The sequence below is a fragment of the Mycobacterium sp. E3305 genome (genome assembly GCF_001666785.1).
GTDB lineage: Bacteria > Actinomycetota > Actinomycetes > Mycobacteriales > Mycobacteriaceae > Mycobacterium.
Genome location: NZ_LZJA01000132.1, coordinates 1 through 55410 on the forward strand (window position 1 = coordinate 1; position 55410 = coordinate 55410).

Sequence of the window (55410 nt, forward strand, 5' to 3'; positions counted from 1 at the left end):
GAACGGCGTGATGAAGTCGGCGGCGCCGTCGGCCCAGACGAACTTCAGGCCGTCGAAGCGCTCGAACACGCCCTCCGCGATCATGTTCATCTGGTGGTAGATGTAATTCAGCGCCATGAAGCTGACGTATTGCTCGTAGGTGCGGGTGTTGCCGGAGGGCGTGGGCGGGAACATGATGCCGTTGCCCACCTCGATGTGCGCGGCCACCGGGAGGCCCGCGTCGACCGCGGCCTCCCACAGCGGCCAGAACTGCGGCTTGCCGTAGAGCTCGCGGGATTGCAGCGGCACGCCGATCTGGACGACGCGTGGATGGGCACGGTACTTCTCGATCTCTCGCAACGCGCCGGGGATGTCGTCGGGATTCACCCGGATCGTGCCGCGGAATCGCTCGCCGAACTCGCCTGAATCCAACCAGTCCGACACCATCATCTCGTTGTGCGCGGCGTGCAGCGCGCTGCCCAGGTGCCGGTCGGGCATGATGCCGCGGCCCATCGGGTGCAGGACCGCCACGTCGACTCCGCGCTTCGAAAAGAGTTCGTGGGCAACGAATTCGGGGTCGGAGCCGGGGTACTGCCGATCCGGTCCCTCGGTGTTGGGCGCATACTCACCGCCCGGGGCGCCGTACCAGTCCATTTCGTAGTCGGGAAAGCCGCGGCTTTTGAACGGTTCGCGCAAGACGCTCCGCAGCGCCTTGCTGGACGGGAAGAAGATGTGCACGCTCGCGTCGATAAGAGGCGTGCGGGTTCCGTCAGCGTGGTCGATCACGAAAGCCATCCTTCGGCTCGGGCAGCCAAAGTGGGCCCGGTCGGGTCATATGATAGACAACCTAACATTCTTCTCGGTGGCCGATCAATGGGGTTTCCGGTAAGCATTTCGTTTAATCGTTGTCCCTGGTAGCAGGCGCTTTCGAAGTCTGAGTGCAAGTATGGTTCTTAAATGTGGATAATACCATTCTCCCGCCCATCGAGAAGGGCCGTCCGCCCCTTGCCGACGGGGTAGGGACGCTAGGCGGGGGACGGACCGACGGTCACCCCGGCCGCCTTCTCCAGCGGTTTGATCACGGTCGTGAAGTCGGCATCGGGTCCCTGGTCCTCGGCGGCCGTCTCCCACAACCGGCTGATCGTGGCGGCGACCTCCGTCGGCACGCCGAGCTCCTGCGCCTCGTCGAGGTACAGCCGCACGTCCTTGACCATCAGGCCGGTGGCGAACCCGTAATCGAACGTCCGGGGCAGGATCGCGCGGGGGAATTTGTCCCGGCTCGCGCTCGTCGCGCCCGAGCCGGCGTTGAGCACCTCGATCATCACGGTGGGGTCGAGACCGGCCTTGACGCCCATCACCACGACCTCCGCGGTCGCGGCGAGGACGTTGGCCGCCAGGATGTTGTTGGCGAGCTTCATCGTCTGAGCCGAGCCGGGTTTGGCCCCGACGTAGAAGGGCCGGCCGATCGCCTCGAGCATCGGCCGGATGGCCTCGAATTCAGCGCGCGGGCCCGACACCATGACCGCGAGCGCGCCCTTCTCGGCCGCGGCAGCGCCGCCGCTGACCGGGCTGTCGATCCCTGCGATGCCCCGTTCCGCGAGTCGCCGATGGACCAGAATTGCCGTTCGCCTGCCCACCGTGGACAAGTCGACATAGCGCTTGATGCGTGCGCCCTCGGCCACGCCCGTCGCCACCTCGAGCGAGGCGATCGGTGTCGGGAGGCTGGCCAGGACGGTCTCGGCACCGTCGGCGACCTCTTTCGGAGACGACGCGGCCCGCGCACCCAAGGCGACGATGCGCTCCAGCGCCGCGCCGCGCGTGTCGAAGGCGACGACGTCGTGGCCTTGCTGAATCAGGCGGCGCGCGATGGGAAAACCCATGTTTCCCAGCCCGATGAATCCAACCTCCATGCCGAACTCCTAGTCCTCGAGGCCGGCGAACGCCTCGCGCGCGATGCGGAAGCTGTCCACCGCGGCCGGCACGCCGGCGTAGATGGCGACCTGCAGGAAGATCTCGCGAATCTCGTCGCGGGTGACGCCGTTGGTCAGCGCGGCCTTGACGTGCGTGCGCAATTCGTTCGGCCGATTCAGCACCGAGATCATCGCCAGGTTGAGCATGCTGCGCGTCTTGCGGGGCAGCTCTTCACGACCCCACACTGCGCCCCAGCAGTATTCGGTGACGAGGTCCTGCAGGGGCTTGGTGAAGTCGTCCGCCTCGGCCAGGGCGCGATTGACGTACTCCTCGCCGAGCACCTCGGAGCGCACGTGCAGCCCGCGCTGGTAGGTTTCGCGATCCAATGGTCTTCTCCTTCGTCGTGTCGGCGTGGCGCTGTCATCGCCTGAGCGCAGTCTCGCATCGACGCACTTTCGCGCGGTCTACAGTCGGGGGTCGATGCATCGCCTCCCAGCTTCCGCGGGCCCACGCGGCAAACCGTCCGGGCTGCAGCGTCGCCGGAATCGGCTGTCCCGCATGGCAATCAACGAGGAGAGACCATGACCGGAGTAAGCTCCGACATCTGGGAAGTCATGTCGACCGCTCGGACCATCCGGCGCTTCACCGACGAGCCGGTCGACGACGCCACCCTGGTGCGCTGCCTGGACGCGGCCAGATGGGCGCCCTCGGGCGCGAACGCGCAGGGCTGGCGCTTCGTCGTGCTGCGGTCACCCGAGCTTCGCGCGGTGGTGGCCCAGGCGGCGGCCCGCGCCCTGGAGGTGATCGAGCCCGTCTACGGCATGAGCCGCCCCGCCGCCGATGACCGCAGCCGCCGGGCGCGCACCTATCGCGCGACCTACGAATTGCACGACCGGGCCGGCGAGTTCACCTCCGTCTTGTTCGCCCAGCAGCACTATCCGACCGCGTCGGAGCTTCTGCTCGGCGGATCGATCTTCCCAGCCATGCAGAACTTTCTGCTGGCCGCACGCGCTCAGGGGCTCGGGGCTTGCCTGACCAGTTGGGCGTCCTACGGCGGCGAGCGCCCGCTGCGCGAGGCGATCGGCGTACCGGAGGACTGGCTGGTGGCCGGCCACGTCGTGATCGGTTGGCCCAAGGGCAGGCATGGGCCGCTGCGCCGTCGGCCGCTCGCCGATTTCGTGGCGCTCGACCGCTGGGATCGGCCCGCCGACGACCTTTTTGCCGCTCCTGCGGGCTGAGCGCTCGAACCCGTCGGCCCGGCTGGCCGGGCACTCGGCCTGGCACGCCATAACCCGTTTGCGAGATTATTACTTCCGCGTGCGAGAATGATATTCTCGCACGACGGCGGTGACAGGAGGCGGCCTTCATGCTGTTGGAGTTCGATGCCGATCAGCGGCTGTGGCAGAAGACCGTCCGCGACGCCGTCGCCAAGCAATGTCCGCCGTCGCTGGTGCGCAGCGTGGCCGAGGATGGCGTCGACCCAACCCCGTTGTGGAAGTCGTACGTGGATCAGGGCTGGACCGAGTTGGGCGATCCCGAAAGCGCCGTCGAGTTGGCCATCGTGCTCGAAGAATTGGGGCGGGCGACCGATCCCACCCCGTTCCTGGCGACGATGAGCCAGTACGCACCGTTGGCGGGCGAGCAGTTCGACCCCCACGAGTCGGGCACCGCCGTCCACGCCGGGGTGACGGCGCACCGCGACGCCGAGGGTTGGGTCTTGGACGGCACGGCCCGCCATGTCCTCGACGGCGACCGTGTCGACCGCCTCGCGGTGGTCACCGACGCCGGGGTGTTCATCATCTGGGCAAACCAGGTCTCAGCGCGGCGCGCCGCGGCCTTCGACCCCGTCCTGCACGTCGCCGACTTGTCATTCAACGAGGTTCGCGTGCCGGACACCGCACGGCTCACCGTCGACTCCGAACGCGCGCACCACATCGCCCTGACGGGCTTGGCGATCACCATGGTCGGGGCCTGCCAGCGCATCCTCGACCTGGTGCTCGAACATGTCGGCAGCCGACAGCAATTCGGGGTGCCGATCGGTTCGTTCCAGGCCGTCCAGCACAAGGCCGCCGACATGCACGTCGCGGTGGAACGCGCACGGGCGCTGGCGTACTTCGCGGCGCTGACGATCGCCGCCGACGATCCCCGCCGCCGGCTGGCGGCGGCGATGGCCAAGGCGTCGGCGGGGGAGTGCCAGTCACTGGTATTCCGGCACGGCCTACAGCTGCATGGCGCAATGGGATTCACGTGGGAGAACGACCTGCAGTTCGCGCTGAAACGGGCCAAGGCGGGTGAGCTGATGCTCGGCGGCGCCGCCGAGCACCGCGCGCGGATCGCGGAGGAATACCGTGCAGCTGACTTTTGATACCGACGTCGAGGAATTCCGCGCCGAGTTCTCCGCCTTCCTCGACGAGAACCTGCCTGCCGCAAGCGAAACGCTCGAGCGCCCCCGGTCGGTTTCGCACATGCCGCAGTGGGCGCGCCGGTGGCAGCGGCTGCTGTTCGACAACGGGTGGCTGTTGCCGAGCCAGCCGCCGGAGTTCGGTGGCCGCAACGCTACGGTCATCCAGCAGTTCGTCTACCTCGAGGAACTCAGCCGCCGCCGGATCTACCACAGCTTCAACCCGCAGGGCGTCAACATCGTTGCGGCGTCGCTGTTGTCGTTCGGCAGCGACGAGCAGAAGCGGCGCTGGGCGGTGCCGATTCTGCGGGCCGAGATCACCGCGTCGCTCGGGATGAGCGAACCCAGCGCGGGCTCAGACCTGGCGTCGTTGCGCACCCGCGCGGTGCTCGACGGGGATCACTTCGTGGTCAACGGGCAGAAGGTGTGGACCTCGGGCGCCCACGACGCCGACGTCCTGCTGACCTTCGTGCGGACCAACCCGGATGCGCCGAAACACAAGGGAATAAGCGCGCTGATCATCCCCACCGACACCCCGGGTCTGGTGCGGCGGCCGTTCCCGTCGATCTGCGGCGCCGACGATCTGGACTTCAACGAGGTCTTCTTCACCGACGTGCGGGTGCCGGCGGAGAATCTGGTCGGTGAGCTCGACCAGGGATGGCGGGTGGCCAACGGCTCGCTGGGGCACGAGCGCACCATGATGTGGCTCGGTTTCGCCGATCGACTTGAGAACATGATCGACGACTTTCATCCCAGCACCGACGTCGAGCGCGACCAGTACGCCAGCACGATCATGGACAAGCAGGCGTTGCGGCTGTTGGGTTCGGTGGCGTTGGCGCGTGCGGCGCGCGGTGAAGACGACGTGGCCGCGATTTCGGTGCTCAAGCTGCTCGGGTCCGAGGCCGAGCTGCGTGGCATGGAGCTCGCGCTGACGTCGGCGGGGTCCGACGGGCTCGTGCACCCCGGGCTGACCGGGCCGTACGCACACATGAACCTGGACCATTATTTCGCCAGCTGGTTCGAGCGGTACGCACGCAGCTTTTCCGGGACGATCGCCGGGGGCACGTCGGAAATCCAGCGCAACATCATCGCCCAGCGGGTGCTCGGCCTCCCACGGGGCTAGCGGCCGGCGCTATCGCGGGCCGCGAATTCCGCTCTAGTGCAGCGGCATTCGGCGTTCTAGACCGGGTCGAATTTCGTGATCAGCCACTGGCCGTTGACTCTGGTCAGACTCACCAGCACACTGCTGGACGCCATCGCGGGGTCCGGGTTGTCCTTGCTGGTGGTGCTCTGGTCGACCAGCACGAGCACGACCGCCGAGTTCGGATGTAACTCGGAGACCGCGGCCCCGATCACCCGGGCGCTGGTCTTCAGCGACTTTTGTTTGGCAGCCGGGGCGACGATCTGGTCGGTGAACTGGTTGTAGTACGACAGGAAATCCCCGGACAGGTGCGACTTCGCGGCGGCGAAGTCCTTGTCGAGGGTGTCGGGCGAGTAGGACAGCAAGGCGACCGTTCCGTCGGATGCCGCACCTACGACAGCGCTCGCAACGCGGGGGTCGGTCTGCTTATCGGGCCGGTACTGCTTGAAGTACAGCCAGGTCGCCACGCCAGCGGAAATCAGCAGCAGCGAAATCAGGATGGCGGGAACGGCTTTCACTCTCCGCCGGGCGCGAGGTTCGATGCTTTTATTGCGGTCGGTCTGTTCGGCAGAGTCGTCGGCGGTTTCGGTGCTCTGCTTGTCCTCGCTCATGGGATGAACTCCACGTTGGACATCTTGTATTGCCCGGCTTCGTCTTTGACGGTTACCTTGAGTCGCCAATTGCGTGGTTCATCTTTTGCGCCCGCGGCGTTGGTGATGTGCGATGTCGCCGCGACGAGAACCAACGCGAAATCCCCGTTTATGGATTGCACGGCCGCCGCATTCACGGTTCCCTGGGTGATCACTTTCGACTGCTCGACAACGGTCGTGAAATCTTTTGCACGGGCCTGGAAGTCGTCCCGGAACTGGCCGGTCGAGCTGTCGATCACCCGCTGGACATCCTCTTTAGCCTTGTTGAAGTCCATGGAGGTCAGGTTGACGACACCCTGGCGGGCCCCCGCGATGAAGTTCGCGGCGCGCTGATTGCGCTCGACGGTTTCGTGGCGGTTCCACATCATGTATCCGCTGGCCGCGGTGAAGGCGCAGATAAGGACGATGACGGCCGCCTTCCACACGACGGACCAGGAGGGCACGTGCAGGCGTCGCCTGCGAGTCGGCTTGGATTCCGATCGGGGGTCTTCGGCGGTTTCGCCGGGGGCCTCTTCGTCCGTTGTTTCGTCGTCGTCGGTTATCGCGGCCGTGTCGGTGACGACAGTCTCCGGCTCGTCGGCGTCGGTGGTGTCCTCGTCGACCTCCGGCGCTTCTTCCGTGGTCTCGGCCTCCGGCTCGGCCTCAGACTGGGCCAGCGCCTCGCGCCGGAGCCGGGCGGCACGAGCGCGGGCGCGAGCCGCGGCCGCCAGCGCTTCGGCTTCGGCTGCCTCGGCCTCGGCTTCCTCGAGTAACGCCTTCACGTCGGCTCTCGAAGTGGCCGAATCGTCCTGCGTTTTCTTTGCCTCAGCCATCGTGCTTACTGCCCGCAGCCCTCATGACCGACCGACTCCTATACCTCTCACGCGGCTACCATCGCACGAGCGAGAACGGCCAACTGCTGGTGCCCCCCGGTCCGCCGCCGCAGCCGGTGTCGAACGTCGAGTCGACCTGACCCGCCAGCGTCACCGCATCCCACGAGTAGACGTCATGCGAGGGAAAGAACTGGACCACGCAGCGCACACCGAAGGGATCATCAACGGACAGGGTGTAGCGACCGTTCGACAGATGGGCGTCTCCCCGGTAGGGCGCCGCTTGCCCGTTGGGCTGCGGAGTTGCGTACACGCTCACGCATTCCGGCTCCGGATGGGCGCACGGGTTGATCGACCAAATCCAGCTGTGGCCGGGGTCCCGGGGCGTGTCCACCCGGTAGTTGGCATACGGCATGCCCGCGTGGGCGCTGGGCGGGACGGTCAGCGCGACCATGGCAAGCGCAAGGCTCACTGCGAAAGTCTTCACGGCTGCGTCTCCCATCTCTGCATACGCGCTTGGCCCAAATATAGGGTGCGGCCACCCTGAGCAGGCCTACTCGTAAGAATTGGCGCAGTCGGCGTCCGGCTGTCGCCGGGGCGAGGTCGCGGGCCCACCTAGTCGATTACCGCGGCTTCCTTGCGTTCAGTGATCGGCCGGGCGAGTTCTTGCTCATCGCAGATGCGCTGCAGCTTTTCCAGTGTCTCGTCCAGCCCGGCCCCCACCCTGCGGCCGGGCCTGAAGGTGGCCGGCAGTTTGCGCATGCCCTGGATGACGCCGATGGTTTCGTAGTGAACGGTGCCGTCGGGGTCGCATCGGTAGTCGGGCATTCGATCGAGGACCGCGGTCAGCATCGACTTGAACACCGTGCGGGCGACATTGGATCCGATGCATCGATGGACGCCGAGACCGAAACTGAAGTGGCGGTTGCCCTTCCGGTCCAGGACGATCTCGTCGGGCTCCCTGAACACCGCTGGGTCGCGGTTGGCCATGGCCCACGAGATCCACAGCCGCTCACCCTCTTTGAACTGGGTGCCGTCGAGCTCGACGTCGTCGGAGAAGGTCCGGCCGTCACCGGGCGCCGGCGTGAAGTACCGCAGGAATTCCTCGGTCGCGGGGTCGAGCAGGGCATCGCGTTGCTTGCTGAGCAGCTCGCGTTGATCGGGGTGCTCGGAGAGCCATTCCAGTGAATGGGCGGTCAACGCCGTGGTGGTGTCGAAGCCGCCGCCGATCACCAGCCCGAGGTTGCCGAGGATTTCCAGGTCCGGGGCGGGCTCGCCGTCGATGCGCATCTCGAGCAAAGCATTGACGATGCCGGGCCGGGGATTCTCGCGGATCTCGATCATGTTGTTGACCAGGTCGAGCCCCATTTGCCGATGCATCTCGGTCACCCGCTGGATGTCCGGGGAATGCTCGGGCGTGTACACGGCCGCATGGGTCGGCTCGCTGTACATCTGCCAGTTCTTCAAGGGAATGCCGAGCATGGCCAGAGTCAGCACCGCCGGCACGACGTTGGCCAGATCGTCGACGAAGTCGATCCGGCCGCCTTCGATCTTCTCGTCGAGGCAGGCCCGAGTCACGTCGTCGATGAACGGCTTCCACCGCTTGACGGCTGCCGGTGACAGATAGGGGTTGAGAACGTTGCGATAGATGCGGTGCTCGGGGTCGTCCATCTCCAGGATGCCGCCGCGCACCCCGTTGATCCGGCTGGCCGTCGGAATCGAAATGCCTTTGTAGCCGCGGCGCTGGTTGTTGACATCGTGATCGTTGGACACCGCGGGGCAGCGAGCGAGTTCGAACACCTCGTGGCTTCCTGCCGCCACCCAATGGCCGCCGTAGGTGTCACTCCAGGCCATCGGGCAATTCGCGTGCATCTCTTCGGTGATGGCCTTGAAGTTCGACCGGTAATCCGCGGAATGCCGCTCGAACTGATACCGCTTCTTCTTACGGTCGCTATCGCTGACCGTGTCGTCGACACTCAACGCTCTGTCTCCCTTTGCGCGTCATTCGGTGATGATGATGGCTTGCTCCGGGCATGATTGCGCCGCTTCGCGAACCTGGTCCTCCCGATCGGCCGGCACCACTTCGTCGATCGCCGACGAACTGCCGTCGATGTCGCTGAGCTCGAACGAATCCGGTGCGATCATCGAGCACAGCGTGTGACCCTGGCAGCGTTCCGGATCGACCCAGACCTTCACGGTGTCTCCTTGCGAATTAGTTGCCGACGATCGCCTAGGTGCGACGGCTCAGGTGTTGCGGCCGCCGTTGACGCCCAGGATCTGGCCCGTGATGTAGCCGGCTTCCTCGGACACCAGGAAGGCACATGCCGCCGCGATGTCTTCCGGCTTACCCATGCGGCGCACCGGCGTTCGGGCGATGGTCTCGTCGATGCTGCCCAGATACCCGTTCTTCTCGGCGGCGCGCAGCATCGGGGTGTCGATGAAGCCCGGCGGCACGGCGTTGACCGTGATGCCGCTCGGTCCGTACTCGAGGGCCAGGGATTTGGTGAGCCCGTTGACCGCGGACTTGGCCGCGACGTAATGGCTCATGTAGGGCGCGCCGGAATGGGTGCTTGACGAGGAGATGTTGACGATGCGTCCCCACTTCGCTTCGATCATGTCGGGCAACACCGCCTGGATGGTGTGGAAGACGCCGTTGAGGTTGACGTCGATCACGCGCTGCCAGTCGTCGAACGTGATGTTGTTGAAGCGCTTGAATCCGTCCAGGCCGGCGGCGTTGACGAGAACAGTGACCGGCCCCAGCTTGGCGCGGATCGCCGCGAAGGCCGTCTCGACCTGAGCTCGGTCGGTGACGTCGGCGGTGAACGAGTGGTCGCTGTCGGACGGTGTGAGGTCGATGACGGCGACGTCCAGACCGTCGGCGCGCAGGCGCCGCGCGACGGCAAGCCCGATGCCGGATCCGCCGCCGGTGACCACCGCAGTCTTCACGTTGAGACCTCTAATCCACAGGTGACCGTCTCAGCCACAAAGAATCTCGCTTGCAATTATGAGAACCCTACTCTCACGGCAGAGTGGGTTGCAACAAACCCGGGAAACACTGTTTGGCCTGCGTTGAACTGGGTGGCCAGGCAACCCGCTGGCGCTTGCGTCGCTGGTCAGGGGCCGGTCGCATTCCTGTGAGTTTCTTGAATTATCGAGACACGAATGTAAGATTCGCCGGGGAAGAGAATGAAATTATCGTGACCGTCACCACATGAGGGGGTCGGAATGCCTGCGCAGGACACGGCAGAACTAGCCGCGACCATCGCGGATGCCGCGCCTGAGTCACAGGTCGACCGTCGACTCCTGATCGGTGGCCGGCTGGTCACCGCGGACAGAACCTCCCCGTCCAGCAATCCCGCCACCGGCTACCGGATGCCGGCACCGGGGGCCCCGGCGTGAGGCCGCTCGAGGGCATCCGCGTCCTGGAAGTCGCGATGTACGGATTCGTTCCATCGGCGGGCGCCGTGCTCGCCGAATGGGGCGCCGACGTCGTCAAGGTCGAGCACGCGGTCACCGGCGACCCGCAACGCGGTCTCCGGCAGACCGGAATGTTGCGCGTCGAGGGGGATCCGAACCCCAACATCGAACACGCGAACCGCGGCAAGCGCAGCATCGGACTGGACATGTCGGTGCCGGAGGGCAAGGACGTGCTCTACGAGCTGGCCCGCCGCTCCGACGTGTTCCTCACCAGCTTCCTTCCCGCTCATCGGAAGAAGTTCGGCATCGACGTCGACGACATTCGTACGGTCAACCCGAACATCGTCTACGCCCGCGGCAGCGCGCTCGGCCCGCGTGGCGCCGAGTCGCAGAAGGGCGGCTACGACATGACCGCGTTCTGGTGCCGGGCCGGAACCGCCGCGACCATCACCCCGGCGGGGATGCCGGGGATGATCGCGCCGCCCGGACCGGCCTACGGCGACACCATCTCCGGCACCAACCTCGCCGGGGGCATCGCGGCGGCATTGCTCAAGCGCGAACGCGCGGGAGAACCGTCGGTCGTCGACGTGTCGCTGCTCGGCAGCGGCCTGTGGTCGATGGGGCACACGGTCGCGCTGACGAACCATCTCGGGCAGCGACTCGAGGCCCCGCCACCGGGAGTGCATGGCGCACCCAACAATCCATTGGTGGGGCTGTACACGACCTCGGACGGCCGGTACATCTCCTTCGTGATGATGCAGCCCACCAAGTTCTGGGCCGACGTGTGTCGGCACGTCGATCTGCCGGAGCTGGCCGAAGATCCGCGCTTTGCGACCGTCGAGGAGATCGCCGCCAACACCGCAGAGGCGGTCGAGTTGTTGACCAAGGCCATCGCGGCCCACACGCTGGCCGAGTGGAGCGAACGGTTTGCCACGCTGGCCGGACCGTGGGCGCCGGTGCAGGACACGCTGCAGGCGGCCGAGGACGCGCAAATCCGGGCCAACGAGTACATGGTCCGCGCGGGCGAGCTGGAACTGGTCGCCAACCCGGTCCAGTTCAATGTCGCGGCGCCACAGACCGGTCCGGCGCCCGGCTTCGCCGAGCAGACCGACGAAATATTGCTGGAACTCGGCCTTGATTGGGATCGCATCATCGAGCTCAAGACGGCCGGCGCCGTCACTTAAGAGTGGAGCTGCTTGTCTATGTTGGGATTACGGCCCGCCCTCGTTGTCGCCGGGACCCGCTCGCGGCCCCCTGAGCTCGCGGTTACGGGTTGTTCCATAACGGTTAAGCGTTTTTTGCTCCACCTGGACTCGGCATGAGTCATAATCGCCGAACGCTTCAAGGCGCGGAGCACTCTGTCTTGCGGCGTCAACTCACGCGACCGAACGGAGGCACCGGCGTGAGGATGAGAAGCGTTACCACGCCGGCCGAATTTCGGCTGTTCGCTGGGCGTTTCGTGGTCGGCGGCATCCGCTTGGGATCGCCGGTTCAGCCGAATCTACCCCAGCCGGTGCGCAACAACAAGACTGTCAGTCTCGTAGCGATGGAAAGGGTCGGCGCCGATGGCAACTAAGGGTGCCGACCACTGGTCAGCGGGATTGCCGCAGCTGAAACTGAAGTGGAACATGTCGGGGTCGATGCAGGCCGTCGGCGCCCTGTTCGCCATGTCGGCCGACGCGGTCAAGTTTGCGTTCCGCCGGCCCTTCCAGTGGCGGGAGTTCTTGGAGCAGTCCTGGTTCGTCGCGCGGGTGTCACTGGCGCCGACCCTGTTGGTCGCAATTCCCTTCACCGTGCTCGTCAGCTTCACGCTCAACATCCTGCTGCGCGAACTGGGCGCGGCGGACCTATCCGGCGCGGGGGCCGCGTTCGGCGCGGTCACGCAGCTCGGGCCACTGGTCACGGTCTTGATCGTGGCGGGCGCGGGCGCTACAGCGATGTGTGCTGACCTGGGCGCCCGAACGATTCGTGAAGAGATCGACGCGATGGAGGTGCTGGGCATCAACCCGGTGCAACGGCTGGTCACACCGCGCATGTTGGCTTCCGGCCTGGTCGCGTTCTTGCTCAACAGCCTCGTCGTCATCATCGGAGTGCTTGGTGGTTACGTCTTTTCGGTGTTTGTCCAAGACGTCAATCCCGGCGCGTTCGCCGCGGGTATCACCCTGCTCACCGGCGTGCCCGAGGTGATCATTTCGTGCGTCAAGGCAGCGCTTTTCGGCCTCATCGCCGGCTTGGTCGCTTGCTATCGCGGCCTGTCGATCACCGGCGGGGGCGCCAAGGCCGTCGGCAACGCGGTGAACGAGACCGTGGTCTACGCCTTCATGTCCCTGTTTGTCGTCAACGTGGTCGTCACCGCGATCGGCATCAAGATGACGGCGAAGTAGGGGCTGTCAATGGCGCTGAGGGCCACGTATCCGCGACTGTTCCGTCAGCTCGAGCGGCCGGTCGCCTTGATGGGCCGGATCGGCGACCACACCCTGTTCTATGGCAAAGCGCTTGCCGGGATGCCCTTTGCGGCCACCCGGTACACGCGCGAAGTCGTGCGACTGGTCGCCGAGATCAGCATGGGCGCGGGAACTTTGGCGATGATCGGCGGAACCGTGGTAATCGTCGGGTTCCTGACGCTGGCGGCCGGCGGCACATTGGCGATTCAGGGCTACACCTCGCTGGGCAACATCGGCATCGAGGCGCTGACGGGCTTTCTGGCGGCGTTCATCAACGTGCGCATCGCGGCACCGGTGGTGGCCGGAATCGGGCTGGCGGCCACCTTCGGCGCCGGGGTGACCGCCCAGCTGGGTGCCATGCGGATCAACGAGGAAGTCGACGCGTTGGAGAGCATGGCGATTCGGCCGGTCGCCTACTTGGTGAGCACCAGGATTCTGGCGGGAATGCTGGCCATCACGCCGTTGTACAGCATCGCCGTCATCCTGTCGTTCGTGGCCAGTCAGTTCACCACGACGTTCTTGCTCGGACAGTCGCAGGGTTTGTACCAGCACTACTTCAACACGTTCCTGAACCCGATCGACCTGTTGTGGTCGTTCCTGCAGGCCATCTTGATGGCGCTCACCATCCTGCTCATCCACACCTATTACGGCTATTTCGCTTCGGGTGGCCCTGCCGGCGTGGGCAACGCCACCGGCAACGCGGTGCGCACCTCGCTCATCGTCGTGGTGTCGGTAACGCTGTTGGTTTCGCTGTCTATTTACGGTACGAACGGCAACTTCAACCTGTCCGGTTAGCAAAGGAGGTGGTACGGCAATGACGCAGAGTGTGCCAGCGGGTCGCGGCGCGGTCGCCGGCCGACCTGTGCGCACCGGCCATGCGCGTCCGCCGGCCGGAAGGCATTACCTGCCGCCCCTGATCGGGTTGGCCACGGTTCTCATCATTGGCTTGATTTTCGCCGTGGCGGTCGGTCTGTTTCAGGGCTCCTTCACCGAAACCGTGCCGGTGACGGTGATCTCGCAACGAGCCGGCCTTGTCATGAATCCCGACGCCAAGGTCAAGATGCGCGGCGTGCAGGTGGGCAAGGTCTCCTCGATCGAGCCGCTGCCCAACGGCGAGGCCGCCATTCATCTGGCGATGGACCCGTCGCAATTGCGCTTCATCCCCAGCAACGTGCTCGTCGACATCGCGTCGTCGACGGTGTTCGGCGCGAAGTCCGTCCAGCTGGTGGAGCCCGCCCAGCCCGCGGCCCAGCGTCTGCACGGGGGCCAGACGCTGCAAGGCCAGCACGTCATGGTCGAAATCAATACCGTGTTCCAGCAACTGGTTTCGGTGCTCAGCCACATCGACCCGCCCAAGCTCAACGAGTCACTGGGCGCCCTCGCCCAAGCGTTCAGCGGGCGGGGCCCACAGCTTGGTCAGTCGCTGAGCGACCTGGATTCGTTCCTGGCCAAACTGGAGCCGAGCCTGCCCGCGTTCCGTCATGACTTCTCGGTCTTACCGGCGGTAGCCAACGCCTATGCCGACGCGGCACCCGACCTGGTGAAGACCGCGGCCAACGCGACCCGAATCAGCAAGACGATTGTCGATGAGCAGCACAACCTGGATGCGTTGCTGATCAGCACGATCGGCTTGGCCGACATCGGCAACGACGTCCTGTCGACGAACCGCCAACCGCTGACGGACGTCATGCATCTGTTGGTGCCAACCACCGATCTGACCAATGAGTACAACCCCGCGCTTACCTGCGCTTTTGGCGGACTCGTACGCCTATCGCACGCGGCGCCACTGTCGGAACCCAGTATCAACATCTCGGCGAGTCTCGTCTGGGGTGCCGAACGTTATCGGTATCCGACGAACCTGCCCAAGGTTGCGGCGACGGGCGGTCCGCGCTGCGTGGGTCTGCCGTCGCTGCCGTTCAATACGAGTCCCCCGCAGCTGATTGCCGACATCGGCGCGGACCCGGTGGTGTATGGGAATCCGCAGCTGATGATCAATTCCGATCTGCTCAAACAGCTGCTGTACGGACCGATCGCCGGACCGCCGCGCAACTCTGCCCAGATCGGACAACCGGGATGAGAACACGCGCCACGCTGGTCAAATTCACGATCTTCGCGGTCGTGATGGCGACGCTGACCGCCTTCCTGTTCTTCATCTTCGGCCAGTACCGGACGGGTGCGACGAATGGGTATTCGGCGGTGTTCACCGATGTTTCGCGTCTCAAGCCGGGGCAGTCGGTGCGGGTCGCCGGGATCCGGGTCGGCACCGTCAACGGCGTCTCTCTGCAGCCGGACAAGAAAGTCGTGGTGAAGTTCGACGTCGACCGCAACATCGTCTTGACGGAGGGCTCCAGGGCGGCGGTCCGCTACCTGAACCTGGTGGGCGATCGCTACCTCGAACTCGTCGATGGCCCGGGCTCGACCAAGCGGCTGCCGGCCGGCGGGCAGATCCCGGTCAACCGGACGGCGCCAGCGCTAGACCTCGATCTGCTACTCGGTGGACTCAAACCCGTCACCCAAGGCCTGAATGCGCGCGACGTCAACGCGTTGACCGCGGGATTGTTACAAGTTTTCCAGGGGCAGGGCGGGACCCTCGACTCGCTGTTCGCCAAGACGACGTCGTTCTCAAACGCTCTGGCCGACAACGATCAAACCGTGCAGCAACTGATCGACAACCTCAACATCGTGATCGGCACGGTCTCCAAAGACGGCAAACAGTTCTCTGGCACGATCGATCGACTCGAGCAGCTTGTCAGCGGCCTGTCGAATGACCGCGACACGATCGGCTCCGCCATCGACGCCTTGGACAAGGGAACTGCGTCGTTGGCGGATCTGCTTGCCGAGGCCCGCCCGCCGCTGTCTGGCACAGTAGCTCAGCTGAATCGGCTGGCGCCGATTCTCGATAACGACAAGGACCGCCTCGACGGCGCACTTCAGAAGGCGCCGAAGAACTACCGCAAGCTGGTCCGGCTCGGCGTGAACGGCGCCACCATCCCGTACTACCTCTGCCAGTTCGGGATCCGCGGCACAGATCTTCAGGGCAAGACAGTGCGCGCCAACATCTATCGTTCAGATGCAGGAAGGTGCACGGAACCCTGATGCTCAAGTATCGCGGAGCTCAGCTCGTCAAGCCTGGCTTCATCGGCGTCATCCTGGCGGTGATGGTCATCCTGGTCGGCCTGTCACCCGACCGATTCATCCAATGGGCGACGATGGTCAGGTACCAGGCGCTGTTCACCGAAGCCGGCGGCCTAGCGAAGGGCAATCCGGTAATCGTGTCGGGGATTAAGGTCGGCACGGTGTCGGACGTGAAGCTGCGGCACGGCGACGCTCTCGTGACGTTCGCGATGAAGGGCAACGTCCTGCTCGGCTCGGAAACGTCCGCCCACATCCGCACGGGCACACTGCTCGGCGAGCGCATGCTGACGGTGGAGTCCGCCGGCACCGGCACGATGCACCCGATGGCTCTCATTCCCGTCTCGCGCACCTCTTCTCCGTACTCGCTGACGGAAGCGGTCAGCGACTTCACGTCGGATACGGCCGGCACCAACACCGCCGCGCTGAATCAATCGTTGGACACGCTGGCGGCAACGCTCGACCAGATCGCACCCCAAATGGGGCCGGCCTTCGACGCGCTCACCCGGCTATCGCGAACCCTCAACAGCCGCAACAAGAACCTGGGCGAGTTATTCAAAAGCGCCGGCGACGTCACCGGGATACTTTCCGAACGCAGCATGCAGGTCAACAAGCTCATCCTCAACTCCGATTCCCTGCTCCAAGTGCTGGTCGCACGCCGGCAAGAGATCGTGGACCTGCTGGCCAACACCTCGGCAGTGGCCAAGCAGCTGACGGCATTGGTGCACGACAACGAAAGCACCTTGGCGCCAACGCTGGAGAGGCTGAACAGGGTCCTCGCGGTCTTGGAAAAGAACCGCGACAACATCGGCAAAGCCCTTCCGGGCCTCGCCAAATTCCAGATCACGGTCGGTGAGGCCATCGCCGGTATGTACGCCTACCAGGCGTTCGTCCCGAACTTCCTTGTCCCGCAACTTTTCCAGGAGTTCTTCGACTACCTCTGGGGATTCCGCACCTTCGATACTTCAAAGGGTCCGGGCTTCCCGTCACCGGTACCTCGGGCGCTGACCCCCTGGCCGTACAACTCCATTCCGCAGTGCCCTGGCTGCACGTTGGGCGGACGGATCGGGGGATCACAATGACCTCCCGGATTCCGCGCAAGCGGCTGGCGGCCGTCACGGCGGTTGTCTTGGTCGGGCTGACAATTGCCGCCGCCGCCGTGCTCGTCCGGAATACGTTTTTCGGCCCACGAACGATCACCGCCTACTTCACCACCGCCACCGCGATCTATCCCCATGACGAGGTACGGGTCTCGGGCGTCAAAGTCGGCAGCATCAAGTCCATTGCGCCGCAAGGCACCCAGGCCAAGATGGTCCTCACGGTCGACCGCGGTGTGCCCATCCCGGCCGACGCGAAGGCCGTTATCGTCGCCCCGAATCTGGTGGCTGCCCGCTACGTCCAGCTCACGCCGGCTTACCGCGACAGTGGGCCGGTGATGCGCGACGGGGCGGTCATCCCGGTCGAACGGACCGCGGTGCCGGTTGAGTGGGACGAGGTTAAAACCCAGTTGATGCGGCTGGCAACGGATTTGGGGCCCAAGAGCGGGGTATCGGGCACGTCGGTGGGCCGATTCATCGACAGCGCCGCCAATGCGCTCGACGGCAACGGCGACAAGCTTCGCCAGACGCTCGGTCAATTGTCGGGCGTGGGCCGGATCCTCGCCAACGGCAGCGGCAACATCGTCGACATCATCAAAAACCTGCAGACCTTTGTCGGCGCCCTGCGCGACAGCAACGTCCAGCTCGTGCAGTTCAATGACCGCCTGGCCACGCTCACCAGTGTGGTCAATGACAGCAAATCCGAACTGGACGCGGCTCTGACCGATCTGTCGACGGCGGTCGGCGAGGTGCAGCGATTCATCGCCGGGACTCGCAACCAGACCAGCGAGCAAATCGCCAGGCTGGCCGATGTCACGCAGAACCTGGTCGATCACCACATGGCCCTGGAAAACATCCTGCACGCGGCGCCGAACGCGTTCGGCAACTTCTTCAACGACTACAACGCCGACACCGGAACCATCATCGGAGGATTCGGGCTCATGAATGCGGCGAATCCGACATGGGGCGGTCAGGTTCTGCTGTCCGTACCGGGCTGCACGCAAATCGGCGCCATCGAGAACATCACGGCGGTCGAATCCGGCAAGCTGTGCTCGCTGTTCCTCGGACCCGGACTGCGGCAGACCAACTGGAATAACTCGCCCATTCCCATCAACCCGTTCCTACACAAGTCGATTGACCCGTCCAAGGTTCTCTACACCGAACAGCGCCTGGCGCCCGGCGGCGAGGGTCCGAAACCCGGACCGCCCGAGATTCCGCCCGCGGTGTCGGCCTACACCGGGCTGCCGGGCGATCCGGTCGGCCCCCCGGGGGCGGTGCCGCCGGAGCGGATACCGGGCGCGGCGATGCCGCTGCCGCCCCCGCCTTCGACACCGCCACCACCGCCGGCGCCCAGCGTGTCGGGCATGCTGCTGCCAGACGGAGGGCCACAACAATGAGCGCACGGGTTGCGGCCAAGCGGGTATTCGCCACCGGCTGTTGCGTGGTGGTGACGGCCACGGGATGCGCATTCCACGGCCTGAATTCGCTACCGCTACCCGGCGCGGTCGGACGCGGGCCAGGGGCCAACATCTACCACGTCGAACTCCCGAATGTCGGTACGATGGAGTCGAATTCGCCGGTGATGATCGATGACGTCGTCGTCGGCAGTGTCGGTGCGATGAAGGTGCAAGGCTGGCACGCGGACGTCGAGATCTCGGTCAAGCGCGATGTGGTGGTCCCAGCCAATGTGGTGGCCACCGTCGGTCAGACGAGCCTGCTGGGCTCGATGCATGTGGAGCTCAATACTCCGCCGGGTCAGCAGGGAAGCGGACGGCTGCAGCCGGGCGCCACCATCCCGCTGAGTCGGTCATCGGCCTACCCGTCGACCGAGCAGACGCTGTCGTCGCTGGGCGCGGTCGTCAACGGCGGTGGACTGGGACAGATCGGGGAGGTCATCCACAACTTCTCGGCCGCCCTGTCCGGGCACGAGGGCGCCGTGCGTGATTTGATTACCCGCCTGGACACGTTCGTCGGGACTTTGGACGACCAGCGCGACGACATCGTCGCCTCCATCCAGGCGCTGAATCGGCTGTCGGCAACGTTCGCCGACCAACGCGACGTTCTTACCGATGCGCTGCGTAAAATACCGCCGGCGCTTGAGGTGTTGACCAGGGAGCGGCCTCGTCTGACGGCCGCGCTGGACCACCTCCGTGTGTTCAGCAACACCGCCAACAGACTGGTCAACGATGCCCAGGCCGATCTCGTCACGAACCTCAAAAACCTGGAGCCGACCATCAAGGCGCTCGCCGACGTCGGACCGGAGTTCGGCGCGGCCATCGCGGGGTCGTTCGTGTTCCCGTTCACGCAGAACTTTGTCGACCGAGCGGTCCGAGGCGACTTCTTCAACCTGCATTTCGACTTCGACCTGACGATTCCCCGGCTTAAGAGGGGCTTGTTGCTGGGCACCCACTGGGGACAGCTGGATATGCCCGAGCCGCCGGTGCCCGGGGACCCGTATCGCCTGAATTACACACTCGATCCGCTGCATAACCCGCTACGGCCGCCGTGGATCGATCCCGATGCCTTACCGCTGCCCCCGCCACCGCCGGGTGCGGTACCGGGACCGGGGCCGGGCAATTATGGACCGCTACCCGGACCTCCGCCGGCTGCGGCCTCGCCGCCCGACGCGGGTCCTGGTCAGACGCCGGCGCCCGCAGAGGCGCCTGGAACGGGAGCCGGTGGATAGATGCTGACGCGCTTCGTTCGGATCCAGCTGGCGATCTTCGCGATCGCCGGGACCATTGGCGTGATCGCGATGGTCCTGTTCTACATCCAAGCGCCGACGCTACTGGGCATCGGTCGGATGACGGTGACGCTGGAGCTGCCGGCCACCGGCGGCCTCTATCGGTTCTCCAACGTGACCTATCGTGGAGTTCAGCTCGGCAAGGTCACCGCCGTGGGTTTGACACCGACCGGCGCCAAAGCGACGCTGTCGCTTAGCACTTCACCCAAGGTCCCCGCGGACTTGACCGCCGAGGTGCTCAGTGTCTCCGCGGTGGGTGAACAGTACGTGGACCTTCGGCCCAGAAACGACTCGCCGCCCTACCTGCACGACGGCTCGGTTATTGCCATGCGCGACACGACAATTCCGCAACCGGTCGCCCCAATGCTCGAGCAGGTCAATGCGTTGGTCCAGAGCATCCCGAAGACCAAACTCGGCCAATTACTCGACGAGTCGTTCCAGGGCTTCAACGGTTCCGGTTACGACCTGGGGTCACTGCTCGACTCCTCACAGACGTTGTCCCGCGACGCCAACGGCGTGGTCGATCGCACCCGGGCCCTCACCGAAGACACCGGGCCGCTGCTGGACACCCAGGCGCGCACCCTCGATTCGATAAGAACGTGGGCGCGCAGCTTCGCGGGCATTTCGGATACGCTGGTGACCAACGATTCTCACTTCCGCACCATCCTGCAAACGGGTCCGGAGACTGCGAACGAAGCCTCCCGGCTTTTCGAACAAATCAAACCGACGTTGCCGGTGTTGCTTGCCAACCTCACCACCATCGGCCAGATCGGCGTCACCTACCATCCCTCGCTCGAGCAGCTGCTCGTATTGCTTCCGTCGGGCGTCGCGATCGAGCAGGCCGCTGCGGGTGAGAACCACCCCGACGGTAGGGCTTACGGTGACTTCGCAGCCACGGTCGAGGATCCACCCATCTGCACGGTCGGCTTCATGCCGCCCAACACATGGCGATCCCCGGACGACCTCACCGACATGGACACACCGGACGGGTTGTATTGCAAACTCCCGCAGGATTCACCGATCGCGGTTCGCGGCGCCCGCAACTACCCCTGCATGGGTCACCCGGGTAAGCGGGCGCCGACCGTCGAAATCTGTAACAGCGACAAGCCGTTCATGCCGCTGGCGATGCGCCAGCACGCCCTCGGTCCCTATCCGCTGGATCCGAATCTACTAGCCCAGGGCGTCCCGCCCGATGACCGGATCACCACCAACGACAGGATTTTCGGCCCAGTCGAGGGAACGCCGCTGCCGCCTGGGGCGGTGCCGCGCGGCGCACCCGCGGGGCCCCGGGGTGAAAATCCCCCACCGGGCACGGTGGGAGCTGCTGTACCGCCCATGCCTTCGTCCGGACCCCCTGCGCTGGCGCCCATGTCGAGAATGTCGGCGGACCTTCCGCCCTTCGCGCCACTCGACGTCCCTGCGCCGGGAGAGCTTCCCGCACCGCCCGCTGCGCCGGCACCGCCGCCGGCCCCGCCCGTTCCTTCCGATCCGGCACATGCAGACACAGCTGGCGGCGGAGGACCCCAGGCTGCGCCAAGCTCGTTCGGAGCCAACGCATCCAAACCCGCGCCCTCGGTCGTGGTGGCAAAGTACGATCCGCGCACCGGTCGTTATGTCGGCCCGGATGGGAAGCTGTATCAGCAGTCGGACCTCGTTGCTCCGAAAGCGCCCAGGACGTGGAAGGACATGCTTCCCACCTGAATTCGCCCCGACATGAAGCGGTCGGCAGGGCTGGCCTGCGGCTACGACCGCCCGGTCAGGAGAGCTGGTCCAGGCGCAACGGCATCGTGATATCAAGCCAATTGTTCTGCCCGCAGGCGCCGCTTGGGCCGACGGTCTTGTCCTTGCCCGAGAAGACGCGCGACCCGAGTTGGAATCCACCATTGTCATTCACCGGGTAGAAAAAGAAGGCCTGCATCCCGGGGAACGCGGTACCGTCTTCGCACCGCTCCCAGTTCGGCACTTCGCGTTTCACCTTCCACATCTGGCCATCGTTCATATACATGGGCGCGCTCCAACCCTGGTCGCTCGTGACCGTGCCATGGCACTCCTGGGTGGTTTCGCACGTCGAGTTGATGGTCCATACTTGGTAGACCGTCGGTTCGCCGAAGTACTGGTCATTTCTCTGGGCCCAGTCGCCGATGGACGTGGCACGGTAAGTCCCATTGATCGCCACGTCTTCCTTGGTTATAGCCTTGGCCGTGGGCGCAGTGCTCAGACCGCCGAAGGCGGTGAGAGCCACCAGCGTTGCAGTGCTGAGTGTTTTGGCTGGACGCATCGGCTGCTCCTCGAACCGGGTAATCCGAGAGTGCCTGTGGCACCTTTTCGCCGTCGGTTGCGGCGCTCTTGAGCGATGACGTTACACCGCTTCGGGCCGCCGGTTAACGGTTAGGGCAAGATCAGCCGCGCTCATCCGGAGGGGTCGAATTTCGCGATCAGCCAGGAGCCGTTGACTTTCCACAGCGTGACCAGGACGCTGCTCTGCGTGTTCTCAGGATCCTTCTTTTGCTCGCTTTTCGTCGTCTGGTCGACGAAAACCAGCACGACGGCCGAATCGGGATGCAATTCCGAGATTGCGGCCCGAATCACCTTGGCAGAGGCCGTCAGCTGTCCCTTCTGCGCCGTCGGCGCGACGACATCGTCGCTGAATTTGCTGTAATACCTCAGAAGGTCACCGGTGAGATGTGACTTCGCGTTGGTGAAATCGCGGTTCAAATGGTCATAGGAATACGACAACACCGCCACGGCGCCATCTGACGCCGCCTGGATCGCCCGGTGCGCCGCCACATCGTCGACCTGCTGATCCGGCCGGTACACGATGAAGTACACGCCGCCAGCGACTCCCAGTGCGGCAATAACCAACGTTGTCGCGACGATCGAACGCCACCTCGCCGCATACCGGCGGGCCCGGCGCCCGATCTCCGCCAGCCGGTGCAAGCGCGCCGGTCCCACTCCAGCGCGCGCCAGTCCGTCCTCGCCGTCGGGCGAAGTATGGGCGCCGTCAATCGCCTTTCCGGTCCCGTCCGGCGGCGAGCCGGGTTCGACAGTCATCGCACGAATTCAACTTTCGACATCTTGAGCTGGCCGCCGTCGCGGTCCATATTGACGCTGAGCCGAAACAGGGCGGGCGGCGGTTTGGCGGTATCTGGCCCAATGGGATCTGTTTTCGCCGCCACAAGCACGACTCCGGAATTGTCGCTAAACGACTGGACGGCGACGGCTTCGATGGTGACCTTGGCGCCGACCTTAGTCTCCTCGGCCCTCTTGACCATCAGGGGCGACAGCACGGAGAGCTGGTCCTTCTGGTCGCCCGTGGAGGCATCGATGGCGCGCTGGACACTCTCCTTGGCGTGATCGGGGTCAATCGACATGAAGGCCGTAATCCCTTGCCGGGCGGCTGCACTGAACTCCGCGGCGAGTTGGCGATTATGCAACGCGGTGTGATGCTGCCACAGCATGTAGCCGCTCGCGGCGAGAGAAGTGGAGAAGAGAACGATGCCGATGCCGGCGGCTACAGTCTTCCGCCCTGGGCGCCGTAGCCACCGTGGCCGCCTGGGTCGTCGCGGCAAACGTAGCCGTTTCCGCGTGGACGTCGCGGATCGCTGCTCGACGTCGTGGGCGTCGTCCCCCGCGTCCTCGGTTTCGGCTGCCCCGCGCAGGCTCTCCAGGCGCGCCCGAGCCGCCGCGGCGCGCGCTTCAGCCTTGGCAACTTCGTCTTCTTCCGGATGCTCTCCGGATGCGGCCGCTACGTCGCCGCTCTCGGCCCCTGCGTTTGACTGCGGTTCGTCGGGATCGGTCATATCCTTCGGGTCACCACAATCGTCGGTGTCGGGTCCCACCGGATCGTGCACGGGGAGGAAGCTTATCACTCCGACCTGGGGTCAACGCCTTCACCGGACGGCTGGGTTGTGCCCCTGACATGCGGAACTGCTCCCCCCGGGAGGCGCGCGGAGCGGCGTTCGAGACGGCCTGGCGCCCACCCCCGTTCGCCCTGCGTCATCTTCTCCAAGCAGGAGAATTTTCTTTTCGGGTGTGGCAAAGTAATTGGGTGCGATTCATCGTGGCGATGGCAGCCGCGTTGGTCGGCGCCGGCCTGCTGGCGGCGCCGCCATCCTTCGCGGGGCCGACGGTCTGCGACTACCCCGCCTGCACCCCGGGGATCATGCCGCATCAGGTTTTGGGCGCGCCGTGTGACAACACCACCTATTACGCCTTCGGCGTCGCCGACGGTTATGTCTCGTTCGCCTCGGAGCCCGGACGCTTGATGTTCTGCGGCTCGCCGAGGAGGTACCAGCCGCGTTGGTTCCGCTCACCTCCGATGGCGGGGGTCAAGGAGGAGAACGCAAACTGCCCGAACTATTTGAACTACGTCGCGCAGGCACCTGACGGTCTGTTCCTGATTTGTATTGCTCACGACGGCATAGCCAGTTGGGTCCGCGCTGACACGTAGCCGCGTCAGCCGCGGCCTTCCCGTGGCAGACCCAGCAGGCGTCGGCTCAAATCGGTGACCCGGTCGAGCAATGTGTCGTCGTCGATGTCGGCGACCAGCGGATGCATGACGGCGGTGCTGAGCGCGCCGGAGAACATGGCCGCTTCGATCCGTCCGTCCAGACCGGCATCGCTGAGCAGCACCCGGTACAGGCGGTCCATGAAGAGCTGAAACGGCTTGTGTTCGGCCAGCAATCGGACTACGACGGGATCGAATTGCAGCGTGCGCACCAGCCGGCGGTCACGGACGGCCATCTCAATCACGCGGACCAGCAAGGCATCTCGCGCTTGCGGGCCGTCGTCGTACGCTTCGGCCTCCTCGAGTGCCGGCTCGAGCCGGCCGAGCTCGCGCTCGGTCACGGCGATGACGATCTGCTCTTTGGTCCGGAACTGATGGTAGACAGCAGCTTTCGTGATGCCGACGGCGTCGGCGATCATCTGCAGCGACGTGCCGCTGACACCGTGCATAGCGAACAGATCCAGCGCGGCATCGAGTACCCGCGTCCGGGCCGGGCTGTGCTCGATCAGCCAGAATTGCTCGCCGGTGAGGTGTTGCCGCGCTGTTCCCACGCACCGAGACTAGACGATGCCCTTGACCGAAGCTAGCCGATCGGCTAGCTTCGCTGACGAGCCGTGTGTGTAGCCGATTTCGGGAGGGGTGCAGATGTCCGACGCCGACGGGGGCGATGCACCGGGCCGGGGGAGGACGCGGGCCGCGCAGCGGCGGACCGACGGTGAGCTGATCCTGCTGTGGACTCTGCCCGCGGCCCTGATCCTGTGGATCACCTCGTTCCTTCTCTTCCCGGGTTTCAACCCGCCGATGTCACCGTCGATGTCCGCGGAACAGGTCGCCGCGTTCTATCGCGATCCGGCCCACCTGCCGGAGATCCGGTACAGCATGATCGTGTTCAACTGGTTCGGCGTATGCCTGATCCCGATCCTGGCCCTGATCGTGCTGCAGATCCGCCGGATGGCGCACCGGACGCCGATCTTCTCCTACGCGATGCTGGGTTGTGCGGCCGGCGGCCCGACCCTCTTCCTCGTCGCCAACGTCTGCTGGTTACTGGCCGCCTTTCGTCCGGAACGCAGCCCCGGGCTGACCCAGCTGCTCAACGACTTCGGCTGGATCACCTTCACGATCCTGGTTCCTTTCCTGATCGGCCAGAGCGTGATCCTCGCCCTGGCAATCTATTTCGATGATCAGCCGCGCCCGGTCTTCGGTCGCTGGGTGGCTTACTTCAACCTTCTGGTGGCAGCCGCATTGGTCCCCGCCGCGTTCGTCGGCGTCTCGTTGACCGGGCCGCTGGCGTGGGACGGCTTCCTGTCGTTCTGGGTGAAAAACGCTGCGATCGCCGTCTGGATCGTCGTGATGGGCGTTGTCCTGGCGCGTGCCCTATATCGCGAGCGCGCCGAGAACCACGGGCCCGCAGGCGAATTGGTTGGCGCATGAGCGCGGTGATCACACCGCCGACTTCCCCGGCCCCACCCCCCGCGGGCTCGCTGCCCGAGCGAATCCGCTGGCACATCAGGCATAACCCCAAGCGAGAACTGTGGTTGGCGTGGGGGGCCCTGATGGTGTTCTACACCATCTTTTTCCCGATGTTCTTCATCGTGGCGCAGGTCCAGCCCCCGCCGGAGCCCACCTGGGATCTCGCCACGCAGGCGCACTGGTTCTCCGAGCGCCATCTTGGGATACCGGTCGGCTTCGGCATCATCTTCGCGATCAGCGGCATGATCGCGTTCAACAATGCGATCATCGCGTACTCGATGCGGCGCATGTCGGTCAGCCGCGCCTTCGCGTATTCATATCTGCTCATCTATTCGCTCAGCGCTGTTCCCGGCATGCTGCTGCTCAACATCGCGCTGATCGTCGGCACCCTGCGACCCGAGCGCGACCCCGAGGCGATCGGCTGGCTGTACGACTTCGCCTTCTTGTCCTTCGACGGCACCATGGGGGTGTTCCTGATCGGCTCGCTGATCTGGATGGTCGCCATCCTGCTCGACAAGAATCGGGTGTTCCCCAAGTGGTTCGGGTATTTGAACCTGTGCAACGCGCTGACCGAGGTGGTGGTGGCACCGTGCTGGATCTTCCGGCGCGGCGTGTTCGCGTGGGACGGCGAGATTGCCTGGTGGCTGGACATGGTCGTATTCGGCGTCTACCAAGTCACTTTCATCGTGATGCTATTTCAAATGATCCGCCGCGAAGACTTCGGTACCGGACCACTGCCCAAGCTGCCGGCAAAAGAGGCAGCTGCCTGATGACCGAGGTGGCCGACGAGAACCAACGATCCAGATTCGTGCCCGGTCAACCCGACATGTGGGCCTTCGTGCTGTTCGAGACACTGGTCTTCACAGCGTATTTCGGCTTCTATCTGTTCTCCCGGGCTCGCGATCCCGAGCTGTTTCTGCAGTCGCAGGCGCACCTCGACCTGCGCATCGGGGTATTCAACACCCTTGTCCTGCTCCTGAGCTCGTGGTCGGTGGCGCGGTGTGTCCAGTCCGCCCGCGCCGGCGCCTACCCGGCGGCACTGCGGGACGCGTTCATCACGGCGGGGTTCGCGGTGGTCTTCCTGCTCGGCAAGGTCTTCGAGTGGGCCCGACTGGTCGGCACGGGTAACGGTTTGGGCAGCAACGATTTTTTCACCTATTATTTCTTCCTCACCGGCATCCACTTCGTACACCTGCTGATCGGTTTCGTCGCCCTCGGCGTCATCGTCTACCAACTTCGCGGGAAGGCGCGAAAAGCCCACGAAACGCGGGAATCTCAGCAGCTCGTCGAAACCTGCGCGACCTACTGGCACACCGTCGATTTCCTGTGGGTACTCATCTTCGCGTTGCTGTATGTGGTGAGGTGATCGGAATCAAATTCAACAAACGGCTGCTGGTGGTGTGGACGATCCTGGCGGCCCTGACCCTCGGCTACCTGTGGCTAGACCATTCCGCGGGCGGATCGCTGAGATCCAGCGCGGTGGTCACGTCGAGCGTCATCGTGATCGCACTTGTCAAGGTGCGCATCATTTTTCGAGAGTTCATGGAGGTGCGCAACGCTCCCGTGCTGCTGTGCCGGCTTACGGACGCGTGGGTGCTGCTGATGGGCGTCGCCCTGCTCAGCTGTTACTTCGTCGGCTTGTACCTCTGATTCAGCCCGCGACCGCGACCGCGTCCGCGGTGGTGAACGTGAGGTGGAGTTCGCTCAGGCCGCGCAGGATGTACGTCGGCTCGTAGGTGTAGCGACGCTCGGCGGCCGGGCCGTGATGGGCTTCGTCGATCTCGATGTGCGGCATCCGGTCCAGGATGCGTTCGATCGAAACGCGGCCCTCGACTCGGGCGAGCGGACCGCCCGGACAGGAGTGGACACCCCGGGCGAACGCCATGTGCTCGCGAACGTTCTTGCGGCGCAGGTCGAATTCGTGCGGGTTGGAGAACCGACGCGGGTCGCGGTTCGCGGCGCCCGGCAGGATCATCACCACCGTGCCGGCGGGGATGTCGACACCCCCGACGGTGGTGGCCTTGCGGGCCAGCCGCGAGTCGCTCTTGACGGGGCTGTCCATCCGTAACGATTCCTCGATGAACCCCGGGATCAGGCTGCGGTCCTCGCGCAGCTCCTGCTGGATGTCCGGTCGGTCACCGAGCACCTGAAGTGCCGCGCTGAGCAGCTTGGCCGTCGTCTCCTGGCCCGCGGCGAACAGGAACGTCGCCGAGCGGACCACCTCGATCACCGGGGGCGTCGACCCGTCCGGATACTTCGCCGAGGCGAGCGAGGTCAACACGTCGTTACGCGGCTCGCGCCGCCGGTCCTCGATGTAGTTGCAGAACTTGTCGTCGAGCCACTCCAGCGGGTTGATGCCGACCGACTCGTGGTCGAGGGCGCCCACTCGACCGGGCCTATCGGCACCGAGGACTGAGCGGAACTCCTTGTGGTCTTCCTCGGGCACGCCGAGCAGGTCGGCGATCACCAAGGTGGCGAACGGCTTTGAGTATTCGGCGATGAACTCGCACTCGCCGTTCTGCAGGAACTCGTCGAGCTGCCGGTCGGCCAGGCGCCACATGAACTCCTCGTTGTGCTTCAGCCGGCTGGGGGTCAGCAGCTTGGCCAGCACGGACCGGGCCTTGGTGTGGTCCGGCGGATCCATGGTGACCATGTGCTCGAACATGGGGAAGGAGCTGCGGTGCGCATCGATCTGGGCGCTGATGTCGTCGCCTTCGGGCGTGAACGGCAGCGGCGGGAACGGGCCGCCCAGCGCGACGATGTTGGAGAACGTGTCGGGATCCTTGTAGATCTCGCAGGCTTCGTCGTAGCCCGTAACCGCGACGACGCCATAGTGCGGCAGCCGCAACACCGGGTTCTGGCTGCGCAGGTAATCGAAGTAGGGGTGCGGATCGGGCACCAGAGACGGGTCGGTGAAGAAGTCGATCGACTCGTAATCGCTCATCGGATTGCGTCTCCCTGGCTTGGATTACCGGCTGTGTTCGGCGGCAGGGGCATGGGGCCGCGCGATCTCGAAACCGAAATGTGCTGAGCACCTGCTTAGCATGGCGGTAATGTCAGGGTCAAGATCGCAACGCCGGGGCAGAGCGATGACCTGGCTACGATTTGACTAGGTCGACACCGGAATCTCGAGAGCATGGAGTGACGGCATGACATCTGCTTCTGCGGCCCGCCGGATCGGGGCGCCGGACGCGAAGAATCGCGGCCTGCTGCTCGACGCGGCCGAGCAGCTGATGCTCGAAGAGGGCTATGCCGCCGTGACGTCACGCCGCCTCGCGAACAAGGCGGGGCTGAAACCGCAGTTGGTGCACTACTACTTCCGCACCATGGAGGAGCTGTTTCTGGAGGTCTTCCGCCGCCGCGCCGACGAAGGACTGCAGGCGCAGGCCCAGCTGCTGCAATCGCCGCAACCCTTGTGGGCGCTCTGGCGGTTCGGCACCGATCCGGGCTTCACCCGGATTTCGATGGAATTCATGGCGTTGGCCAATCATCGCAAGGACATGCGGGCCGAAATCGCCTACTACGCCGAACGTTTCCGCGAGGAGCAGCGCAAAGCGGTGGCCGCCGCGTTGCAGCGTTACGGCGCGGGCAACGAGGACGTGCCGGCGGTGGTCTGGACGGTGTTGATGACCAGTTTGTCGCGCATGCTGGTGCTCGAGCAGGCGATCGGCATGTCCGGCGGTCACGCCGAGACCGTGGAGTTGGTCGAGCAATACCTGCGTCGCCTAGAGGGCGAGCCGCGACCGATCGAGGATGTCCCGCCGACCTGGGTAGTTCACCAGTTGCGCAGCGAGCAGAGCACGCCTTTGGGGCCGTCCTTGGACACGACGACGGCTCCGTCCACCGCCAGATCACAGTGAAGCCCCGGCGTGCCGGGCTCGGTGCCCGTGCTCGCCACGACCATCGCGTAGTCATCGGGGTTGGACATGTCCAGGTCGAAGCTCCACGGTTTGCCCGGGCCGAGATCGACATCGACGTGCGGCGTGAAGGAGTAGGGGTTGTGGCTGTAGTCGGAGAACTTCTCCGGCTGGTGGTCCAGGTAGTAGATGTCGGTGTAGATCGGATTCTGCGCGGTGACGGTGTACTTGACGTGGTGCATCGCCGGGTCGGCGACGGCGTGCGCGGCGCTCACGACCGAACCGGTCGCACCAACCAGCAACGCCGACAGGGTCGCTGCGCCCACGCCCAATCGTCTGTCCGTCATCTCGCTCCTCCAGCCGCCCGTCCCGCACTCGTGGTGCGGTTCATGACTCGCTCCGCGGCCCGCCAGTGTGCGTCGGCGACCCACAGCCGCGCAAAGGATGCTATCGCTTCGTCGGCCGAAACCCCGCTGATTACGCGCTTTATCTCGGTCGCCGGGTGCCGGGCCAACGACCTGGCGACGGATTGCCATCCCGCGTCGAACTCCGCGCGCGGCAGCACCCGATCGACCAGGCCGACTCGTTGCGCCTCGGCCGCCGTGAGGGCGGTTCCGGTGCCGGCCAGCAACAGCGCCCTGCTCTTGCCGACGAGCGCGGCCAGCCGCTCGGCGCCGCCCCAGGCCGGCATGATCTCCAGCTCCACCTGGTTGAAGGCGATCTTGACGTCGTCGGCCGCCAGCCGGATGTCGGCCGCGACCGCGACTTCGGCGCCGCCGCCGAAGGCGTGGCCATTCAGCGCGGCGATCACCGGCGCCGGGAAGCTGGCCAATTGGTCGCATATCGCTCGCATCCGCTTGGCCATCGCCGCGGCATCCTCTTCCGTCCGCAGTGCGCGCAACTCCTTGAGGTCGCCGCCGGATACGAAGGCCCGATCACCCGCGCCCTTGATCACCAGGGCTTTGGCGCCCGCCGCCGCGTCGAGCGCCTTCTCCAGCTGCTGCATGGTGTCCAGCGCGATGGCATTGCGCGCTTGCGGGCGATCGATGGTCAGCACCGCCAACCCGTCGTCGATCTCCAGGTCCACCATGCGTCATTCGCTCCTCGGATGAAAATGCACGATATTGGCATTCTCTCGGTGCGAGAATAACATCGTCGTCGCAGGCCGAAGGGCTATCGTCAACGAAGACAGGGGTGCTCGGGTGCTGGATCGAAGCGTGGCCACGGTCGCGGCGGCACTGGCCGTCGCCGCACTTGCGGGTTGCGCGTCGCGACCGTCGACCCAGATCTCCAGCACCGCCTCGGTGACGGTCGACGGTAACGACCGAACCTTCCACATCGTGAAGTGCGGCCAGTTGCAGTGGACCCGGACGATCGACATCGGCGGCAACTTCGCCGGCGCCAAGATCGTCATCGACGAAAACGCGCAACCCGCGTCCGCCGAGTCCGTCCGCATCCAGAACCTGGGCGGGTTCAGCGGGATGTACTCCCGGGGCGACGGCGGCAACGCCGACCTGAGCGTTACCGGTGACAAGTTCACCGTCAGCGGCACCGCCAACGGCTACAAGACCGACAAACCCGGCGAGCCGGCCACCGCGACGTTCAAAATCGTCGTCACCTGCTGACCGCTCGGAACCGCAATCGGCGGGCGGCGTTGCGATTCGATGCCCGTAGAGAATAGTATTCTCGTAAATCAAGAAGGAGGATTCCATGGGCCAGTTGTCGCATCGTGAAGACGTCCCGTTCCCGATCTTTGACGCGGACAACCACCTCTACGAGCCGCCGGAGGCGCTGACCAAATACCTGCCCAAGGCGTACCAGGACTACGTCCAGTACGTGCAGGTCAACGGGCGGACGAAGATCGCGATCCGCGGCCACATCAGCAACTACATCCCCAACCCGACCTTCGAAGTCGTCGCCCGGCCGGGCGCCTGGGAGGAGTACTTCAAGTACGGCAACCCGGAGGGCAAAACCAAGCGCGAACTGTTCGGCGAGCCGATGCGCGCGATTCCGGCGTTCTTCGAACCCGGCCCGCGGCTGGAGAAGATGAACGAGCTGGGTCTGGACCGCACCCTGATGTTCCCGACGCTGGCCAGCCTGCTCGAGGAGCGGCTGCGCGACGACCCGGTCGCCATCCACGTCCTGGTCCACGCGCTGAACGAGTGGCTCGACGACGTCTGGGGGTTCAACTACCAGAACCGCATCTTCACCACGCCGGTCATCACCCTGCCGATCGTCGAGAAGGCGATCGAGGAGCTGGAATGGGCGGTCAAGCGCGGTGCCCGCTGCATTCTGGTGCGCCCGGCTCCGGTCCCCGGCTTCCGCGGCCCCCGGTCGTTCGCCCTGCCGGAGTTCGACCCGTTCTGGGAGCGCGTCGTCGAGCACGACGTCCTGGTCGGCATGCATTCCAGCGACAGCGGCTACTCCCGCTACACCTCCGAGTGGGACGGGGCCGAACAGGAAATGTTGCCGTTCCAGACCAACGCGATGGGCATCCTCAACGAGTGGCGGCCGATCCAGGATGCGGTGGGCTCGTGGGTGATCCACGGCGCGCTCTATCGCCACCCCAAGCTGAAGGTCGCGATCGTCGAGGCGGGTTCGAAGTGGATGACCCCGCTGCTCGACGGCCTCGCCGAGGTCTTCCGCAAGGCGCCGGAGGCGTTCCCGAGCGACCCCGTCGAGATGGTCAAGAACCGGATCCACGTCAGCCCGTTCTTCGAGGACGGCATCGACGACCTGATCAGCCTCGTCGGGGTGGATCAGGTGCTGTACGGCTCGGACTGGCCGCACCCGGAGGGGCTTGCGGAGCCGACGTTCTACGTCAACGCGCTGTCGCACCTGTCCGTCGACGACCAGGCGAAGATCATGGGTGGCAACCTCGGTCGGCTCGTCACGGTGTGACTGGCGCGCCGGCCGGCCAGCATTGGGAGACCATCCCCGCGATGGTCTCGAGCGCGGCGGACCGCTTCGGCGACGCGGAAGCGGTCGTCGACGGTCCGCTGCGCTTCACCTTCACCGAGATCGTCGACAGAATCCGTTGCGCAGCAGGCGCTTTCGCCGAGCTGGGCGTCGACAAGGGCGATCGCGTCGCGGTCTGGGCGCCGAATTCCGCGGAATGGATCATCGCGGCCTTCGGGCTGCTCACCGCGGGCGGTGTGCTGGTGCCGGTCAACACTCGGTTCAAGCCGGACGAAGCGGGCGACATCATCGCCCGCAGCAAGGTCAAGGCCGTCCTGGTCCAGAAGGGCTTTCTGGGCCAGGACTACACCGCGCCCGCGGGGACGCCCGTCATCGACCTGAAGTCCGACTTCCTCGCCAGCGGTGCACCGTTCGAGCGGGCGGTGAACGGCAGCGACATCGCCGACATCATCTTCACCTCGGGCACGACCGGCCGCCCGAAGGGCGCCATGATGAACCATCGGCAGACGCTGCGGATGTACGAGGAATGGGCGACGCTCGCGGATCTGCGCCAGGGTGATCGTTACTTGCAGATCAACCCCTACTTCCACACCTTTGGCCTCAAGGCCGGGCTGATCACGTCATTCCTGCGGGGCGCGACGATGCTGCCGGTGCCGGTGTTCGACGTCGACGCCGTGGTGGAATTGATTGCCCGCGAACGGATCACGATGCTTCCCGGGCCGCCGACGCTCTACCACTCGCTGCTGACCGTCGCCGACAAGTCCAAGCTGTCGACCCTGCGCGCCGGCGTGACCGGCGCCGCCGACATCCCCGTCGAGCTGGTCCGTCGCATCCATGACGAATTGCCGTTCCAGACGCTGATGACCGGATACGGCCTCACCGAGGCGGGCAACGTCACGCTGTCCCTGCCCGGGGATTCGTTCGAGGACGTCGCCACCACCGCGGGTGTGCCCTGCGACGGGGTCGAGGTGCGCATCGCCGGCGATGGCGAGGTGCTGGTCCGCGGCTACGGCGTCATGCAGGGATACCTCGACGACCCGGCGGGCACCGCCGAGGCGATCGATCCGGACGGGTGGTTGCACACCGGCGATTTGGGCCGCCTCGATGCGGCGGGCCGGCTGCGGATCGACGGGCGCAAGAAGGACATGTTCATCGTGGGCGGGTTCAACGCCTACCCGGCGGAGATCGAGGGCTACCTGCTGGAGCACCCGGCGGTGGCGCAGGCCGCCGTGATCGGGGTTCCCGACGATCGCCTGGGCCAGGTCGGCAAGGCCTTCGTGGTGGCGAAAACCCAGGTTTCCGAGGATGACCTGTTGATATGGTGCCGGGAGCGGATGGCTGGTTTCAAAGCGCCGAGATCCATCGCGTTTCTCGACGAGCTGCCGCTCAATGCGACCGGGAAAGTTATGAAGGATCAACTTCGTTGAGCGACGGCGACATTCATTCGATGGTCATCGCGTCGGACTATCGTGTTCCCGACCCCAGCCGGGTATGGCCGCTGCTCGAGCGCAGGAAGGCGGCCCTTGCCGATATCGGCGCCCACCACGTCCTGGTCTACACCTCGACGCATGACTACGGCCGGGTGCTGGTGATGATCGGAGTCCACAGTCGCGAGCCGATCGTCGAGTTGCTGCGCTCGCGCGTGTTCTTCGAGTGGTTCGACGCGGCCGGCGTCGACGACATTCCCGCGGTCTTCGCCGGCGAGATCGTGGACAGGTTCGTCCCGGAGGCCCCGGCGACTCCGGAGGCGCCCGGCGTCGTGGTCGCCGCCATCGCCTCCGTCCACGACGTGTCGGCGCTCACCGCCGAAGTCGCCTCGGCCAGGGACAGATTCGTCGCGGCCGGCATCCGCAAGACCTGGATCTTCCAGGCCTTCGACGACGAGCACGAGGTGCTGATCATGTCGGAGTTGCCCGACGAGGAGAGCGCGCGGCGGTGGATCGAGCACCCCGACGCGGCGGCCGAGTGGATGAGCGGCGCCGGGGTGGGCCCCTACCCGCCGGTTTTCGTCGGGCGATTCTCCAACATGATGCGCATCGAGGCGGACTGAGCGGTCCGCCGGAATGTTCGTCTGCCTGTGTAACGGAGTCACCAGCCAAACGGTGACCGAGGCGCTCCAAGCCGGGGCCTGCACGACCAAGGAGGTCGCGGCAGCCTGTGGGGCGGGCGCCGACTGCGGGCGCTGCCGGCGAACCGTCCAGGCGATGCTGCGATCGTCGGATCCGAACGGCGCTGCCACCCGGCCGCGGTCTTAGCGGCGAACGCTGCCGTCCGGCGACATCGGCTGGACGAGTTCGACGAGCAGGGGCGGGATTTCGAGCCGCGGCAGCACCACCTCGACGAGCACCATGCTGTCCCGGTGCGCCGCGGCGGCGGTCAGGGCGTCGTCGAGCTCACCGTACGTCTGCACCCGGAACGCCAGGTGATCGGCGACGCCCAGCGCGTTGGGGATGTCGGTCCATTTCCAGTTCACGATGTCGTTGTAGGGCGCCGTTTCCCCGTGGATCGCCCGTTCGACGGTGTAGCCGTCGTTGTTGACCACCACGATGACCGGTGACAGCCCTTCGCGCGAAAAGTTGCCGAGCTCTTGGACGGTCAGTTGCGCGGCACCGTCACCGATCAGCAGCACCGTCCGCCGGTCCGGATGTGCCACCCCGGCACCCAGCGCCGCCGGCAGCGTGTATCCGATTGAGCCCCAAAGCGGTTGGCCGATGAACGTCACGCCCTGGGGCAGGCGGTGGTCGGCCATGCCGTAGAACGAGGTGCCCTGGTCGGCGAGGACCACGTTGCCCGGTGTCAGGGCCACGCAGAGGCGGTCCCACAGCATCTCCTGCGTCAGCGGTTGATCGCGTGGCGGTGGCGGGGGCAGGGCCTCGGCGGGCGGCGACGCCACGGGCGGCGACGTGATCGCGCGGCGGGTCAAAATGGTGGCCAACGCCTCGAGCGCGGCGCCCATCTCCAGCGGAGCGAAGACCTCACCGGCCACGGTGGTTTGGTACTGCGCGACGTCGATGGTGCGCGCCGGGTCGATCCGCTGGCTGAAGAAGCCGCTGACCATGTCGGTGAACACCACGCCGGCGGTCACCAGAACCGGCGCCTCTTCGATCGCGGTGCGCACCGCCGGGACGCTGGCAGACCCGGCGTAAATGCCCAAGTAGTGGGGTGAGCTTTCGTCGAGGAGGCTCTTACCCCACATCAGCGTCGCGTAGGGCACCACGTCGGCCGCCAGCAACGCCTCGAGTTCTTTGACCACCTGCAACCGGTGCACTAGCAAGTCGGCCAGCACCGTCAGCTGGTGGTCACCGATGAGTTCGGCGGCGGCCTCAACGAACAGTGAAAGCGCGCGCGGGCTGGTGCCGCCGGTGTAGCGGGGCAGCGGGTCCGCGGGCGGTTCGGTGGGGAAGCGGGCCACGTCGGTGGTCAGCAGGATGTACCCGGGCCGCTTCTGCTCGCGCACCTCGGACAGCACCCGGTCGATCTCGCGGCGGGCGGTCGCGGGCATCAGGTTGGCTTGGGCACAGGTGATCTCGCGACTGACGCGCAAGAAGTGCTCGAAGTCTCCGTCGCCGAGCGAGTGGTGTAGCGCGCGCCGGGTGCCCTGCGCGTCCTTGGACGGGCCCCCGACGATGTGCACGACGGGCACCTGCTCGGCATAGCTGCCCGCGATCGCGTTGGCCGCCGACAGTTCGCCCACGCCGAAAGTCGTTACCACCGCGGACATTCCGCGCAGCCGGCCGTACCCGTCGGCGGCGTAGCCGGCGTTCAGCTCGTTGGCGTTGCCCACCCAGCGGATGGTCGGGTGGGCAACGATGTGGTCGAGGAACTCCAGGTTGTAGTCACCGGGAACGCCGAAGATCTCGGTGACGCCGAGTTCGGCGAGGCGGTCCAACAGGTAGTCACCGACGGTGTAGACGGGCTGGTTGTCAGGCACAAGCACGACGGTACCTCGGTCGAATTCATTCCGGCGGGCACGGCGTTTCAGTATCGTGCGGGCCATGGCACTCAAAGAATCCCGTGACATCGTCATCGAAGCCAGTCCGGAGGAGATCCTGGACGTCATCGCCGATTTCGAGGCGATGCCCGAATGGTCCGAACCCCATCAGAGTGCCGAGGTCCTCTCGACCGGCGACGACGGGCGGCCCAGCCAAGTGAAGATGAAGGTGAAGGTCGCCGGGATCACCGACGAACAGGTGGTGGCCTACACCTGGGCGCCCGACGCGGTGAGCTGGACGCTGGTGAGCTCCTCGCAGCAGAAGGCGCAGGACGGCAAGTACACCCTGGTACCGCAGGGAGACGCGACCCTGGTCAAGTTCGAGCTTCTCGCGGACCCGAACGTGCCACTGCCCGGCTTCGTCTTGAAGCGCGCGGTGAAGGGGACGATCGATTCCGCGACCAAGGCGCTGCGCGAGCGGGTACTGAAAGTGAAGAAGGGCAAGTAGCCGCAGTGGGTGGCGCCGGACCCCTGGCCGGGGTGAGGGTGATCGAGCTCGGCGGGATCGGACCGGGCCCCCACGCGGGCATGATGCTCGCCGACCTGGGTGCCGACGTGGTGCGGGTGCGCCGGCCCGGTGGCCTGAAGATGCCGGCCGAAGATCGCGATCTGCTGCATCGCGGGAAGCAGATCGTCGACCTGGACGTCAAGACGCGGCCGGCGGCACTGCTCGATCTCGCCGCCAAGGCCGACGTGCTGTTGGACTGTTTCCGCCCGGGGACCTGTGAGCGACTCGGCATCGGTCCCGACGAGTGCGCGGCGGTCAATCCGCGCCTGATCTTCGCGCGGATCACCGGCTGGGGGCAGGACGGGCCGCTGGCCCGGACGGCGGGCCACGACATCAACTACCTGTCGCGGACCGGCGCGCTCTCCGCGCTGGGCCACGCCGACCGGCCGCCGATGCCGCCGCTGAACCTGGTCGCCGACTTCGGTGGCGGCTCGATGCTGGTGCTGCTCGGCATCGCCGTCGCGCTTTATGAACGGGAACGTTCGGGCCGGGGTCAGGTCATCGACGCGGCGATGGTGGACGGCGTCAGCCTGCTCGCCCAGATGATGTGGACCATGAAGTCGACCGGGGCGCTCAGGGACCGGCGCGAGTCGTTTCTGCTCGACGGCGGCGCTCCCTTCTATCGCTGTTATGAGACCGCCGACGGCAAGTACATGGCGGTCGGCGCCATCGAGCCGCAGTTCTTCGCGGCGTTGCTGACCGGGCTCGGCCTGTCGGCCGACGAGGTCCCCGGCCAGCTCGACGTCGGGTCCTACCCGCGGATGTACGACGTCTTCACGAAGCGATTCGCCAGCCGCACCCGTGACGAGTGGACGGCCACATTCGCCGGCACCGATGCGTGCGTCACCCCGGTGCTGACGTGGAGCGAAGCGGCGGCCGACGAGCACTTGAGGGCACGGTCCACCGTGATCACCGAGGACGGCGTCGACCAGGCCGCCCCGGGCCCCCGCTTCTCCCGCACCCCGGCGGCACCGGTCGGACGGCCGCCCGCGGCCACCACGCCACTTAGCGAAATCGACTGGTAGCCAGCGTTTTTACGCCGAATCGATCCGGATGCGGGTCGTTGTTGCTAGGTTGAGCTCAGTGGCCGTAAAAGCATCACGCGAATTTGTCGTCGACGCGCCGCCCGAAGTGGTCATGGAGGCGCTGACAGATGTCCGCGTCCTGTCGTCGTGGTCGCCCCTGCACAAAGACATCGAAGTGATCGACCGTTATCCCGACGGCCGTCCCCACCACGTCAAAACCACCATCAAGATCCTGGGGCTCGTCGACAAAGAGATCCTGGAATATCACTGGGGCCCCGACTGGGTCGTCTACGACGCCAAAGGGACTTCCCAGCAGCACGGCCAGCACGTCGAATACAACCTCACGCCCGAGGGCCTCGACAAGACCCGGGTGCGGTTCGACGTGACGGTCGAACCCGGCCGGCCGATGCCCGCCTTCATCGTCCGGCGGGCCAGCGAAAGCGTGCTCGACTCGGCGGTAAAGGGATTGTGCGAATTGGTAAAGCACGTCGACGGTACAGCCGAGTCGGAATAGTCGGCGGCACGCATTTTTGCCTTCGGGACGGCCGGAGCGGTTGCTAACTTATTAGCAGTGGCCGTTCAAGCATCGTCGGAAATTGTGATCGACGCGCCTCCGGAGGTGATCCTGGAGGCGCTGGCCGACATGGACGCCGTGCCGTCATGGTCGCCGGTGCACAAGCGGGTGGAGGTCGTCGACAAATATCCCGACGGGCGGCCGCACCACGTGAAGGTCACCATCGCGGTGACCGGCATTCACGACACCGAATTGCTGGAATACCACTGGGGCCCGGACTGGATGGTGTGGGACGCCGCCAAGACCGCCCAGCAACGGGGTCAGCACGGGGAGTACAACCTGAGCCGCGTGAGCGACGACAAGACGCGGGTCCGATTCACCATCACGGTCGAACCCTGGGCGCCGCTGCCCGAATTCTGGGTCAACCGGGCACGCAAGAAAATCCTCCATGCCGCGCTGGAGGGCCTGCGAAAGCGGGTGACCGAGGGCTACGGCCCGGCCGGGTCACCGTAGGACGGCCAACCGCCTGATCGCCTCGTCGAGGGTGTCCTCGTGTTTGCAAAAAGTGAAGCGCACCAAGTGATTCCACACTTTGGCTTGGGCCGACGCGTGCGCGGCGGCCGGGTCGCAGAACGGCGACAGCGGGATGGCGGCCACCCCCGCCTTCTCCGGAAGCGCCGCGCAGAACGCGGCGCTGTCGTCGTAGCCCAGCGGCCGCGGGTCGGCGCACAGGAAGTACGTGCCCGCGCTGTCGTGCACCTCGAAGCCGATCTCCGACAGCCCGGCGGCCAGCCGGTCGCGACGGGCCTGCAGCGAGCGGCGCAACTCGGCGACCCACGCGTCCTCGGTGTCGAGGGCGAGGGCCACCGCCGGCTGGAACGGCGCGCCGCCGACGTAGCTCAGGTACTGTTTGGCCGCCCGCACCCCGGCGATGAGTTGTGCTGGGCCGCAAGCCCATCCGATCTTCCAGCCGGTGCAGTTGAACATCTTGGCCGCGCTGGAGATGGTGACGGTGCGCTCGGCCATGCCGGCGAAGCCGGCCAGCGGCAGGTGCCGGTGGTGATCGAACACCAGGTGCTCGTACACCTCGTCGGTGATCACCAAGAGGTCGGCGGCGACCGCGACCTCGGCGATGGCGGCGAGCTCGGTGGCGCTGAGCACCGTGCCGGTCGGGTTGTGCGGCGAGTTGACGATCAGCGCGCGGGTGCGTGGCGTCACCGCCCGGCGCAGCGCGTCGGCGTCCAAGGCGAAGCCGCGGCCGTGGGGGACCAGGGGGACGGCCACCCGGTCCGCGCCGGCCATCGCCAGCACCGGCGAGTAGGAATCGTAGAACGGCTCGACGAGCAGCACCTCCGAGCCGGGCTCGATCAGGCCGAGCACCGCCGACGCGATGGCCTCGGTCGCCCCGACCGTCACCAGCACCTCGGTGTCGGGGTCGTACTCGATGCCGAAGTGCCGCCGCCGCTGGGCGGCGATGGCGTGCCGCAGCGACTCCACGCCGATGCCGGGCGGGTACTGGTTGTTCCCCTCGGCAATGGCATCTTGGGCCGCCTTCAACATGGCCGCGGGGCCGTCCTCGTCGGGGAAGCCCTGGCCCAGGTTGACCGCACCGACCCGCGCGGCCAGCGCCGACATCTCGGCGAACACCGTGGTCGCGTATGGACGCAGTCGCGACACCGTCATGCTGGTCGAGCTTAGGGGTCGCCAGGACTCGAACGTCACGCCAGCGTGGCGCTCGCGTGCGGCGGCCACGCTGGCGTGACGCTCGGCAGGCTTTACCAGCGGCGATCGGCCCAACCAACAGGTTGGCCGGGCACTTTGTTAGGGTGCGGTATCCGGACCTACCTTTAATACGGATCCGAAACCCACTTGTGAAGAGGAACTCGACATGTCCGAAGAAGCCTTCATCTACGAGGCCATCCGCACGCCGCGGGGCAAGCAACGCAACGGCTCGCTGAACGAGGTCAAGCCGGTGAACCTGGTCGTCGGGCTGGTCGACGAGCTGCGCCGGCGCAACCCCGACCTCGACGAGAACCTGATCAGCGACCTGATCCTCGGCGTGGTGTCCCCGGTCGGTGACCAGGGCGGCGACATCGCCCGCACCGCGGCGCTGGTGGCGGGGCTGCCCGAGACCACCGGCGGCGTGCAGCTCAACCGGTTCTGCGCCTCGGGCCTCGAAGCCGTCAACACCGCCGCGCAGAAGGTGCGCTCCGGCTGGGACGACCTGGTGCTGGCCGGCGGTGTCGAGTCGATGAGCCGCGTTCCGATGGGCTCCGACGGCGGCGCCTGGGCGACCGACCCCGAGACCAACTACCGGATCGGCTTCGTGCCGCAGGGCATCGGTGCCGACCTGATCGCCACCATCGAGGGCTTCTCCCGCGAGGACGTCGACGCGTACGCGCTGCGGTCGCAGCAGAAGGCCGCCGAGGCCTGGTCGGGCGGCTACTTCGCCAAGTCGGTCATTCCGGTGCGCGACCAGAACGGCCTGGTCATCCTGGACCACGACGAGCACATGCGGCCCGACACCACGATGGAGGGCCTGGCCAAGCTGAAGACCGCGTTCGACGGCATCGGCGAGATGGGCGGCTTCGACGACGTGGCGCTGCAGAAATACCACTACGTCGAGAAGATCAACCACGTCCACACCGGCGGCAACAGCTCGGGCATCGTCGACGGGGCCGCGCTGGTGCTGGTCGGCTCCGAGGCCGCCGGCAAGTCGCAGGGCCTGACCCCCCGCGCGCGCATCGTCGCCACCGCGACCAGCGGGTCCGACCCGGTCATCATGCTGACCGGCCCGACCCCGGCCACCCAGAAGGTCCTCGACCGCGCCGGGCTGACCGTCGACGACATCGATCTGTTCGAGCTGAACGAGGCGTTCGCGTCGGTGGTGCTGAAGTTCCAGAAGGACCTCAACATCCCGGACGAGAAGCTGAACGTCAATGGTGGCGCCATCGCGATGGGCCACCCGCTGGGCGCCACCGGCGCCATGATCACCGGCACCATGGTCGACGAGCTCGAGCGCCGCAACGCGCGTCGCGCGCTGATCACGCTGTGCATCGGCGGCGGCATGGGCGTCGCCACCATCATCGAGAGGGTTTAGGACCATGGCAGAGAACACCATCACTTGGGACAAGGATGCCGACGGCATCGTCACGCTGACGCTCGACGACCCCACCGGGTCGGCGAACGTGATGAACGAGCACTACAAGGAGTCGATGCACAAAGCCGTCGAACGCCTTGTGGCGGAGAAGGATTCGGTCACCGGCGTGGTGATCACCAGCGCCAAGAAGACGTTCTTCGCCGGTGGCGACCTCAAGAGCATGATCAACGCCGGCCCCGAGAACGCCGGCGACGTCTTCACCGAGGTCGAGGACATCAAGCGCGACCTGCGCACGCTGGAGACCCTGGGCAAGCCGGTCGTGGCCGCCATCAACGGCGCCGCGCTCGGCGGCGGACTGGAGATCGCGCTGGCCTGCCACCACCGCATCGCCGCCGACGTCAAGGGCAGCCAGCTGGGCCTGCCCGAGGTGACGCTGGGCCTGCTGCCCGGTGGTGGCGGGGTCACCCGCACCGTGCGGATGTTCGGCATCCAGAACGCGTTCATGAACATCCTGTCGCAGGGCACCCGTTTCAAGCCGGCGAAGGCGAAGGAGATGGGGCTGGTCGACGAGCTGGTCGGCTCGGTCGAGGAACTGGTGCCCGCCGCCAAGGCGTGGATCAAGGCCAACCCCGACTCGCACACCCAGCCGTGGGACGCCAAGGGCTACAAGATGCCTGGCGGTACCCCGTCCAGCCCCGCGCTGGCCGGCATCCTGCCGTCGTTCCCGGCGCTGCTGAAGAAGCAGCTCAAGGGTGCGCCGATGCCCGCTCCGCGGGCCATCCTGGACGCGGCCGTCGAGGGCGCGCAGGTGGACTTCGACACGGCCACCCGCATCGAGAGCCGCTACTTCACCCAGCTGGTCACCGGCCAGGTCGCCAAGAACATGATCCAGGCGTTCTTCTTCGACCTGCAGCACATCAACGGCGGTGGCTCGCGACCCGACGGCATCGAGCCGGTCAAGATCAACAAGATCGGCGTGCTGGGCGCGGGCATGATGGGCGCGGGCATCGCGTACGTCTCGGCCAAGGCCGGTTTCGACGTGGTGCTCAAGGACGTCAGCATCGAGGCCGCCCAGAAGGGCAAGGGCTACTCGGAAAAGCTTGAGGCCAAGGCGCTTCAGCGCGGTAAGACCACCGAGGAGAAGAGCAAGGCGCTGCTGGACCGCATCACGCCGTCCGCCGACCCCGCCGACTTCAAGGGCGTCGACTTCGTCATCGAGGCGGTCTTCGAGAACCAGGACCTCAAGCACAAGGTGTTCCAGGAGATCGAGGACATCGTCGAACCCAACGCGCTGCTCGGGTCCAACACCTCGACGCTGCCGATCACCGGTCTGGCGACCGGCGTCAAGCGCCAGGAAGACTTCATCGGGATCCACTTCTTCTCTCCGGTGGACAAGATGCCGCTGGTCGAAATCATCAAGGGCGAGAAGACTTCTGACGAGGCGCTGGCCCGGGTGTTCGACTACACGCTGGCCATCGGCAAGACCCCGATCGTCGTCAACGACAGCCGCGGCTTCTTCACCAGCCGCGTCATCGGCACCTTCGTGAACGAGGCCCTGGCGATGCTGGGCGAGGGCGTGGAGCCCGCCAGCATCGAGCACGCCGGCTCACAGGCCGGCTACCCGGCGCCGCCGCTGCAGCTCTCGGACGAGCTCAACCTGGAGCTGATGCACAAGATCGCCGCGGCCACCCGCAAGGGCGTCGAGGACGCCGGCGGCACCTACGAGCCGCACCCGGCGGAGGCGGTCGTGGAGAAGATGATCGAGATCGGCCGCCCGTCGCGGCTCAAGGGCGCGGGCTTCTACGAGTACGTCGACGGCAAGCGCACCCGGTTGTGGCCGGGCCTGCGGGAGACGTTCAAGTCGGGCAGCGCGCAGATCCCGTTGCAGGACATGATCGATCGGATGCTGTTCGCCGAGGCGCTGGAAACCCAGAAGTGCCTCGACGAGGGCGTGTTGACGTCGACCGCCGACGCCAACATCGGTTCGATCATGGGCATCGGGTTCCCGCCGTATACCGGTGGCAGCGCGCAGTTCATCGTCGGCTACGAGGGTGCGGGAGGGACCGGCAAGGAAGCGTTCGTGGCGCGGGCACGCGAGCTGGCCGCCAAGTACGGTGACCGCTTCCTGCCGCCGGACTCGCTGACCTAGTTTCAGTCGCAAAAACCCCCGAAGCCGTTGGCCTCGGGGGCTTTTGCGTGGCGTGGTCCCGCGAGACTTAAACCATGGCGGTGCGTTACGGCGTGTCGTCGCCGTGGTTTAAGTGTCGCGGCAATGGAAGGGGCGGTACCGCGTCGGCGGCCTCAACCGGAGGCGGCGGCGATCCTGCGCCATTGCTCGCGCGGGAACGCCTTCGGGTCCTCCAGCAGCACTTGCACGCACACGTGGTCGGCGCCCGCCGACCGATGCTCGTCGACCCTGCGCATGATCGCCCCTTCGTCGCCCCACGCGATGATGGCATCGAAGAGACGGTCGCTCACCTGCGCCAGGTCGTCTTCGGAGAACCCGCTGCGCAGCAGGTTGTTGGCGTAGTTGGGCAAAGCCAAATACGCACGCAGCCAATCGGTTCCGATTCGCCGCGCTTCGTCGGCGCTGGCGGTCAGGATCACCGTCTGCTCGGGCAGCAGCAGGGGGCCGTCACCCAGAGTCGCGCGAGCGGAGGCTGTGTGGTCGGGCGTGACGAGATAAGGATGCGCGCCGCGGGACCGTTCCGCCGACAGGGTCAGCATCTTGGGGCCGAGCGCGGCGAGCACCCGGTTCTCGGCGGGCACCGGCCGCACGGCGGCATCCAGCCCGTCCAGGAACGACGCCGTCGCCGCCAGCGGCTTGCGGTAGCGCCCGGGCTGGCCGGCGTCGATGAGCGGCGCGTGGCTGACGCCGATGCCGAGCAGGAACCGGTCCCCGTGCTCGTCGGTGAGTGCCGCGTAGGACTCGGCGACGTCGCCGGGTGCATGCATCCACAGGTTGAGGATCCCGGTCGCGACCACGGTCCGCTCGGTCGCGGCGAGCAGGTTGCCGACGGCGTCGAACACCGGTCCGCCGACGTCGGGTATCCACAGCGCGGGGAAACCCAACTCGTCCAATTCCGCTGCCGCCTCGGCGGATTCGGACGGATCGCCGTAGCGCAGTTGACTGCTCCAGATTCCCACACCGGCTAGTTCCATCGGCGGTTGTTCCTTTCGTTCGCTTGTCGGTCGGTCGCGCTGTAGTCGGGCACCGGCATCGAGTCGTGCATCCGGACGCCCTTGGCGTTCAGCTTGGCCAGCGACCGCGACAACGATCCGGGCATGGCCGAGACCAGCTGCGCGCCGCGGGTCAACGCCCACACGCCGAACCGCGACCCGGGAATGATGCCCTTGGCGGCACCGCGGGCGAACGCGCGGCTCTGGTGTACCGGCTCGCGCATCTGCAGTTCGTAGGCGGAGAACGCGCGCAGGAGGTCACCGTCGGCCTGGGCGAGCTCGCCGGCCAGTACGTAGGCGCCGAGCACCGCGAGGCTGGTACTGCCCCCGACCGCCGGGCCGGGGCAATATCCCGCGTCGCCGACGAGGGTGACCCGCCGACGTGACCATCGGTCCAGTCGCAGTTGGCTGATGGAGTCGAAGTAGAAGGCGGGCGTGCTGTCGACTTCGGCTAGCCAATCGTCCACCTGCTCGTGCATATCGGCGAACGCCGAACGCAATAAGTCCTTCTGCCGCAACGCATCCCGGTGGTCATAGTCGAGTTCACGGCTACTGCGGAACAGGAAGACGGCGCGCGCGTCGTCGAGGTGCTCGGCGGTGTAGATGGCCGCGAGGCGGCCCACGCCGACGTGGCAGGTCATCTCGCCGCGGCCGGCGAGCGCCTTGGGTGCCGACACCACCGCCAGATAGCCGCCGAGGAACCGGGTTAGGTTGGCTTCATCGCCGAAGGTCAGCTGACGGACGTTGGAGTGCAGCCCGTCGGCGCCGACGACGACGTCGAACCGGCGGGCGGGGCCGTGCTCGAACGTCACCTCGCCGTCATGGTCGATCGCGGTGATCGCGTCACCGAACAGGTACTCGACGTCGTCGCGACCGGCGTCGTAATAGATTTCGCTGAGGTCGTCGCGCATGATCTCCACATGCCGGTCCGACGTGGCGGCGTAGATCTTGGTGAGATCGATCTCGAAGGGCCGCGCGCGACCTTCCCGACGCATGATCATGCGGTTCGTTCCGGTGGCGAGCGCTTCGATCCGGGGCAGGACGCCCATCTTCGCCGAAATCTCCATCGCGGGGCGGAACAGGTCGACGGCGTGACCGCCGGTCTTGCGCAGGGCGGGTGCCCGCTCGACGACGGTGACGTCGAAGCCGCGACGGGTCAGCCAGTACGCCAGCACCGGTCCGGCGATGCTGGCACCGGAGACCAGGACCCGCATGACGACCTCCCGCTTGCTCGACGATGGGTAAGCCTAGCGGCGGGTCTGGCCCAACGACCGGGCTAGAGTCCGTTGTTATGCGCTTCGGTCTCTTCATCCCCCAGGGCTGGCGAATGGATCTGGTCGACATCGAACCGGAGAAGCACTGGGCGGTGATGCGCGACCTGGCCACCTACGCCGACAACGGCGCCTGGGACTCACTGTGGGTGTACGACCACTTTCACACCGTCCCGATGCCGACCGACGAAGCCACCCACGAGGCGTGGTCGCTGATGGCCGCGTACGCGGCGGTCACGTCGCGGATCAAACTCGGCCAGATGTGCACTGCGATGAGCTACCGCAACCCGGTGTACCTGGCCAAGGTCGCGGCGACCGCCGACATCATCTCCGGTGGGCGGATCCAGATGGGCATCGGCGGTGGCTGGTACGAACACGAATGGCGCGCTTACGGTTACGGATTTCCCTCGGCGGGCGTACGGCTGGGCCGGCTGGACGAGGGCGTGCGGATAATGCGGGATGCCTGGCGCGACGGCAAGGTCAGCTTCGACGGTAAGCACTACCAGGTCAACGGCGCGATCGTTGCCCCCAAACCGCTGCAGGACAATGGGATTCCGCTGTGGATTGCCGGCGGCGGCGAAAAGGTGACTCTGCGCATCGCAGCGCAATACGCGCAATACACCAACTTCACACCGGAGCCCGAGGCCTTCGCGCACAAGTCGGAAGTGCTGGCCCAGCATTGTCGGCGGCTGGGTACCGACTTCGATGCCATCGTGCGTTCGGCCAACGTCAACGCCGTTGTCGGGACGTCGGACGCCGACGTCCAGGACCGGCTCCAGCGGGTCCGCGACCGCCTCGTCCGCCATGTGCCGGAGGCGGCCGCGGATGCGATGCTCGCCGCCGGCAGCGGACCCGATTCGGCGACGGGCACGCCGGAACAGGTGATCGAGCGGATGGCCAAGTTGCGCGACCTCGGGTGCGAGTACGCCATCTGCTATTTCCCGGAGGCGGCCTACGATCGGTCCGGCATCGAGTTGTTCGAGCGCGAGGTCATCCCGGCGCTGAGCTAGACATCGGACGTGGCGTATCTCGTCTTGACCGGAGGGACGGCCAGCAGAGGAGGAAGCTCGGTCAGCTTCCCCTCGCCCGCCCGGAACGCGCGGTACGCCTCGTCGTGCTCGACCGAGTCCCACAGTTCATAGATCAGCCAGTGCGCTTCGTCGTCCTCGTCGACGAGCACGTCGGTGCGGACGTTCCCGGCAAACGCCCGGGTGTCGCGCAACGCGCGGCCCATGACGTCGCGCGCCTGCGGCACCGCGTCGGGCTTGAACTTCAGTTCGAGTATCACCGTGACTGGCATGGTCTCAACGATATCCGCGGGTCGCGGGGGCGCCCGATCAATTAGCGAGAATGCGGTTTCCACTTTTCGGAAAGCTGTTATACGGTTCAGTGAGCAACATTCTGTAGGCGCACCGTGGACGCTTCTGGAGGATCCCCCGATGCAAAAGGCACTCGCCCCCGAGATCTCTACCTGGCCCGATGAGAGCCCACAGCTGATCGGCAGCCGGTGCGGCAGTTGTGGAGCCACCACCTTCCCGGTCCAGCAGTGGTGCCCGCGCTGCAGCCTCGGGGAGATGACCGATGTGCTGCTGCCGCGCCGCGGGACACTGGTCGCGTGGACCACCCAGGGCTTTCCGCCCGGGGCCCCGTACGCAGGCCCGACGGGCAAGGACTTCGTGCCGTTCGGCGTCGGACTGGTCCAACTCGACGACGTAATCCGAGTCGAGGGGCGGCTGACCGAGAACGACCCGGCCGAGTTGCAATTCGGCCAGGAGGTCGAGCTGACGATCGTCCCGCTCACCACCGACGAAGAGGGCACCGAAATCATGACGTTCGCGTTCCGGCCGATCGCAACTTCTCCGGAAGGAGCCTGAGATGACCAACGATGTCGCCATCATCGGCGTGGGCCTGCACCCGTTCGGCCGGTTCGACAAGACCGCAATGCAGATGGGCGCCGAGGCCATTCAATCCGCGCTGGCCGACGCCGGGGTGGCCTGGAAGGACATCCAGTTCGGCTTCGGCGGCAGCCACGAAGTGTCGAACCCGGACGCGGTCACCCGTCTGGTCGGGTTGACCGGCATCACGTTCACCAACGTGTTCAATGCCTGCGCCACCGCCGCCAGCGCCATCCAGCAGACCGCCGACACCATCCGGCTCGGCAAGTACGACATCGGAATCGCCGTCGGGTTGGACAAGCACCCGCGCGGCGCCTTCACCGACGACCCCGCCAAGCTGGCGCTGCCACAGTGGTACGCGCAGAACGGCCAGTTCGTCACCACCAAGTTCTTCGGCATGAAGGCCAACAAGTACCTGCACGACCACAACATCTCCCAGGCCACGCTCGCCAAGGTGGCGGCCAAGAACTTCCGCAACGGCGCGCTGAACCCGAATGCGTTCCGCCGCAAGCCGATTCCCGAGGAAGAGATTCTCAATTCCGCCGTGCTCAATTACCCCCTGACGCAGTACATGTTCTGCGCGCCCGACGAGGGCGCGGCCGCGGTGATCATGTGTCGGGCCGACATCGCGCACAAGTACACCGACAAGCCGGTGTACGTGCGGGCCTGCGAGATTCGCACCCGCCGGTACGGCGCCTACGAGGTGCACGCCACCTTCGCCCCGCTGGACGAGGACGTCTCCCCGACGGTGTACGCGGCCAAGGCGGCCTACGAGGCCGCCGGCATCGGGCCCGAGGACGTCGATGTCGCGCAGCTGCAGGACACCGACGCCGGCAACGAGGTCATCCACATGGCCGAGACCGGCCTGTGCGCCGACGGCGAACAGGAGAAGCTGCTCGCTGACGGTGCCACCGAGATCCACGGCTCGATGCCTGTCAACACCGACGGCGGGTTGATCGCCAACGGTGAGCCGATCGGCGCGTCGGGGCTGCGGCAGATGCACGAGCTCGTGCGCCAGCTGCGCGGCGAGGCGGGCGAACGTCAGGTGCCCGGCAACCCGCGCGTCGGCCTGGCCCAGGTGTACGGCGCACCCGGCACGGCATCGGCGACCATCCTGTCGCTGTAGTCCGCGACCGCGCGCGGCTCTCGGACCATGCGTGCGTCCCCGGATTTGATATCACCGGTGCTATCAAGTTCGACGAACGTCGCACGGTTCGGAAGAGCTACGCGCACCGCTAAGCGGCGTATTCGGGCAATGCGATGTCGTTTCCGAACTCGCTCCCGACGACCCAATCGGCCAGCAGCGGAACGTTCAGCAGCTTGGACGCCTGGTTGCGCGTCCACAGACCCAGCGCCGTCTTTGGCGCGAACGTGGTGGCGAATGCGCGGGCCGACCGCTGCCGGGCCTCGACGATCGGACGCAGCCGATTCTCATAGCGGCGAAACGCCTCCCGGTGATCGTCTCCCGCGCGGTCAAGTTCGCCCGCCAGTGTGTAGGCCTGCACCATCGCCAGGCCCGTCCCCTCACCCGCCAGCAGCGAGACCGCGCCCGCGGCGTCGCCGACCAGCGCCACCCGCCCGTCCGACCAGTGGTCCATGACGATCTGGCTGGTGCGGTCGAAGTACACGTCGGCTGCCCCGTCGAGTTGGCGCAGGATCTCCGGGCACTCCCAACCCGCATTGCCGAAGACCTGATGCAATGTCGCGTTAACCCCTGACGCATCGTGCGGATCGGGACCGCTCATGTGCTGAGGCGTGAAAATAAAGAGAAACATGGTCTTCTCGTCGCGCATGGCGAATCGGGCGACCATGCGTCCCGGCATGGTGTAGGCAAGGTAGACGAGTTCGTCGCGCGGTTCATAGCCCTTGGTTTCGAATGCCGCGACCCGATAGCCGAGATCCTTCTCGAATCTAGAGGAGGGGCCGAATACCAAGTCCCGCACGGGCGAATGAATGCCACCCGCACCGACGAGCAGATCGAATTGCCGTGAGCCGCCCCCGTCGAGGGTCACCCGCACTCCCGAATCGTTTTGCTCGACGGCGGAAACGCTTTCACCGAAAAGGGTTTCACAATGGTTGTCGATGGAGCGATAGATCATGGCCGACAGGTCACCACGGGGCACGGTGACGAACCGGCCATCAAGGTTGCGCTGGAACACCTCGGCCGCAAAGCCGCCCACCCTACGTGAATCGCGATCTACCAGTCGGACCTCGCGCACGGTGTACCCCGCGGCGTGCAGCTCGGCGGTGAGTCCCATGCGTTCGGCCACGGCGTATCCGCCACCCCAGAAGTCCACCACGTAGCCGCCGGTGCGCAGCCGCGGCGCCTTCTCGATCAGGGTTGGCTCGTGGCCATACCGTGATAGCCAGTACGCGAGCGTTGGGCCGGCGATGCCGGCGCCGACAACGGCGATCTTCATTGTGCCCACCCTCCGGTAATTGGAGTTGGGTCCACTATAGCACTATGAAACAGTTGCACTAGGCAATGTTGGTGGAAATCTTTGCGCCAGTGGCCGATCAGGCGGGACGCTCAGGAAGGTGGATGCGCGGCGCCAGGCCGGGACTATGCGGGCCTTCGCAAACTTGATATCGCCGGTGATATCAATTTCCGCCAACGTCGCATGGCGGCGGAGAGCGCTCGGCTTAAATCGCCGGCCCCAGCAGGTCGTCCGCGTCGCGAATGATGTAACCGTAGCCCTGCTCGGCGAGGAAGCGCTGCCGGTGCGCGGCATACTCCGCGTCCAGGCTGTCGCGGGCCACCACAGAGTAGAAGATGGCGCCACCACCGTCGGCTTTGGGTCGCAGTAACCGGCCCAGCCGCTGCGCTTCCTCCTGACGCGAACCGAAGGTTCCCGAAACCTGCACCGCCACAGAAGCTTCCGGCAGATCGATGGAAAAATTGGCGACCTTGGACACCACCAGTGTGGACACCTCACCCCGGCGGAACGCGTCGAACAGTTCCTCGCGTTCCTTCGTCCGGGTCGACCCCTGGATCACCGGGGCGTTCAGTTCGGCGCCCAGTTCGTCGAGCTGGTCGAGGTAGGCGCCGATCACCAGCGTCTGTTCGCCGGGATGCTTGTCCAGGATCGACCTGACCACCGCGATCTTCGAGTGCGCCGTCGAGCACACCTTGTATCGCTCCTCGGGTTCCGACGTGGCGTAGATCATCCGTTCGTTGTCGGTCATGGTCACCCGCACTTCGACGCACTCGGCCGGCGCGATCCAGCCCTGCGCCTCGATGTCCTTCCACGGGGCGTCGTAGCGCTTCGGGCCGATCAGGGAGAACACGTCGCCCTCGCGGCCGTCTTCACGGACCAGCGTGGCGGTCAGGCCCAGCCGGCGTTTGGATTGCAGGTCGGCGGTCATCCGGAACACGGGCGCGGGCAACAGGTGGACCTCGTCGTAGATGATCAGCCCCCAGTCGCGGCTGTCGAAGAGCTCCAGATGCCGGTACTCGCCCTTGGTGCGCCGGGTGATCATCTGATACGTCGAGATGGTGACGGGCCGGATCTCCTTGCGCTCGCCGGAATATTCGCCGATCTCTTCTTCGGTGAGCGAGGTGCGCGCTACCAGTTCGCGCTTCCACTGCCGTGCCGCGACGATGTTGGTGACCAGGATCAGCGTCGTCGCGCTGGCCTTCGCCATCGCGGCCGCGCCCACCAGTGTCTTGCCCGCCCCGCACGGGAGGACCACCACCCCGGATCCGCCGGCCCAGAACGAATCGGTGGCCATCTGCTGGTAGTCGCGCAGGTGCCAGCCGTCCTGCGCCAGGCTGATCGGGTGCGCCTCGCCGTCCACGTAGCCCGCGAGATCCTCTGCGGGCCAGCCGATCTTGAGCAACATCTGCTTGACCCGGCCGCGCTCGCTGGGGTGCACGACGACGGTGTCGTCGTCGATGCGGGCCCCCAGCATGGGGGCGATCTTCTTGTTGCGCAGCACCTCCTCGAGCACCGCGCGGTCCAGACTGACCAGGGTGAGGCCGTGCGCCGGGTGTTTGACCAACTGCAGGCGGCCGTAGCGGGCCATCGTGTCGACGATGTCGACCAGCAGCGGCTGGGGTACCGCGTAGCGCGAGAAGCTGACCAGCGCGTCGACGACCTGTTCGGCGTCGTGGCCGGCGGCGCGGGCGTTCCACAGCGCCAACGGCGTGATGCGGTAGGTGTGCACGTGCTCGGGCGCGCGCTCCAGCTCGGCGAACGGCGCGATGGCGGCGCGTGCCGCGCCGGCCAGTTCATGGTCGACTTCGAGCAGCACCGTCTTATCGGACTGCACAATCAAGGGGCCGTCAGTCAATGGCCCAACTCCTTCTCATTCCTCGCGGTCGCAACGCATCGCAATCCCATTATCGGCCGTTGGCCGACACCACCGACGTGATGCGGTGGATGGCGAAGTCGCGCAGACGCCCGGACGCCGAGTCGAACGCGGTCAGCTGACCGCCGCGAACGGTGATCGGCGCCACGACACGCTGGGTGGCGACACCCGCGGCATCCAGATAACCGATCACCAGCGTCTCTTGTTCCCTGGCCGCCCGCTGCAACAACGACATGGTGACCGCCGGATCGACGCGATTGTTGCCGAACGGCGCGGCGGTCACCTTGCGCAGCACCGCGACCACGGCGTTGAGGCTCTCGCTGTTGGGTCGTGGCATCGGGCGGTAGGGCCGGCGCTGCTGCGGAGTGGGGACCCGGGCGCCGCGGGGGCGGACGTCGACGACGGCGCCGGTGGAGTCTTCGGCCGCCGGGGCGAAACCCGCCGCGCGCAGCGCGGTCAGCACCTCGGCGATCGGCGCCGGAGACACCGCGACCGTCGGGGCCAGCGCGCGCAGTTGCACCCGGTCGGTCGCGGGTGCGGCGACGGCCTGGGCCAGCAGCGCGGGATCCTCGCAGCGCACGAATGACGTGGCCATGCCGATCCGCAGCTGGCCATGCCGTCTCGCGACATCGTCGATCAGGTAGGTGAGCCCCTGCGGCACAGGCGTTTTGGAGTGTCTGGCGAACAGTCCATGCATCCAGTCGCGGGTCTTTCCCACGTCGAGCGCATGCCGGATCGACGGTTCGCTGATGCGGTAGACCATCGCGGTGCCGGCCGATTCGACCGTGGCCACGGTGGCCAGGTCCTCGGCGAGGTCGCGTTCCAGTGGCCCCGGCACGACGACGGTCAGGTCGGCCTGCACCAGGAAGTAATCGATCGGTTTCGGTAGGGCACGCGCCATCGCGTCGACCGCGGGCTGCGGGCCGGTGCTCTCGTCGAGCAGGGCGCGGCCGGGGGTACTGAGCGCCCCGCGCCCCACCAGGCCCAGCGCGTGGCTCTCGGCGAGCAGATCACCCACGGGTCCGGGCTGTAACCGCTTGGCCCAGCGGGGGCGCCGCCAGATGAGCGCCGCCGACGCTGAAACCGCGTTGACGCCGGCGCCCGAAGGCAACTGGGCCAGCGTGCCCAGCAGCAGCCGGCGATCCAGCGGCGCGGCAGTCGAGTACAGCGCATCGGTAAGGGCGCCATACGGTTTGGCGTCGGGCCCCCGGCTGCCGATCAAGGCCGGCCGGCTCGGCAGGTCCAGCCAGCTGCCGGCCAGCAGCTGCCAGCGCTCCGCGGTGGGCAGCGCGGTGAACCGGTCGGTGGCCACCGTCGGCGCCCAGTACGGCCCGTCGCCGGTGGCCGGTTCGGGGTCGGGCATCCCGCTGGCGATCAAGCCGGCCGCGGCCGCCACCTCGAGGATCAGGCCCAGCCGCGACTCCTCGATGCCCGTCGTCTTGCTGAGCCGCTTGACGTCGCGGATCCCCAGTCCACCGCTGCGCAGCTCCGAAACCGGTGCGGCGGCCAGCGTTTCGATCAGGACGTCGAGCTCTCGCAGCAGGTCGATGGTGGCCCCGGCCGCCGCCGCGTCGACATCGTCGGCGGTGGTCGTCGACACCACCGGGTCGGGTGCGGTCAGCTGCATGGGACCGGCTTGTTCGCCGCGCAGCACCTGCCCGACGTGGCGGGGCAGGATCACGGTCTCGGCGTCGATGCGTCGCAGCAGTCCCATCGCCAGCAGCTGGGGCACCGGCCGGTCCGTGGGAGCGCCGGGCGCGGCGTCACGGGTGCGGCCCATCGGCGAACCCTCGAGGAGCTTCTCCAGCACGTCGAGCTGGGCCTGGTTGAGGTCGTCGATGAGCCGCGCGATCTCCTCGCCCGTGCGGGCGGCGTCCTCGAGGGTGACTTGGCCCGGGTACCAAGGCAGCGCCGTGCCGGCGTCCGGGGCGATGCGGAGCGCGGTGTCGCCCCAGACCAACGCGCGCGCGCGGAGGTCGTCCAGCGCGTCCGCTATGTCGGCGTCGCGAGCGCGCTCGCCGATCAACGCCAGCAGTTTCGTCGTCGGCACCGGCGTGGCGTCGGCCTGCAGCACCAACAGCGCGTCGAGCACCGCGAGCCGCAGGAAGTCGAGCTCGTCGGTGGCGGCCTTGACCGACTGGCGGGCCTGAGCGCGGGCGGCCAGCGCGGCGATGCTGCCGGGCGGGGGCTGGGCGAGGTCCGGCCTCAGCTCCAGCAGTCGGATCAGCCGCTCGTCGGGCAAGTCGGCCAGCCACGACCCCAGCGGGATGTCCGGGGTGTTGTCGGTCATTGCTGACCAGCGTAAAACAGTCGGCGGGTCGCACGTCGGCCACGAATGGCGGGGCCTCCTCGGTCGAACTGCCGATCTTGCACGACATGCGCAGGAGCGACCTGTCAGAATGGACGCCGTGGCTGACACTGCTGAGGGCAAAGCCCGCAAAACCAGGTATGTCGACAACGGGTGGCCGACGACGGACCCCGACGACCACGCGGTGAGCGAACTCGTGACCGACCGCACGGGCGCGTTGTCGCCGTTCGGCGAGCTGGTGTTCCCGCTGCCCTCCACTGACCTGCCCTACCTGCACCCGGTTACCGTCGTTAACCGGTAGGCGCCAGGATGGCTAAGGCCTCCGAGGCCGCCAAGCCCGCGGCGACCTGGGCATCGGGAGAATCCGGCCCGGGCGCGTTGTCACACCTGGACGACCGAGGCGCGGCCCACATGGTCGACGTCAGCGAAAAGGGAACCACGAAGCGCACCGCCGTGGCCGCCGGCGCCTTACACACTTCCCCGCACGTGGTGGAGCTGATCTCGGCCGGAGGGCTCCCCAAGGGCGACGCGCTGGCCACCGCCCGCGTGGCGGGCATCCTCGCGGCCAAGCGCACCAGTGAGCTGATCCCGCTCTGCCACCAGTTGGCGCTCACGGGAGTCGACGTGGAATTCACGGTGGGACCCGCCGACATCGAGATCATCGCGACCGTTCGCAGCACCGACCGCACGGGGGTGGAGATGGAGGCGCTGACCGCTGTCAGTGTGGCAGGCCTGACGCTGTACGACATGATCAAAGCTGTGGATCCTGCCGCGCGCCTCGACGACATTCGGGTGCTGCGCAAGGAAGGCGGCAAGACCGGAACTTGGGT

The 55410-nt window shown here is 66.3% G+C and carries 59 protein-coding genes (1 of these 59 only partly in view); 35 read left to right on the forward strand and 24 right to left on the reverse strand.

Annotated elements, in window-relative coordinates:
* From A5701_RS12195 to A5701_RS12205, 3 genes are all read right to left on the reverse strand, one after another.
* Window positions 1-765, reverse strand: a 765-nt coding sequence (locus A5701_RS12195) for an amidohydrolase family protein (RefSeq protein WP_067753402.1), incomplete at its 3' end; no start/stop codon positions are given.
* A 239-nt stretch (window positions 766-1004) separates the two neighbouring features.
* Window positions 1005-1889, reverse strand: coding sequence for an NAD(P)-dependent oxidoreductase (locus A5701_RS12200; RefSeq protein WP_067753249.1), 885 nt, complete (start codon window positions 1887-1889; stop codon window positions 1005-1007).
* A 9-nt stretch (window positions 1890-1898) separates the two neighbouring features.
* Complete coding sequence (locus tag A5701_RS12205) at window positions 1899-2276, reverse strand: carboxymuconolactone decarboxylase family protein (protein WP_067753252.1); 378 nt, start codon at window positions 2274-2276, stop codon at window positions 1899-1901.
* 195 nt (window positions 2277-2471) lie between these two features.
* Here A5701_RS12205 and A5701_RS12210 point away from each other — a divergent pair, with 195 nt between their 5' ends.
* From A5701_RS12210 to A5701_RS12220, 3 genes are all read left to right on the forward strand, one after another.
* Complete coding sequence (locus tag A5701_RS12210; RefSeq protein WP_067753254.1) at window positions 2472-3128, forward strand: nitroreductase family protein; 657 nt, start codon at window positions 2472-2474, stop codon at window positions 3126-3128.
* Between the two features lie 128 nt (window positions 3129-3256).
* Window positions 3257-4255, forward strand: coding sequence for an acyl-CoA dehydrogenase family protein (locus A5701_RS12215; RefSeq protein ID WP_067753257.1), 999 nt, complete (start codon window positions 3257-3259; stop codon window positions 4253-4255).
* On the forward strand, window positions 4239-5414 hold the full coding sequence (locus A5701_RS12220; RefSeq protein ID WP_067753260.1) for an acyl-CoA dehydrogenase family protein: 1176 nt from the start codon (window positions 4239-4241) through the stop codon (window positions 5412-5414). The genes A5701_RS12215 and A5701_RS12220 overlap by 17 nt, the downstream gene beginning before the upstream one ends.
* 56 nt (window positions 5415-5470) lie before the next feature.
* Here A5701_RS12220 and A5701_RS12225 read toward each other — a convergent pair whose 3' ends face one another.
* The 6 genes from A5701_RS12225 to A5701_RS12250 form a co-directional block, all read right to left on the reverse strand.
* Window positions 5471-6043: a hypothetical protein gene (locus A5701_RS12225; RefSeq protein ID WP_067753264.1), complete on the reverse strand. Its 573-nt coding sequence runs from the start codon at window positions 6041-6043 to the stop codon at window positions 5471-5473.
* Window positions 6040-6894, reverse strand: coding sequence for a hypothetical protein (locus tag A5701_RS12230; RefSeq protein ID WP_067753267.1), 855 nt, complete (start codon window positions 6892-6894; stop codon window positions 6040-6042). Before A5701_RS12230 ends, A5701_RS12225 begins: the two co-directional genes overlap by 4 nt.
* Window positions 6895-6949: 55 nt before the next feature.
* Window positions 6950-7393: a hypothetical protein gene (locus tag A5701_RS12235; protein ID WP_197499097.1), complete on the reverse strand. Its 444-nt coding sequence runs from the start codon at window positions 7391-7393 to the stop codon at window positions 6950-6952.
* A gap of 113 nt (window positions 7394-7506) precedes the next feature.
* Window positions 7507-8871 carry a cytochrome P450 gene (locus A5701_RS12240; RefSeq protein ID WP_067753273.1) on the reverse strand — a complete coding sequence of 455 codons (1365 nt, stop codon included), beginning with the start codon at window positions 8869-8871 and terminating at the stop codon, window positions 7507-7509.
* Window positions 8872-8892: 21 nt separating this feature from the next.
* Complete coding sequence (locus A5701_RS12245) at window positions 8893-9087, reverse strand: ferredoxin (protein WP_067273711.1); 195 nt, start codon at window positions 9085-9087, stop codon at window positions 8893-8895.
* 48 nt (window positions 9088-9135) lie between these two features.
* Window positions 9136-9837, reverse strand: coding sequence for an SDR family NAD(P)-dependent oxidoreductase (locus A5701_RS12250; RefSeq protein ID WP_067753277.1), 702 nt, complete (start codon window positions 9835-9837; stop codon window positions 9136-9138).
* 279 nt (window positions 9838-10116) lie between these two features.
* Between A5701_RS12250 and A5701_RS28175 the strand changes: the two genes are divergently transcribed.
* The 10 genes from A5701_RS28175 to A5701_RS12295 all read left to right on the forward strand — a co-directional run bounded on the left by A5701_RS28175 (window position 10117) and on the right by A5701_RS12295 (window position 21425).
* On the forward strand, window positions 10117-10290 hold the full coding sequence (locus A5701_RS28175; RefSeq protein WP_156670067.1) for a hypothetical protein: 174 nt from the start codon (window positions 10117-10119) through the stop codon (window positions 10288-10290).
* Window positions 10287-11492 (forward strand): CaiB/BaiF CoA-transferase family protein, encoded by a 1206-nt coding sequence (locus A5701_RS12255; protein ID WP_067753280.1) that lies wholly within the window; start codon window positions 10287-10289, stop codon window positions 11490-11492. The genes A5701_RS28175 and A5701_RS12255 overlap by 4 nt, the downstream gene beginning before the upstream one ends.
* A gap of 381 nt (window positions 11493-11873) precedes the next feature.
* Window positions 11874-12692, forward strand: coding sequence for an ABC transporter permease (locus A5701_RS12260; protein ID WP_067753283.1), 819 nt, complete (start codon window positions 11874-11876; stop codon window positions 12690-12692).
* 9 nt (window positions 12693-12701) lie between these two features.
* Window positions 12702-13547, forward strand: coding sequence for an ABC transporter permease (locus tag A5701_RS12265; protein ID WP_067753287.1), 846 nt, complete (start codon window positions 12702-12704; stop codon window positions 13545-13547).
* A 19-nt stretch (window positions 13548-13566) separates the two neighbouring features.
* A complete protein-coding gene (locus A5701_RS12270) occupies window positions 13567-14829 on the forward strand; it encodes an MCE family protein (protein WP_067753290.1) in 1263 nt (420 codons plus the stop codon).
* Window positions 14826-15848, forward strand: coding sequence for an MCE family protein (locus tag A5701_RS12275; RefSeq protein ID WP_067753297.1), 1023 nt, complete (start codon window positions 14826-14828; stop codon window positions 15846-15848). The genes A5701_RS12270 and A5701_RS12275 overlap by 4 nt, the downstream gene beginning before the upstream one ends.
* A complete protein-coding gene (locus A5701_RS12280) occupies window positions 15848-16966 on the forward strand; it encodes an MCE family protein (protein ID WP_067753405.1) in 1119 nt (372 codons plus the stop codon). Before A5701_RS12275 ends, A5701_RS12280 begins: the two co-directional genes overlap by 1 nt.
* Window positions 16963-18378, forward strand: a complete 1416-nt coding sequence (locus A5701_RS12285) for an MCE family protein (RefSeq protein ID WP_067753300.1) — start codon at window positions 16963-16965, stop codon at window positions 18376-18378. The genes A5701_RS12280 and A5701_RS12285 overlap by 4 nt, the downstream gene beginning before the upstream one ends.
* Window positions 18375-19667, forward strand: coding sequence for an MCE family protein (locus tag A5701_RS12290; protein WP_067753303.1), 1293 nt, complete (start codon window positions 18375-18377; stop codon window positions 19665-19667). The genes A5701_RS12285 and A5701_RS12290 overlap by 4 nt, the downstream gene beginning before the upstream one ends.
* Complete coding sequence (locus tag A5701_RS12295; RefSeq protein WP_067753305.1) at window positions 19668-21425, forward strand: MCE family protein; 1758 nt, start codon at window positions 19668-19670, stop codon at window positions 21423-21425.
* A gap of 55 nt (window positions 21426-21480) precedes the next feature.
* Here A5701_RS12295 and A5701_RS12300 read toward each other — a convergent pair whose 3' ends face one another.
* The 3 genes from A5701_RS12300 to A5701_RS12310 all read right to left on the reverse strand — a co-directional run bounded on the left by A5701_RS12300 (window position 21481) and on the right by A5701_RS12310 (window position 23575).
* Complete coding sequence (locus tag A5701_RS12300) at window positions 21481-22002, reverse strand: hypothetical protein (protein ID WP_067753308.1); 522 nt, start codon at window positions 22000-22002, stop codon at window positions 21481-21483.
* Between the two features lie 131 nt (window positions 22003-22133).
* On the reverse strand, window positions 22134-22775 hold the full coding sequence (locus tag A5701_RS12305) for a hypothetical protein (protein ID WP_067753311.1): 642 nt from the start codon (window positions 22773-22775) through the stop codon (window positions 22134-22136).
* Window positions 22772-23575 (reverse strand): hypothetical protein, encoded by an 804-nt coding sequence (locus A5701_RS12310; protein WP_082969734.1) that lies wholly within the window; start codon window positions 23573-23575, stop codon window positions 22772-22774. Before A5701_RS12310 ends, A5701_RS12305 begins: the two co-directional genes overlap by 4 nt.
* A gap of 215 nt (window positions 23576-23790) precedes the next feature.
* Here A5701_RS12310 and A5701_RS12315 point away from each other — a divergent pair, with 215 nt between their 5' ends.
* The gene (locus A5701_RS12315) at window positions 23791-24174 is read left to right on the forward strand and encodes a hypothetical protein (protein ID WP_197504973.1); all 384 of its coding nucleotides are present in this window, start codon (window positions 23791-23793) and stop codon (window positions 24172-24174) included.
* Between the two features lie 5 nt (window positions 24175-24179).
* On the opposite strand, the gene A5701_RS12320 is transcribed toward A5701_RS12315, so the two are convergent.
* Window positions 24180-24782, reverse strand: a complete 603-nt coding sequence (locus tag A5701_RS12320) for a TetR/AcrR family transcriptional regulator (protein WP_067753315.1) — start codon at window positions 24780-24782, stop codon at window positions 24180-24182.
* Between the two features lie 94 nt (window positions 24783-24876).
* On the opposite strand from A5701_RS12320, the gene A5701_RS12325 reads away from it, so the two are divergent.
* Genes A5701_RS12325 through A5701_RS12340 form a run of 4 tightly spaced genes read left to right on the forward strand, consistent with a single transcriptional unit; the run spans window position 24877 to window position 27351 of the window.
* Window positions 24877-25662 (forward strand): hypothetical protein, encoded by a 786-nt coding sequence (locus tag A5701_RS12325; RefSeq protein WP_067753414.1) that lies wholly within the window; start codon window positions 24877-24879, stop codon window positions 25660-25662.
* Entirely contained in the window at window positions 25659-26471 is an 813-nt protein-coding gene (locus tag A5701_RS12330; RefSeq protein WP_067753318.1) for a hypothetical protein, read from the forward strand. The genes A5701_RS12325 and A5701_RS12330 overlap by 4 nt, the downstream gene beginning before the upstream one ends.
* Window positions 26471-27067 (forward strand): cytochrome c oxidase subunit 3 family protein, encoded by a 597-nt coding sequence (locus tag A5701_RS12335; RefSeq protein ID WP_067753321.1) that lies wholly within the window; start codon window positions 26471-26473, stop codon window positions 27065-27067. The genes A5701_RS12330 and A5701_RS12335 overlap by 1 nt, the downstream gene beginning before the upstream one ends.
* On the forward strand, window positions 27067-27351 hold the full coding sequence (locus A5701_RS12340; RefSeq protein WP_067753417.1) for a cytochrome C oxidase subunit IV family protein: 285 nt from the start codon (window positions 27067-27069) through the stop codon (window positions 27349-27351). Before A5701_RS12335 ends, A5701_RS12340 begins: the two co-directional genes overlap by 1 nt.
* Before the next feature lies 1 nt (window position 27352).
* Here the strand turns inward: A5701_RS12340 and A5701_RS12345 are convergent, their stop codons facing one another.
* Entirely contained in the window at window positions 27353-28645 is a 1293-nt protein-coding gene (locus tag A5701_RS12345; protein WP_067753324.1) for a cytochrome P450, read from the reverse strand.
* Between the two features lie 205 nt (window positions 28646-28850).
* Here A5701_RS12345 and A5701_RS12350 point away from each other — a divergent pair, with 205 nt between their 5' ends.
* Window positions 28851-29561, forward strand: a complete 711-nt coding sequence (locus A5701_RS12350) for a TetR/AcrR family transcriptional regulator (protein WP_067753328.1) — start codon at window positions 28851-28853, stop codon at window positions 29559-29561.
* Here A5701_RS12350 and A5701_RS12355 read toward each other — a convergent pair.
* Both A5701_RS12355 and A5701_RS12360 read right to left on the reverse strand, forming a co-directional pair.
* Window positions 29477-29860 carry a hypothetical protein gene (locus A5701_RS12355; RefSeq protein WP_082950159.1) on the reverse strand — a complete coding sequence of 128 codons (384 nt, stop codon included), beginning with the start codon at window positions 29858-29860 and terminating at the stop codon, window positions 29477-29479. The genes A5701_RS12350 and A5701_RS12355 overlap by 85 nt on opposite strands.
* A gap of 41 nt (window positions 29861-29901) precedes the next feature.
* Window positions 29902-30648, reverse strand: a complete 747-nt coding sequence (locus tag A5701_RS12360; protein ID WP_067753334.1) for an enoyl-CoA hydratase/isomerase family protein — start codon at window positions 30646-30648, stop codon at window positions 29902-29904.
* Window positions 30649-30763: 115 nt separating this feature from the next.
* Between A5701_RS12360 and A5701_RS12365 the strand changes: the two genes are divergently transcribed.
* The 5 genes from A5701_RS12365 to A5701_RS27470 all read left to right on the forward strand — a co-directional run bounded on the left by A5701_RS12365 (window position 30764) and on the right by A5701_RS27470 (window position 34732).
* Complete coding sequence (locus tag A5701_RS12365; RefSeq protein WP_369807415.1) at window positions 30764-31183, forward strand: lipoprotein LpqH; 420 nt, start codon at window positions 30764-30766, stop codon at window positions 31181-31183.
* Between the two features lie 85 nt (window positions 31184-31268).
* On the forward strand, window positions 31269-32459 hold the full coding sequence (locus A5701_RS12370; RefSeq protein WP_067753342.1) for an amidohydrolase family protein: 1191 nt from the start codon (window positions 31269-31271) through the stop codon (window positions 32457-32459).
* A 41-nt stretch (window positions 32460-32500) separates the two neighbouring features.
* The gene (locus A5701_RS12375; protein ID WP_067753420.1) at window positions 32501-33904 is read left to right on the forward strand and encodes a FadD3 family acyl-CoA ligase; all 1404 of its coding nucleotides are present in this window, start codon (window positions 32501-32503) and stop codon (window positions 33902-33904) included.
* On the forward strand, window positions 33901-34527 hold the full coding sequence (locus A5701_RS12380; RefSeq protein WP_067753345.1) for a fatty-acid--CoA ligase: 627 nt from the start codon (window positions 33901-33903) through the stop codon (window positions 34525-34527). Before A5701_RS12375 ends, A5701_RS12380 begins: the two co-directional genes overlap by 4 nt.
* Before the next feature lie 13 nt (window positions 34528-34540).
* Window positions 34541-34732: a bacterioferritin-associated ferredoxin gene (locus A5701_RS27470; protein WP_068016700.1), complete on the forward strand. Its 192-nt coding sequence runs from the start codon at window positions 34541-34543 to the stop codon at window positions 34730-34732.
* Here A5701_RS27470 and A5701_RS12385 read toward each other — a convergent pair.
* Entirely contained in the window at window positions 34729-36474 is a 1746-nt protein-coding gene (locus A5701_RS12385) for an alpha-keto acid decarboxylase family protein (protein WP_369807414.1), read from the reverse strand. The genes A5701_RS27470 and A5701_RS12385 overlap by 4 nt on opposite strands.
* Between A5701_RS12385 and A5701_RS12390 the strand changes: the two genes are divergently transcribed.
* The 4 genes from A5701_RS12390 to A5701_RS12405 are packed head-to-tail and all read left to right on the forward strand — an operon-like array spanning window position 36473 to window position 39028.
* Entirely contained in the window at window positions 36473-36916 is a 444-nt protein-coding gene (locus A5701_RS12390) for an SRPBCC family protein (protein WP_067753348.1), read from the forward strand. The genes A5701_RS12385 and A5701_RS12390 overlap by 2 nt on opposite strands.
* A gap of 5 nt (window positions 36917-36921) precedes the next feature.
* Window positions 36922-38001, forward strand: coding sequence for a CaiB/BaiF CoA-transferase family protein (locus tag A5701_RS12395; RefSeq protein WP_067753351.1), 1080 nt, complete (start codon window positions 36922-36924; stop codon window positions 37999-38001).
* A 58-nt stretch (window positions 38002-38059) separates the two neighbouring features.
* Window positions 38060-38515 carry an SRPBCC family protein gene (locus A5701_RS12400; RefSeq protein ID WP_067753354.1) on the forward strand — a complete coding sequence of 152 codons (456 nt, stop codon included), beginning with the start codon at window positions 38060-38062 and terminating at the stop codon, window positions 38513-38515.
* Window positions 38516-38572: 57 nt separating this feature from the next.
* Complete coding sequence (locus A5701_RS12405; RefSeq protein WP_082950154.1) at window positions 38573-39028, forward strand: SRPBCC family protein; 456 nt, start codon at window positions 38573-38575, stop codon at window positions 39026-39028.
* Here A5701_RS12405 and A5701_RS12410 read toward each other — a convergent pair.
* Window positions 39020-40198: a pyridoxal phosphate-dependent aminotransferase gene (locus A5701_RS12410; protein WP_067753357.1), complete on the reverse strand. Its 1179-nt coding sequence runs from the start codon at window positions 40196-40198 to the stop codon at window positions 39020-39022. The genes A5701_RS12405 and A5701_RS12410 overlap by 9 nt on opposite strands.
* 205 nt (window positions 40199-40403) lie before the next feature.
* Here A5701_RS12410 and A5701_RS12415 point away from each other — a divergent pair, with 205 nt between their 5' ends.
* The gene (locus A5701_RS12415; protein ID WP_067753360.1) at window positions 40404-41615 is read left to right on the forward strand and encodes an acetyl-CoA C-acetyltransferase; all 1212 of its coding nucleotides are present in this window, start codon (window positions 40404-40406) and stop codon (window positions 41613-41615) included.
* 4 nt (window positions 41616-41619) lie between these two features.
* Window positions 41620-43764: a 3-hydroxyacyl-CoA dehydrogenase NAD-binding domain-containing protein gene (locus tag A5701_RS12420; RefSeq protein ID WP_067753363.1), complete on the forward strand. Its 2145-nt coding sequence runs from the start codon at window positions 41620-41622 to the stop codon at window positions 43762-43764.
* Window positions 43765-43916: 152 nt separating this feature from the next.
* Here the strand turns inward: A5701_RS12420 and A5701_RS12425 are convergent, their stop codons facing one another.
* The gene (locus tag A5701_RS12425) at window positions 43917-44777 is read right to left on the reverse strand and encodes an LLM class F420-dependent oxidoreductase (RefSeq protein ID WP_067753366.1); all 861 of its coding nucleotides are present in this window, start codon (window positions 44775-44777) and stop codon (window positions 43917-43919) included.
* Window positions 44768-46009, reverse strand: coding sequence for an FAD-dependent monooxygenase (locus A5701_RS12430; protein ID WP_067753369.1), 1242 nt, complete (start codon window positions 46007-46009; stop codon window positions 44768-44770). Before A5701_RS12430 ends, A5701_RS12425 begins: the two co-directional genes overlap by 10 nt.
* Before the next feature lie 77 nt (window positions 46010-46086).
* On the opposite strand from A5701_RS12430, the gene A5701_RS12435 reads away from it, so the two are divergent.
* A complete protein-coding gene (locus A5701_RS12435; RefSeq protein ID WP_067753373.1) occupies window positions 46087-47076 on the forward strand; it encodes an LLM class F420-dependent oxidoreductase in 990 nt (329 codons plus the stop codon).
* Here the strand turns inward: A5701_RS12435 and A5701_RS12440 are convergent.
* Window positions 47073-47366 carry a putative quinol monooxygenase gene (locus A5701_RS12440; protein WP_067753376.1) on the reverse strand — a complete coding sequence of 98 codons (294 nt, stop codon included), beginning with the start codon at window positions 47364-47366 and terminating at the stop codon, window positions 47073-47075. The two genes, A5701_RS12435 and A5701_RS12440, sit on opposite strands and share 4 nt — an antisense overlap.
* Before the next feature lie 139 nt (window positions 47367-47505).
* On the opposite strand from A5701_RS12440, the gene A5701_RS12445 reads away from it, so the two are divergent.
* Together A5701_RS12445 and A5701_RS12450 are read left to right on the forward strand one after the other, a co-directional pair.
* Entirely contained in the window at window positions 47506-47940 is a 435-nt protein-coding gene (locus tag A5701_RS12445; RefSeq protein WP_067753379.1) for a Zn-ribbon domain-containing OB-fold protein, read from the forward strand.
* 1 nt (window position 47941) lies between these two features.
* Window positions 47942-49087: a thiolase family protein gene (locus A5701_RS12450; protein WP_067753383.1), complete on the forward strand. Its 1146-nt coding sequence runs from the start codon at window positions 47942-47944 to the stop codon at window positions 49085-49087.
* 109 nt (window positions 49088-49196) lie between these two features.
* Here A5701_RS12450 and A5701_RS12455 read toward each other — a convergent pair whose 3' ends face one another.
* The 3 genes from A5701_RS12455 to A5701_RS12465 all read right to left on the reverse strand — a co-directional run bounded on the left by A5701_RS12455 (window position 49197) and on the right by A5701_RS12465 (window position 54562).
* Entirely contained in the window at window positions 49197-50381 is a 1185-nt protein-coding gene (locus A5701_RS12455) for an FAD-binding domain (protein WP_067753386.1), read from the reverse strand.
* A gap of 223 nt (window positions 50382-50604) precedes the next feature.
* On the reverse strand, window positions 50605-52254 hold the full coding sequence (locus A5701_RS12460) for a DNA repair helicase XPB (RefSeq protein WP_067753390.1): 1650 nt from the start codon (window positions 52252-52254) through the stop codon (window positions 50605-50607).
* A 49-nt stretch (window positions 52255-52303) separates the two neighbouring features.
* Window positions 52304-54562, reverse strand: a complete 2259-nt coding sequence (locus A5701_RS12465) for a helicase-associated domain-containing protein (protein WP_067753393.1) — start codon at window positions 54560-54562, stop codon at window positions 52304-52306.
* Window positions 54563-54680: 118 nt separating this feature from the next.
* On the opposite strand from A5701_RS12465, the gene A5701_RS12470 reads away from it, so the two are divergent.
* Window positions 54681-54881, forward strand: a complete 201-nt coding sequence (locus A5701_RS12470) for a hypothetical protein (protein ID WP_139273158.1) — start codon at window positions 54681-54683, stop codon at window positions 54879-54881.
* A gap of 8 nt (window positions 54882-54889) precedes the next feature.
* A protein-coding gene (moaC, locus tag A5701_RS12475) for a cyclic pyranopterin monophosphate synthase MoaC (RefSeq protein ID WP_067753399.1) crosses the window boundary here: on the forward strand, window positions 54890-55410 show its 5' portion. 7 nt of this gene lie beyond the right edge of the window; 521 of the gene's 528 nt are visible here — the first part of the coding sequence; its start codon is at window positions 54890-54892; its stop codon lies beyond the right edge, outside the window.

What these genes read in the sequence shown, in the direction of transcription:
- A5701_RS12440 (WP_067753376.1), bottom strand. Translation starts at nt 47,366, where the DNA reads ATGCCAGTCACGGTGATACTCGAACTGAAGTTCAAGCCCGACGCGGTG.
- A5701_RS12285 (WP_067753300.1), top strand. Translation starts at nt 16,963, where the DNA reads ATGACCTCCCGGATTCCGCGCAAGCGGCTGGCGGCCGTCACGGCGGTT.
- A5701_RS12430 (WP_067753369.1), bottom strand. Translation starts at nt 46,009, where the DNA reads ATGCGGGTCCTGGTCTCCGGTGCCAGCATCGCCGGACCGGTGCTGGCG.
- A5701_RS27470 (WP_068016700.1), top strand. Translation starts at nt 34,541, where the DNA reads ATGTTCGTCTGCCTGTGTAACGGAGTCACCAGCCAAACGGTGACCGAG.
- A5701_RS12315 (WP_197504973.1), top strand. Translation starts at nt 23,791, where the DNA reads ATGGCAGCCGCGTTGGTCGGCGCCGGCCTGCTGGCGGCGCCGCCATCC.
- A5701_RS12280 (WP_067753405.1), top strand. Translation starts at nt 15,848, where the DNA reads ATGCTCAAGTATCGCGGAGCTCAGCTCGTCAAGCCTGGCTTCATCGGC.
- A5701_RS12445 (WP_067753379.1), top strand. Translation starts at nt 47,506, where the DNA reads ATGCAAAAGGCACTCGCCCCCGAGATCTCTACCTGGCCCGATGAGAGC.
- A5701_RS12385 (WP_369807414.1), bottom strand. Translation starts at nt 36,474, where the DNA reads ATGGCCCGCACGATACTGAAACGCCGTGCCCGCCGGAATGAATTCGAC.
- A5701_RS12275 (WP_067753297.1), top strand. Translation starts at nt 14,826, where the DNA reads ATGAGAACACGCGCCACGCTGGTCAAATTCACGATCTTCGCGGTCGTG.
- A5701_RS12450 (WP_067753383.1), top strand. Translation starts at nt 47,942, where the DNA reads ATGACCAACGATGTCGCCATCATCGGCGTGGGCCTGCACCCGTTCGGC.
- A5701_RS12215 (WP_067753257.1), top strand. Translation starts at nt 3,257, where the DNA reads ATGCTGTTGGAGTTCGATGCCGATCAGCGGCTGTGGCAGAAGACCGTC.
- A5701_RS12345 (WP_067753324.1), bottom strand. Translation starts at nt 28,645, where the DNA reads ATGAGCGATTACGAGTCGATCGACTTCTTCACCGACCCGTCTCTGGTG.
- A5701_RS12435 (WP_067753373.1), top strand. Translation starts at nt 46,087, where the DNA reads ATGCGCTTCGGTCTCTTCATCCCCCAGGGCTGGCGAATGGATCTGGTC.
- A5701_RS12200 (WP_067753249.1), bottom strand. Translation starts at nt 1,889, where the DNA reads ATGGAGGTTGGATTCATCGGGCTGGGAAACATGGGTTTTCCCATCGCG.
- A5701_RS12335 (WP_067753321.1), top strand. Translation starts at nt 26,471, where the DNA reads ATGACCGAGGTGGCCGACGAGAACCAACGATCCAGATTCGTGCCCGGT.
- A5701_RS12375 (WP_067753420.1), top strand. Translation starts at nt 32,501, where the DNA reads ATGGTCTCGAGCGCGGCGGACCGCTTCGGCGACGCGGAAGCGGTCGTC.
- A5701_RS12410 (WP_067753357.1), bottom strand. Translation starts at nt 40,198, where the DNA reads ATGACGGTGTCGCGACTGCGTCCATACGCGACCACGGTGTTCGCCGAG.
- A5701_RS12300 (WP_067753308.1), bottom strand. Translation starts at nt 22,002, where the DNA reads ATGCGTCCAGCCAAAACACTCAGCACTGCAACGCTGGTGGCTCTCACC.
- A5701_RS12270 (WP_067753290.1), top strand. Translation starts at nt 13,567, where the DNA reads ATGACGCAGAGTGTGCCAGCGGGTCGCGGCGCGGTCGCCGGCCGACCT.
- A5701_RS12210 (WP_067753254.1), top strand. Translation starts at nt 2,472, where the DNA reads ATGACCGGAGTAAGCTCCGACATCTGGGAAGTCATGTCGACCGCTCGG.
- A5701_RS12235 (WP_197499097.1), bottom strand. Translation starts at nt 7,393, where the DNA reads ATGGGAGACGCAGCCGTGAAGACTTTCGCAGTGAGCCTTGCGCTTGCC.
- A5701_RS12350 (WP_067753328.1), top strand. Translation starts at nt 28,851, where the DNA reads ATGACATCTGCTTCTGCGGCCCGCCGGATCGGGGCGCCGGACGCGAAG.
- A5701_RS12265 (WP_067753287.1), top strand. Translation starts at nt 12,702, where the DNA reads ATGGCGCTGAGGGCCACGTATCCGCGACTGTTCCGTCAGCTCGAGCGG.
- A5701_RS12415 (WP_067753360.1), top strand. Translation starts at nt 40,404, where the DNA reads ATGTCCGAAGAAGCCTTCATCTACGAGGCCATCCGCACGCCGCGGGGC.
- A5701_RS12330 (WP_067753318.1), top strand. Translation starts at nt 25,659, where the DNA reads ATGAGCGCGGTGATCACACCGCCGACTTCCCCGGCCCCACCCCCCGCG.
- A5701_RS12325 (WP_067753414.1), top strand. Translation starts at nt 24,877, where the DNA reads ATGTCCGACGCCGACGGGGGCGATGCACCGGGCCGGGGGAGGACGCGG.
- A5701_RS12465 (WP_067753393.1), bottom strand. Translation starts at nt 54,562, where the DNA reads ATGACCGACAACACCCCGGACATCCCGCTGGGGTCGTGGCTGGCCGAC.
- A5701_RS12290 (WP_067753303.1), top strand. Translation starts at nt 18,375, where the DNA reads ATGAGCGCACGGGTTGCGGCCAAGCGGGTATTCGCCACCGGCTGTTGC.
- A5701_RS12260 (WP_067753283.1), top strand. Translation starts at nt 11,874, where the DNA reads ATGGCAACTAAGGGTGCCGACCACTGGTCAGCGGGATTGCCGCAGCTG.
- A5701_RS12370 (WP_067753342.1), top strand. Translation starts at nt 31,269, where the DNA reads ATGGGCCAGTTGTCGCATCGTGAAGACGTCCCGTTCCCGATCTTTGAC.
- A5701_RS12295 (WP_067753305.1), top strand. Translation starts at nt 19,668, where the DNA reads ATGCTGACGCGCTTCGTTCGGATCCAGCTGGCGATCTTCGCGATCGCC.
- A5701_RS12305 (WP_067753311.1), bottom strand. Translation starts at nt 22,775, where the DNA reads ATGACTGTCGAACCCGGCTCGCCGCCGGACGGGACCGGAAAGGCGATT.
- A5701_RS12425 (WP_067753366.1), bottom strand. Translation starts at nt 44,777, where the DNA reads ATGGAACTAGCCGGTGTGGGAATCTGGAGCAGTCAACTGCGCTACGGC.
- A5701_RS12360 (WP_067753334.1), bottom strand. Translation starts at nt 30,648, where the DNA reads ATGGTGGACCTGGAGATCGACGACGGGTTGGCGGTGCTGACCATCGAT.
- A5701_RS28175 (WP_156670067.1), top strand. Translation starts at nt 10,117, where the DNA reads ATGCCTGCGCAGGACACGGCAGAACTAGCCGCGACCATCGCGGATGCC.
- A5701_RS12455 (WP_067753386.1), bottom strand. Translation starts at nt 50,381, where the DNA reads ATGAAGATCGCCGTTGTCGGCGCCGGCATCGCCGGCCCAACGCTCGCG.
- A5701_RS12225 (WP_067753264.1), bottom strand. Translation starts at nt 6,043, where the DNA reads ATGAGCGAGGACAAGCAGAGCACCGAAACCGCCGACGACTCTGCCGAA.
- A5701_RS12230 (WP_067753267.1), bottom strand. Translation starts at nt 6,894, where the DNA reads ATGGCTGAGGCAAAGAAAACGCAGGACGATTCGGCCACTTCGAGAGCC.
- A5701_RS12390 (WP_067753348.1), top strand. Translation starts at nt 36,473, where the DNA reads ATGGCACTCAAAGAATCCCGTGACATCGTCATCGAAGCCAGTCCGGAG.
- A5701_RS12420 (WP_067753363.1), top strand. Translation starts at nt 41,620, where the DNA reads ATGGCAGAGAACACCATCACTTGGGACAAGGATGCCGACGGCATCGTC.